The 56,044-nt window shown below is 54.6% G+C and carries 60 protein-coding genes (2 of these 60 only partly in view); 24 read left to right on the top strand and 36 right to left on the bottom strand.

What is annotated here, in order from left to right; all coding sequences use genetic code 11:
* The 4 genes in view from DU000_RS09950 to DU000_RS09935 are tightly spaced (at most 34 nt apart) and all read left to right on the top strand, a layout consistent with a single transcriptional unit that may run on beyond the window.
* On the top strand, positions 1-275 hold the 3' end of the coding sequence (locus DU000_RS09950) for a hypothetical protein (protein WP_114403257.1). The gene continues 373 nt to the left of window position 1, outside the view; 275 of the gene's 648 nt are visible here — the last part of the coding sequence; its start codon lies beyond the left edge, outside the window; its stop codon occupies positions 273-275.
* Positions 276-300: 25 nt separating this feature from the next.
* Positions 301-1,599, top strand: coding sequence for an MFS transporter (locus tag DU000_RS09945; protein WP_114403256.1), 1,299 nt, complete (start codon positions 301-303; stop codon positions 1,597-1,599).
* A gap of 28 nt (positions 1,600-1,627) precedes the next feature.
* Positions 1,628-2,278: a LysE family transporter gene (locus DU000_RS09940; RefSeq protein ID WP_114403255.1), complete on the top strand. Its 651-nt coding sequence runs from the start codon at positions 1,628-1,630 to the stop codon at positions 2,276-2,278.
* Positions 2,279-2,312: 34 nt separating this feature from the next.
* Positions 2,313-2,738: a DUF2237 family protein gene (locus tag DU000_RS09935; protein WP_114403254.1), complete on the top strand. Its 426-nt coding sequence runs from the start codon at positions 2,313-2,315 to the stop codon at positions 2,736-2,738.
* A 26-nt stretch (positions 2,739-2,764) separates the two neighbouring features.
* Here the strand turns inward: DU000_RS09935 and ptsP are convergent, their stop codons facing one another.
* The 11 genes from ptsP to DU000_RS09880 all read right to left on the bottom strand — a co-directional run bounded on the left by ptsP (position 2,765) and on the right by DU000_RS09880 (position 12,695).
* Entirely contained in the window at positions 2,765-4,504 is a 1,740-nt protein-coding gene (gene ptsP / locus DU000_RS09930) for a phosphoenolpyruvate--protein phosphotransferase (protein WP_114403253.1), read from the bottom strand.
* A gap of 3 nt (positions 4,505-4,507) precedes the next feature.
* Entirely contained in the window at positions 4,508-4,777 is a 270-nt protein-coding gene (locus tag DU000_RS09925) for an HPr family phosphocarrier protein (RefSeq protein WP_114403252.1), read from the bottom strand.
* The gene (locus tag DU000_RS09920; RefSeq protein ID WP_114403251.1) at positions 4,746-5,237 is read right to left on the bottom strand and encodes a PTS sugar transporter subunit IIA; all 492 of its coding nucleotides are present in this window, start codon (positions 5,235-5,237) and stop codon (positions 4,746-4,748) included. The genes DU000_RS09925 and DU000_RS09920 overlap by 32 nt, the downstream gene beginning before the upstream one ends.
* A 20-nt stretch (positions 5,238-5,257) precedes the next feature.
* On the bottom strand, positions 5,258-6,190 hold the full coding sequence (gene gshB, locus DU000_RS09915; RefSeq protein ID WP_114403250.1) for a glutathione synthase: 933 nt from the start codon (positions 6,188-6,190) through the stop codon (positions 5,258-5,260).
* 2 nt (positions 6,191-6,192) lie between these two features.
* Entirely contained in the window at positions 6,193-7,488 is a 1,296-nt protein-coding gene (gene gshA / locus DU000_RS09910; protein ID WP_114403249.1) for a glutamate--cysteine ligase, read from the bottom strand.
* A 118-nt stretch (positions 7,489-7,606) separates the two neighbouring features.
* On the bottom strand, positions 7,607-8,038 hold the full coding sequence (locus DU000_RS09905) for a roadblock/LC7 domain-containing protein (RefSeq protein WP_114403248.1): 432 nt from the start codon (positions 8,036-8,038) through the stop codon (positions 7,607-7,609).
* Positions 8,038-8,580 carry a GTP-binding protein gene (locus tag DU000_RS09900; RefSeq protein WP_114403247.1) on the bottom strand — a complete coding sequence of 181 codons (543 nt, stop codon included), beginning with the start codon at positions 8,578-8,580 and terminating at the stop codon, positions 8,038-8,040. Before DU000_RS09900 ends, DU000_RS09905 begins: the two co-directional genes overlap by 1 nt.
* A gap of 2 nt (positions 8,581-8,582) precedes the next feature.
* Entirely contained in the window at positions 8,583-9,530 is a 948-nt protein-coding gene (locus DU000_RS09895) for a hypothetical protein (RefSeq protein WP_114403246.1), read from the bottom strand.
* A gap of 315 nt (positions 9,531-9,845) precedes the next feature.
* Positions 9,846-11,402: an ammonium transporter gene (locus tag DU000_RS09890; protein ID WP_114403245.1), complete on the bottom strand. Its 1,557-nt coding sequence runs from the start codon at positions 11,400-11,402 to the stop codon at positions 9,846-9,848.
* 15 nt (positions 11,403-11,417) lie between these two features.
* Positions 11,418-11,756 carry a P-II family nitrogen regulator gene (gene glnK, locus DU000_RS09885; RefSeq protein ID WP_114403244.1) on the bottom strand — a complete coding sequence of 113 codons (339 nt, stop codon included), beginning with the start codon at positions 11,754-11,756 and terminating at the stop codon, positions 11,418-11,420.
* A gap of 54 nt (positions 11,757-11,810) precedes the next feature.
* Positions 11,811-12,695, bottom strand: coding sequence for a TorF family putative porin (locus tag DU000_RS09880; protein WP_114403243.1), 885 nt, complete (start codon positions 12,693-12,695; stop codon positions 11,811-11,813).
* A gap of 272 nt (positions 12,696-12,967) precedes the next feature.
* On the opposite strand from DU000_RS09880, the gene DU000_RS09875 reads away from it, so the two are divergent.
* Together DU000_RS09875 and DU000_RS09870 are read left to right on the top strand one after the other, a co-directional pair.
* Entirely contained in the window at positions 12,968-13,201 is a 234-nt protein-coding gene (locus DU000_RS09875; protein ID WP_114403242.1) for an accessory factor UbiK family protein, read from the top strand.
* 1 nt (position 13,202) lies between these two features.
* Positions 13,203-14,714 (top strand): YifB family Mg chelatase-like AAA ATPase, encoded by a 1,512-nt coding sequence (locus DU000_RS09870; protein ID WP_114403241.1) that lies wholly within the window; start codon positions 13,203-13,205, stop codon positions 14,712-14,714.
* Between the two features lie 29 nt (positions 14,715-14,743).
* On the opposite strand, the gene DU000_RS09865 is transcribed toward DU000_RS09870, so the two are convergent.
* The 3 genes from DU000_RS09865 to DU000_RS09855 all read right to left on the bottom strand — a co-directional run bounded on the left by DU000_RS09865 (position 14,744) and on the right by DU000_RS09855 (position 19,681).
* Positions 14,744-15,346: an outer membrane beta-barrel protein gene (locus tag DU000_RS09865; protein WP_114403240.1), complete on the bottom strand. Its 603-nt coding sequence runs from the start codon at positions 15,344-15,346 to the stop codon at positions 14,744-14,746.
* Positions 15,347-15,437: 91 nt separating this feature from the next.
* Entirely contained in the window at positions 15,438-17,726 is a 2,289-nt protein-coding gene (locus DU000_RS09860) for a GGDEF/EAL domain-containing response regulator (RefSeq protein ID WP_114403239.1), read from the bottom strand.
* Complete coding sequence (locus DU000_RS09855) at positions 17,723-19,681, bottom strand: PAS domain-containing sensor histidine kinase (RefSeq protein WP_114403238.1); 1,959 nt, start codon at positions 19,679-19,681, stop codon at positions 17,723-17,725. The genes DU000_RS09860 and DU000_RS09855 overlap by 4 nt, the downstream gene beginning before the upstream one ends.
* A gap of 178 nt (positions 19,682-19,859) precedes the next feature.
* Between DU000_RS09855 and argS the strand changes: the two genes are divergently transcribed.
* From argS to DU000_RS09830, 5 genes are read left to right on the top strand one after another with little or no spacing between them, the layout of a single operon-like run.
* Positions 19,860-21,560 carry an arginine--tRNA ligase gene (gene argS / locus DU000_RS09850; protein WP_114403237.1) on the top strand — a complete coding sequence of 567 codons (1,701 nt, stop codon included), beginning with the start codon at positions 19,860-19,862 and terminating at the stop codon, positions 21,558-21,560.
* Positions 21,557-22,117 carry an SPOR domain-containing protein gene (locus DU000_RS09845; RefSeq protein WP_114403236.1) on the top strand — a complete coding sequence of 187 codons (561 nt, stop codon included), beginning with the start codon at positions 21,557-21,559 and terminating at the stop codon, positions 22,115-22,117. Before argS ends, DU000_RS09845 begins: the two co-directional genes overlap by 4 nt.
* Positions 22,118-22,134: 17 nt before the next feature.
* Positions 22,135-22,797, top strand: a complete 663-nt coding sequence (locus tag DU000_RS09840) for a thiol:disulfide interchange protein DsbA/DsbL (RefSeq protein WP_114403235.1) — start codon at positions 22,135-22,137, stop codon at positions 22,795-22,797.
* 3 nt (positions 22,798-22,800) lie between these two features.
* Positions 22,801-23,655 carry an SDR family oxidoreductase gene (locus DU000_RS09835; protein ID WP_114403234.1) on the top strand — a complete coding sequence of 285 codons (855 nt, stop codon included), beginning with the start codon at positions 22,801-22,803 and terminating at the stop codon, positions 23,653-23,655.
* Positions 23,642-24,745, top strand: a complete 1,104-nt coding sequence (locus DU000_RS09830) for a septal ring lytic transglycosylase RlpA family protein (RefSeq protein WP_114403233.1) — start codon at positions 23,642-23,644, stop codon at positions 24,743-24,745. Before DU000_RS09835 ends, DU000_RS09830 begins: the two co-directional genes overlap by 14 nt.
* 65 nt (positions 24,746-24,810) lie before the next feature.
* Here DU000_RS09830 and DU000_RS09825 read toward each other — a convergent pair whose 3' ends face one another.
* The 5 genes from DU000_RS09825 to hppD all read right to left on the bottom strand — a co-directional run bounded on the left by DU000_RS09825 (position 24,811) and on the right by hppD (position 29,195).
* Complete coding sequence (locus tag DU000_RS09825) at positions 24,811-25,791, bottom strand: Bug family tripartite tricarboxylate transporter substrate binding protein (protein WP_114403232.1); 981 nt, start codon at positions 25,789-25,791, stop codon at positions 24,811-24,813.
* A 14-nt stretch (positions 25,792-25,805) separates the two neighbouring features.
* Positions 25,806-26,453 (bottom strand): maleylacetoacetate isomerase, encoded by a 648-nt coding sequence (gene maiA, locus DU000_RS09820; protein WP_114403231.1) that lies wholly within the window; start codon positions 26,451-26,453, stop codon positions 25,806-25,808.
* Positions 26,454-26,456: 3 nt separating this feature from the next.
* Positions 26,457-26,987: a VOC family protein gene (locus DU000_RS09815; RefSeq protein ID WP_114403230.1), complete on the bottom strand. Its 531-nt coding sequence runs from the start codon at positions 26,985-26,987 to the stop codon at positions 26,457-26,459.
* A gap of 67 nt (positions 26,988-27,054) precedes the next feature.
* Complete coding sequence (locus tag DU000_RS09810) at positions 27,055-28,038, bottom strand: fumarylacetoacetate hydrolase family protein (RefSeq protein ID WP_114403229.1); 984 nt, start codon at positions 28,036-28,038, stop codon at positions 27,055-27,057.
* Between the two features lie 14 nt (positions 28,039-28,052).
* Positions 28,053-29,195, bottom strand: coding sequence for a 4-hydroxyphenylpyruvate dioxygenase (hppD, locus tag DU000_RS09805; RefSeq protein WP_240001868.1), 1,143 nt, complete (start codon positions 29,193-29,195; stop codon positions 28,053-28,055).
* Positions 29,196-29,389: 194 nt separating this feature from the next.
* Here hppD and DU000_RS09800 point away from each other — a divergent pair, with 194 nt between their 5' ends.
* Both DU000_RS09800 and DU000_RS09795 read left to right on the top strand, forming a co-directional pair.
* On the top strand, positions 29,390-29,917 hold the full coding sequence (locus DU000_RS09800; RefSeq protein WP_114403228.1) for an Lrp/AsnC family transcriptional regulator: 528 nt from the start codon (positions 29,390-29,392) through the stop codon (positions 29,915-29,917).
* Complete coding sequence (locus DU000_RS09795; RefSeq protein ID WP_114403227.1) at positions 29,914-30,402, top strand: pyridoxamine 5'-phosphate oxidase family protein; 489 nt, start codon at positions 29,914-29,916, stop codon at positions 30,400-30,402. Before DU000_RS09800 ends, DU000_RS09795 begins: the two co-directional genes overlap by 4 nt.
* Here the strand turns inward: DU000_RS09795 and DU000_RS09790 are convergent.
* From DU000_RS09790 to rsmI, 7 genes are all read right to left on the bottom strand, one after another.
* Positions 30,399-31,106: an ABC transporter ATP-binding protein gene (locus tag DU000_RS09790; protein ID WP_114403315.1), complete on the bottom strand. Its 708-nt coding sequence runs from the start codon at positions 31,104-31,106 to the stop codon at positions 30,399-30,401. The two genes, DU000_RS09795 and DU000_RS09790, sit on opposite strands and share 4 nt — an antisense overlap.
* A gap of 25 nt (positions 31,107-31,131) precedes the next feature.
* On the bottom strand, positions 31,132-32,409 hold the full coding sequence (locus DU000_RS09785; RefSeq protein ID WP_114403226.1) for an ABC transporter permease: 1,278 nt from the start codon (positions 32,407-32,409) through the stop codon (positions 31,132-31,134).
* Entirely contained in the window at positions 32,406-33,677 is a 1,272-nt protein-coding gene (locus DU000_RS09780; protein ID WP_114403225.1) for an efflux RND transporter periplasmic adaptor subunit, read from the bottom strand. The genes DU000_RS09785 and DU000_RS09780 overlap by 4 nt, the downstream gene beginning before the upstream one ends.
* A 36-nt stretch (positions 33,678-33,713) precedes the next feature.
* A complete protein-coding gene (locus DU000_RS09775; protein ID WP_147266993.1) occupies positions 33,714-34,502 on the bottom strand; it encodes a hypothetical protein in 789 nt (262 codons plus the stop codon).
* A complete protein-coding gene (locus DU000_RS09770; protein ID WP_114403223.1) occupies positions 34,499-36,193 on the bottom strand; it encodes a cation:proton antiporter domain-containing protein in 1,695 nt (564 codons plus the stop codon). The genes DU000_RS09775 and DU000_RS09770 overlap by 4 nt, the downstream gene beginning before the upstream one ends.
* A gap of 76 nt (positions 36,194-36,269) precedes the next feature.
* Positions 36,270-37,055, bottom strand: coding sequence for a peptidylprolyl isomerase (locus DU000_RS09765; protein ID WP_114403222.1), 786 nt, complete (start codon positions 37,053-37,055; stop codon positions 36,270-36,272).
* Positions 37,055-38,017 carry a 16S rRNA (cytidine(1402)-2'-O)-methyltransferase gene (gene rsmI / locus DU000_RS09760; protein ID WP_240001867.1) on the bottom strand — a complete coding sequence of 321 codons (963 nt, stop codon included), beginning with the start codon at positions 38,015-38,017 and terminating at the stop codon, positions 37,055-37,057. The genes DU000_RS09765 and rsmI overlap by 1 nt, the downstream gene beginning before the upstream one ends.
* Between rsmI and DU000_RS09755 the strand changes: the two genes are divergently transcribed.
* From DU000_RS09755 to DU000_RS09735, 5 genes are all read left to right on the top strand, one after another.
* Entirely contained in the window at positions 38,016-38,411 is a 396-nt protein-coding gene (locus DU000_RS09755; protein WP_205074056.1) for a YraN family protein, read from the top strand. The genes rsmI and DU000_RS09755 overlap by 2 nt on opposite strands.
* A 133-nt stretch (positions 38,412-38,544) precedes the next feature.
* Positions 38,545-39,135, top strand: a complete 591-nt coding sequence (locus DU000_RS09750) for a phosphoheptose isomerase (protein ID WP_114403221.1) — start codon at positions 38,545-38,547, stop codon at positions 39,133-39,135.
* Positions 39,136-39,154: 19 nt separating this feature from the next.
* A complete protein-coding gene (locus tag DU000_RS09745; RefSeq protein WP_114403220.1) occupies positions 39,155-39,817 on the top strand; it encodes a BON domain-containing protein in 663 nt (220 codons plus the stop codon).
* Positions 39,817-40,386 carry a LemA family protein gene (locus DU000_RS09740; protein WP_114403219.1) on the top strand — a complete coding sequence of 190 codons (570 nt, stop codon included), beginning with the start codon at positions 39,817-39,819 and terminating at the stop codon, positions 40,384-40,386. The genes DU000_RS09745 and DU000_RS09740 overlap by 1 nt, the downstream gene beginning before the upstream one ends.
* Positions 40,387-40,403: 17 nt before the next feature.
* Positions 40,404-41,252 (top strand): MOSC domain-containing protein, encoded by an 849-nt coding sequence (locus tag DU000_RS09735; protein WP_114403218.1) that lies wholly within the window; start codon positions 40,404-40,406, stop codon positions 41,250-41,252.
* 39 nt (positions 41,253-41,291) lie between these two features.
* Here DU000_RS09735 and DU000_RS09730 read toward each other — a convergent pair whose 3' ends face one another.
* The 6 genes from DU000_RS09730 to gpmA all read right to left on the bottom strand — a co-directional run bounded on the left by DU000_RS09730 (position 41,292) and on the right by gpmA (position 48,541).
* On the bottom strand, positions 41,292-41,498 hold the full coding sequence (locus tag DU000_RS09730) for a heavy-metal-associated domain-containing protein (RefSeq protein WP_114403217.1): 207 nt from the start codon (positions 41,496-41,498) through the stop codon (positions 41,292-41,294).
* Complete coding sequence (locus tag DU000_RS09725; RefSeq protein WP_114403216.1) at positions 41,491-43,830, bottom strand: heavy metal translocating P-type ATPase; 2,340 nt, start codon at positions 43,828-43,830, stop codon at positions 41,491-41,493. Before DU000_RS09725 ends, DU000_RS09730 begins: the two co-directional genes overlap by 8 nt.
* A gap of 106 nt (positions 43,831-43,936) precedes the next feature.
* On the bottom strand, positions 43,937-44,728 hold the full coding sequence (locus DU000_RS09720; protein WP_114403215.1) for a HesA/MoeB/ThiF family protein: 792 nt from the start codon (positions 44,726-44,728) through the stop codon (positions 43,937-43,939).
* 5 nt (positions 44,729-44,733) lie between these two features.
* Positions 44,734-46,224: a S41 family peptidase gene (locus DU000_RS09715; RefSeq protein ID WP_114403214.1), complete on the bottom strand. Its 1,491-nt coding sequence runs from the start codon at positions 46,222-46,224 to the stop codon at positions 44,734-44,736.
* A 92-nt stretch (positions 46,225-46,316) separates the two neighbouring features.
* Positions 46,317-47,792, bottom strand: coding sequence for a murein hydrolase activator EnvC family protein (locus DU000_RS09710; protein WP_114403213.1), 1,476 nt, complete (start codon positions 47,790-47,792; stop codon positions 46,317-46,319).
* A complete protein-coding gene (gene gpmA / locus DU000_RS09705) occupies positions 47,792-48,541 on the bottom strand; it encodes a 2,3-diphosphoglycerate-dependent phosphoglycerate mutase (protein ID WP_114403212.1) in 750 nt (249 codons plus the stop codon). Before gpmA ends, DU000_RS09710 begins: the two co-directional genes overlap by 1 nt.
* Positions 48,542-48,621: 80 nt before the next feature.
* Here gpmA and DU000_RS09700 point away from each other — a divergent pair, with 80 nt between their 5' ends.
* From DU000_RS09700 to DU000_RS09675, 6 genes are all read left to right on the top strand, one after another.
* Complete coding sequence (locus DU000_RS09700) at positions 48,622-49,026, top strand: rhodanese-like domain-containing protein (protein ID WP_158529682.1); 405 nt, start codon at positions 48,622-48,624, stop codon at positions 49,024-49,026.
* A gap of 43 nt (positions 49,027-49,069) precedes the next feature.
* Positions 49,070-49,327, top strand: a complete 258-nt coding sequence (grxC, locus tag DU000_RS09695) for a glutaredoxin 3 (protein ID WP_114403210.1) — start codon at positions 49,070-49,072, stop codon at positions 49,325-49,327.
* 97 nt (positions 49,328-49,424) lie between these two features.
* Positions 49,425-49,919, top strand: coding sequence for a protein-export chaperone SecB (gene secB, locus DU000_RS09690; RefSeq protein ID WP_114403209.1), 495 nt, complete (start codon positions 49,425-49,427; stop codon positions 49,917-49,919).
* A 24-nt stretch (positions 49,920-49,943) separates the two neighbouring features.
* Positions 49,944-50,438 (top strand): SH3 domain-containing protein, encoded by a 495-nt coding sequence (locus tag DU000_RS09685; RefSeq protein ID WP_114403208.1) that lies wholly within the window; start codon positions 49,944-49,946, stop codon positions 50,436-50,438.
* 12 nt (positions 50,439-50,450) lie between these two features.
* Positions 50,451-51,494: an NAD(P)H-dependent glycerol-3-phosphate dehydrogenase gene (locus DU000_RS09680; RefSeq protein ID WP_192878475.1), complete on the top strand. Its 1,044-nt coding sequence runs from the start codon at positions 50,451-50,453 to the stop codon at positions 51,492-51,494.
* 12 nt (positions 51,495-51,506) lie between these two features.
* On the top strand, positions 51,507-51,782 hold the full coding sequence (locus DU000_RS09675; RefSeq protein ID WP_147266992.1) for a hypothetical protein: 276 nt from the start codon (positions 51,507-51,509) through the stop codon (positions 51,780-51,782).
* 157 nt (positions 51,783-51,939) lie between these two features.
* Here the strand turns inward: DU000_RS09675 and DU000_RS09670 are convergent, their stop codons facing one another.
* From DU000_RS09670 to DU000_RS09655, 4 genes are all read right to left on the bottom strand, one after another.
* The gene (locus DU000_RS09670) at positions 51,940-53,691 is read right to left on the bottom strand and encodes a hypothetical protein (RefSeq protein WP_114403206.1); all 1,752 of its coding nucleotides are present in this window, start codon (positions 53,689-53,691) and stop codon (positions 51,940-51,942) included.
* Between the two features lie 182 nt (positions 53,692-53,873).
* Entirely contained in the window at positions 53,874-54,926 is a 1,053-nt protein-coding gene (locus DU000_RS09665; RefSeq protein ID WP_114403205.1) for a GNAT family N-acetyltransferase, read from the bottom strand.
* A 53-nt stretch (positions 54,927-54,979) separates the two neighbouring features.
* Positions 54,980-55,972 (bottom strand): glycosyltransferase family 2 protein, encoded by a 993-nt coding sequence (locus tag DU000_RS09660; protein WP_114403204.1) that lies wholly within the window; start codon positions 55,970-55,972, stop codon positions 54,980-54,982.
* A gap of 12 nt (positions 55,973-55,984) precedes the next feature.
* A protein-coding gene (locus tag DU000_RS09655; protein ID WP_114403203.1) for a lipopolysaccharide biosynthesis protein crosses the window boundary here: on the bottom strand, positions 55,985-56,044 show its final stretch. It continues 1,254 nt past the right edge of the window; 60 of the gene's 1,314 nt are visible here — the last part of the coding sequence; its start codon lies beyond the right edge, outside the window; the stop codon is at positions 55,985-55,987.

The following is a 56,044-nucleotide window of genomic DNA, read 5'->3' as shown; positions in this document are numbered from 1 at the left end:
TCTTGCCGCTGACGGCACCGACCCGCGCGGGGCAACCGATCCTGCATGAAATTTGGCAAGAAGCGCGAGGGGAACACCAAGGCCAACCCTACCGGCTGCAGCTGCGCAGTGGATTGCTGCCCGCTGGGCTTATCGGGCCTATCTCACCTGCCTCGGCAACGTCGGCAACCGGTGGGGGCGTCTATGCCGCTCTCGTCATCGGACCAGCAGCAGCTTGGCTGCCCGACCAAGTCGACACCTTTTTACAAGGTTTTGAATTGATTCAGCCCCATTAAGCTCTCCAGCAAGCGCCGATAAATAATGTTAAGCCCCTTCTCAACCCCGTCTCTGCCTACCGCTCTGCCCCCTTTTACGCGCTCACGCTCAGTCGCTATTTTTGTCAGTTTTGCCCTTGCGTACTGGCTATCTTACGGACTCCGGGCGGTTAATGCTGTCATTGGGGTGCCGCTTCAACTCGAGCTGGGCGTCAGTAGCGCACAATTGGGTTTCTTAAGCAGTTTGTATTTTTTGACCTTTGCCAGCATGCAATTACCGTTGGGTCTGCTGCTTGATCGTTATGGTCCCAAGCGGGTGGAAGTCTGCTTGCTGCTGGTCGCGGCAGCAGGGAGCGTGCTATTCGCTTTGGCGCCTAATTTTTTCATGCTGTGTTTGGCGCGGGCCGCGATCGGGGTTGGGGTGTCGGCATGTCTGATGGCCCCTTATAAGGGCTACCGCCAATGGTTTGCAGAAAAATGGCAAGCGCCTCTTTCTTCTTGGATGTTGATGGTCGGTACCGCTGGGGCGCTCTCAGCCACCCTACCCGTGAGCTATGCCTTACCAATCGTGGGTTGGCGTGGACTATTTTGGTTGATCGCAGGCCTGCTGTTACTTGCCCTCTGTTTGCAAGCTACGCTGCTACCTAATCATGCAGCGGCATCAGCGCATGGCTCTCTGCCTAAACAGCAGGAATCATGGCATCAGCAATGGCAAGGATTTCAACAGATTCTACGTAGCGCTACTTTCTGGCGTTATGCGCCTCCTGCCTTTTTTATCCACGGGGGCTTTATGGCGATTCAAGGGCTATGGGCAGGGCCATGGATGCAGCGGGTCAGCGGCTTAAACGCCCATGCCAGCGCGCAAACGCTGTTCCATATGGGCATTGCGCTGCTCGTGAGTTATTTCTTTTTAGGCTGGCTCGCACGCTGGCTGATGCAACGGCAGATCCCCTTGGCGCACGCGATGACAGCCGGCATGGCTTTATCACAGGGCTTATTGGCGGGGATTATCTGGTTTGGACCGCAACACGCGGAAGCGTGGTGGATTGGGTATAGTGTGAGTACCTGTGTCATGTCGCTGGGCTACACCGCGATCAACTTACATTTCCCGATACACATGAGTGGGCGGGCAACAACCGCCTTGAATTTCATGATTTTCTTTGGTGCCTTTGTCGTGCAATGGGGGTTAGGTATCGGGATTGATGCGCTGCGTGCGGGCGGCTGGGCGGAGGGTATTGCTTATCAAGCCAGCTTTGGCGCGCTATTGGCGTGTCAACTTGCTGCGCTGCTATGGTTTATCGCCCGCCGGCAGCGCGCAAACCCGGCTAGACTTGGTAGCGCTTGATTCATCAACGAGAGCGAGGAAAGATCACATGACACTGGACCTCTGGCTACCCTATTTTTTTGCTTGCTGGGTAATTGCCTTATCACCGGGCAATGGTGCGGTTATTTCGATGAACCACGGCCTGAATTACGGCCTGCGTCAAACCAGCATCACGATTTTAGGGTTGCAAGCGGGTTTGTTGTTGATCATGGCGCTCGCCATGGCGGGGGTCGGCACATTACTGTTAGCGTCTGAAATGGCTTTTAGTACCGTCAAATGGATTGGCGCAGGCTATCTTTTTTATATTGGCTGGCAGCAATGGCGCCAAGCCAGCAGACAACCTCAAGCTGAATCATCAGCGGCTGGTGATAAGCAGATTTTAGGCGCGCGACAACGCTTTTTGTATGGCTTTTTAACCAATGCAACGAACCCCAAAGGAATTGTTTTTATGGTGGCGGTGCTCCCACAGTTCATTGATCCGAATGCGCCGCAACTCAATCAGTTTATTTGTATGGCCCTCACCATGACGACGGTTGACCTAATCGTCATGCATGGCTATGCCCTGCTGGCTGCCCACTTGCAGCGCTGGTTTAAAAGCAGTGCTGCACAGAAAATTCAGCAACGTTTCTTCGGTGGGGTCTTAATGGTGGCGGGAATTGGCGTGCTGTGCTTCAAGCGCAGCGCGAATGGCATTACCTAAGCGACGCACTGGTAAATCGGTCAAGGGAGTCAGCATGGCGGCAACAGAAACAGCAAAAAATGTCTTGGGTGGGCCACTCAAATTATGTGGATTAACGCCGCGCACCGGGTATCTGCGCGATGGCTGTTGTCAGGCTGTGGCTGGCGATTCTGGGTCGCATACGGTGTGTGCGATTGTGACGGCGGCGTTTCTGGCTTATTCAATGTTACGGGGTAACGATTTATCGACCCCACGCCCGGCGTATGACTTTCCAGGGCTAAAACCTGGTGATCGCTGGTGCTTATGCGCCCGCCGCTGGTTGGAAGCCTATGAAGGGGGGTGTGCCCCGCGCGTCGTCTTAGAAGCCACGCATCTGGCGGCATTAGACACGATTCCCTTGGCGCTGTTGATTGCGCATGCAGATCATGTCGCCGACGATCCGGCGGGCTATCTGCCCGAAGATCAATCGAATCAGGATTAGCCAACCTTCACGCTATCTTTGCGCCACTAAGTAACAAGCTGCTGCACCCACTCCCGAATCTTGTCTGGCTCTTGGGCTTTCAGCATCTTTTTCACAATCGCCTCAATGCTGGGCAAGTCGGCGCGCAAGATTTCCTGCTTGACCATCAGCAGTTGCGAGGGATGCATAGAAAATTGGCGCAAGCCCAACCCCAACAGCAGGCGCGTCAATTTTGGTTCACCCGCCATTTCGCCACAAACGGAAACGGGCAGCCCGGCCCGCGCACCGGCTTGGATGGTAAGGCTTAAGAGTTGCAAAATCGCCGGGTGTAATGGATCGTATAAATGGGCGACCGCATTATCGGCACGATCAATGGCGAGGGCATATTGAATCAGGTCATTGGTGCCAATAGACAGGAATTGCAGACGCTTGGTAAATAAGCCAATCGCCAGCACCGCTGCTGGAATTTCAATCATGCCGCCGACCGGAATCGTGTCATCAAAGGCCTGGCCACGTTTACGCAGCTGGGCTTTGGCCTGCTCAATTAAGGCCAAGCTTTGATCGATTTCATGGGCATGCGCCAGCATCGGAATCAATAACTTGATTTTGCCAAACGCGCTGGCCCGTAAAATCGCCCGCAGTTGCGTTAAAAACAGCGGTGGTTCGGCTAAACAATAGCGAATCGCCCGTAAACCAAGCGCTGGATTAATTGAAACCGCATGCCCTGCATCCAGGCTGCTGCCAAAGGATTTATCAGCGCCAATATCCAGCGTACGGATGGTAATCGGATAGTGTGGCATTTGCTCGACTACTTGCCGGTAAGCGACGAACTGCTCTTCCTCATCCGGCAAAGTCTCGCGATTCATAAATAAAAACTCGGTGCGGAATAAGCCCACCCCAGTTGCGCCGGCATCGAGCGCCGCCGGCACATCTGCGGGTAGTTCAATATTGGCATGTAGCTCAACCGTGGTGCCATCCATCGTTTGCGCGGCCATGCCACGCAAACGGCGTAAACGCTTTTTATCAAGCTCGAGCTCGCTTTGACGAACGCGATATTCTTCCAGCACCAGCGGATCTGGATCGACAATCACCACGCCGGCATCACCATCAACAATGATCCACTCGTCTTGCTTGATCAAATGCCGCGCGCTTTGCAAGCCAACGACCGCAGGAATGCCCAGGCTACGCGCAACAATCGCGGTATGCGAGGTTACGCCACCAAGGTCAGTGACAAAACCGGCAAATCGGTGATCTTTAAATTGCAGCATGTCATGCGGCGCAATGTCGTGCGCGACTAACAGCATCTCTGCAGCGGCCGTTTCGTCATGCTCTGGCAGGGTGTTATACATCCCGGTGAGTGCCCTTAAGACCCGATCCACCACTTGTCGCACATCATTGCCACGCTCGCGCATATACTCATCTTCAATCGCATCAAACTGCGCGACCACCGCTTCCATTTGGGTTGTCAGTGCCCATTCGGCGTTGTAGTGTCGCTCTTGAATCCAGCGGCGTGGTTCAGCGGACAATAAATGATCTGACAGAATTAATGAATGCAACTCGAGAAAAGCGGCTAATTCCGGGGGGGCATCTGCAGGCAGTTCACCCTTGAGGGTGGCTAACTCTTCATGGACGGATCCAACTGCCGCATTAAAGCGCGCAATTTCATCTTCAACGGCATTTTCCTGAATTAGATAATGGGCGACCTCCGCCGTCGCGGACGAGAGTAAATGTGAACGTCCAATCGCGATCCCGCGCGATACTGCAATGCCGTGGAGGGTAAACGCCATCGTTTATTCGCCTTCGTCGAATTTATTGGCAATCAACGCCAACAAGGCGTCAACCGCCGCCTGTTCATCGACCCCGCTGGCTTCGAGCTGAACCACCGACCCTTTACCGGCCGCCAGCATCATCACACCCATAATGCTTTTTGCATTGACTTTGCGACTGCCCTTGGCGATCCATACCTCCGATTGGAACTTGCCGGCAGTTTGGGTTAATTTCGCTGACGCCCGAGCGTGTAAGCCCAATTTATTGACTATGGTCGTTTCCGCTTGCACCATTGCCATCTCCTCCTGAAGAATCATTGAATTTTCTAGTTTGTGCCTGGGGTGCCTTGGAAACCAAGTTCACTATGCCATTGGTCGCCCCACTCATGGCTTTTTCAACAACGGTTGCAAGGTCCGTATGTCGGTAGGTAATTGCTCGCAGCAACATGGGCAGATTCACGCCGGTGATCACCGCCACCCGTTCGCTGGCGCCGCCCGCTGCCGCCGCTGCACCGAGCTGGGTTGCAATGTTAGAAGGGGTCCCGCCAAACAAATCGGTCAGGACCAGCACCCCTTGGCCGGCATTCACTTGTTTGGTCAAAGTTGTCGCCTGCTGCATCAAAAGCTGTGGTTCCGTATCGGGGACAACATCCAAGACGGCAAAGTGTTCTGGTGGCTCACTAAAAACATGCTTGGCACACGCCACGAGCGCCGCGCCAAGGGGCGCATGGCTGATGATAAGAATACCGATCATGGATATCGCCAGTTAGGAAATTAGACTAATTCTAGTGCTTCTATGAAGTGCTGGGCGACATTAAAGCCGGTTTGTTGTGTAATTTCTTGAAAACAGGTGGGGCTGGTTACGTTGATTTCTGTCAAGTGCGTACCAATCACATCCAAACCAACTAAAAACAACCCGCGCGCCCAGAGAATCGGGCCGAGCGTGTTGGCGATCTCGAGATCGCTTGCAGAGAGAGCTTGGGCGCGTCCGGTACCACCAGCGGCGAGATTACCGCGGGTTTCGCCGGGAGCAGGAATGCGTGCCAGGCAATAGGGAACGGGCTTGCCTGCGATCAATAAAATCCGCTTATCACCCGCTTCAATCTGCGGCAAATAGCGCTGCGCCATAATGGTTTGTTGCCCTTGGCGCGTCATGGTTTCGAGAATCACACTGAGGTTCGGATCGTTGACACGCACCCGAAAAATGCCGCTCCCCCCCATACCATCCAGGGGTTTCAACACCACCTCTTCCTGCTCGGCGATAAACGCTTTCAGTGTCGTGGCCGACTTGGCGACCAAGGTCGGCGCGGTGAATTGGGGAAAGGTCAGAATGGCCAATTTTTCATTGTGGTCCCGCAACGCCTGCGGGTCGTTCCAGACCTTTGCCCCCGCCTGCACCGCTTGTTGCAACAAATGGGTGGCGTACAAGTATTCCAGATCAAACGGTGGGTCTTTCCGCATCAACACCGCATCAAAGCTGGCCAAAGTGCGGTGAGTCGCCGCGCCACAGTGATACCAGTCAGGCCCTTCCTGTAAAGCTAGTGGAGTTGCTCGCGCCACCACCTGACCTTGCTGCACCGCTAAGTCCTCTAAATAAGCAATATGCAGCTGGTGCCCACGCTGGGCTGCTTCACGCATCATCGCGTAGCTAGAATCTTTGTAGATTTTCAGGCTGGGCAGTGGGTCGATGATAAAAAGCAAGTCCATGATTAACCTGTATATTTTTCTTGATCAGGATCGGTTCTTTCCAGCTCCAGCGACGCCGCGAGCAGCGCCAGTCTCGCAATCACGCCATACATATAAAAACGATTGGGGCCAGCGCTCAATGCGGAATTACAGTCTGGCAAATTACAGCTATTGGCAAAAGCCAGCGGTTGGAAATGCATCCCGGGGGCATTTAAGTTTTCATCGGCGCCACGTTCTGTATGCACGCGGTAAAAGCCTCCCACGACATAACGATCAATCATATAGACCACTGGCTCAGCGACGGCCTCATTAATCGACTCGAAGGTGTGAACCCCTTCTTGCAGAATCACTTGGCTGACATTCAAACCTTCTTTAACGACCGCCATTTTATTGCGCTGTTTGCGATTGAGTTGGGTCAATTCAATCGGGTCACGCACCGTCATAATGCCCATGCCATAGGTACCCGCATCAGCTTTAATAACCACGTAAGGCGTTTCCTTGATGCCGTACTCGCGGTATTTACTGCGAATTTTTTTCAATAAGGTTTCTACTTGAGTGGCTAAACAATCAATCCCGACGCCCGCATGAAAATCCACTTCATCACAAGCGGCATGGAGAGGATTCAGCATCCAAGGATCAAGGTCAAACGCTTTGGCAAACTTTTTTGCGACATCGTCGTAGGCAGAGAAATGCGTCGATTTACGGCGCACTGTCCAGCCCGCATGCAGGGGGGGCAAGACGAATTGTTCGTTTAAATGTTGCAATACGCGTGGTGCGCCTGCCGATAAATCATTATTCAATAAAATCGTACAGGGGTCGAAATCCTTGAGACCCAAGCGCCGCCCTTGGCGCACTAAGGGCTCTAGCAGTAACTCACTGCCATCATTTAATGTCAAGGTAGTCGGTTCGGTGATCTCTTCAGAAAGCGAGCCCAAGCGAACATTTAACCCGGTTTGGCGCAAAATTTGAGTTAGGCGCTGCACATTCTGCAAATAGAATTGATTGCGGGTATGCCGCTCAGGGATCAGCAAGAGGTTACGCGCGTCTGGACAAATTTTCTCAATTGCCGCCATCGCCGCCTGCACGGCGAGGGGCAACATATCCGGGGCCAGATTATTAAAGCCACCCGGAAACAGGTTGGTGTCGACGGGCGCCACTTTGAAACCGCTATTGCGTAAATCGACGGAGCAATAAAACGGTGGGGTGTGTTCTTGCCACTCCAACCGAAACCAGCGTTCGACTGCTGGCGCCGCGTCGAGAATTTTTTGTTCTAATGCGAGCAGCGGGCCATGCAGTGCAGTAACAAGATGCGGCACCATATTTTCTTTCCCTGATTGAGTCAAAGGCATTAGATTGTGCCAGAAATCTCGATTTCAACCAGGAAGCTGATTGCATCGTGGAGAGACCGCGGATCAACGCCTCATCGCAGGACGGGCTTTATTCATGCAAAAGAGAGAACTTTTGCCCAATTTCTTGCGCAATCGCCTGACCAGCGTGGGCCAGTTCAGTTAAATCCGCCTCTAGGGAAGCCACGACCGTCAACAGCAAGGGGGAGTTTTGTCGGCCTTTGGTTAATGCGGCTTGACTCAGATTCGGTACCTCAACCACTAACACGCGGGCGTGTGGGCCATTCAGTACAATCGACTGACAAACGCCCGCCCCCGCCTCCCGCGCCAGGGTATGGCTGAGCGCATGCAGGGAGGCAGTCATGGCAGACAGGCGCCCACCTGCTTGTGGATCAGACCACTCAAAGGCGATCTGAAACCCATCTACCGTTGCCAACAGCAACCCTTGAATGGGGGGGATTTGCTGGCGCAGCTTGCTGAGTTGCTGTTGACAAATCGCTGTCAGGACCTTACTGATCTGCATCAGCGCGCTCCTGCCTCTAGGGAACTCATGAGTGCTTGCAATAGGATCAACACATCTTTTTTGCGGCGGACGTCGACCTGCAAAATGGGCAGGCGCCAGCCTTTGCTCTGCAAGGCCTGGGCATACTGTTCTACCTTTGGTCGCCGATGTGTTTCTGTACGTCCTATCCCCAGGACGACCGCACCCTCTTCTGCATGCTCGCGAAAATGCTTTAAGTAATAACTCACGTCTTCCAACGGATCAGGGCGGCTGTTGTCCACCAGTAAAATTACCCCGAGCGCGCCTTGCGCCAAAATAGGCCACATGAAATCGAAGCGATCTTGGCCCGGGGTGCCGTAGAGCAATAATTTGGCTTGCCCATCGAGGGTCAGTTCACCATAGTCTAGGCCCACGGTGGTCGTTTCCTTGGCAAACGCAGCTTGATCCAGATTGGCCACATCGGTGACAACGGGGGGGATTTCACTGATTGCGGTAATTGCGGTTGTCTTACCTGCCCCCATGGTGCCAGTAAAAACGATTTTGTAATGTTGAGCGGCGGTCATTGTTAGAGCCCCAATTTTCGACGTATCGCTGCAATGACCCCAAGTTTTTCCTGCGCTTGGGGGTTGTAGCCGCGCTTCAACCAGCTTAACCAACCTTTCTCACGGGCTTCTACCAAGAGGCCCGACAAATAAGTCGCGTTCAAGAATCGATAAACAGTCTCAGGGGGTAACGCTGACGCTTCAATCAACTGTGCCACGGTCATGGAATAACGATTGAGCAAGCCCGCCAGATTAAAATATTCTGGCAAATGGTCTAAAGTACCAAAATCTGGCCAGCGGCGCAGTTGAATCGGCACGTCCGCTGAGGTGGGAACCAGTAGGACTTCCAGCGGGTAATAGTGGCCCGCATACCAACCCAGCCAGCCTAAGCCACGGGTGCGCCGCTCTTTCAGAATTTGCTCTGCCCGCTCCTGCTCGATCGGCTTGATACTCAATACCGGGGAACGAACAATTTCAGCTACTGATAAATCGGGACGCTCCGGTAAAAAACGCCGCGCCTGAGGGAAAATAATGACTTTCGTCGCCGCCGTCTTCACCAGAAAGCCGCCGCCGTTATCCCAATAGTCCATCAAGACATCGGCCCATTCACGCTGCGCTGGGGCGTGTTGGGGTTCTTTCATGCTGATTAAGCGATCAATTTCATTCAGCTTCTCAAACAGGGGCAGTGCCCGGATCGGTCGCACAATGAAATCTTCACTGGTCCGTCGCTCACCATTGACGGTCGCCGGGTTCAGGCCCGTGCGAATGAACAGACGTGAAGGCAAACCTTCTTGATCTAACTCAGAGCGCATATCAGGCACAATCACCGCATCAAAGGGTGGCTGTGGTTGCAACTCCCATGGCGTTTGGCCACGAGCGCCAAATAAGCGCAACATCGAACGCAGTACCATCACTTCATGTTCATTCAATCCATGACAGCCTAAGCGCCGTGCTTTCACATCCGACGCCATGATCGATTCCTTTGGATTTGTCTCAATTTTTATGCCTCTTTAACCCAACCATTTCCTCAACGTATCGAGCCAAGGAAATAGATTTGCGCTGACAGAGACCCGCTTCTGCCTGCGCCCCCTAGAGCATAAATTCTGCGTTAAAAGCCTCGCGCTGTATAGCCTGCGTCGCAAAAATTGACAGTTTTGTGACGTCCGACAACACAAACCCGCCCAATCAGCATAAAAAATAGGCCCCACCGGGGTGGGGCCAAATGGCAGACGAATCTGCTAACTTTCAGGAAAGGGTCTCCTCCGAATCCTTCTGTTTGTTACCGCTTAGTCGTGGTAAGCCGTTTCGCCGTGCGAGTTAATATCCAGGCCTTCGCGCTCTTCTTCTTCGCTCACCCGCAAGCCGATCACCAAATCAACGATCTTGTAGGCGACGAAGGAGACAACAGCGGACCAAACGATGGTAACGAGCACCCCCTTAGCTTGTGTCCAGACTTGGGCGGCAATTGAATACTCTGCCGCTTTAATCACGGTACCGGTGACCCAATCACTCACATAACCAGGGCCGCCCAAGGCGGGCGAGTTAAAGACACCCGTCAACAAGGCGCCGAGGATACCGCCAACACCGTGAACCCCAAACACATCGAGTGAATCATCGGCGCCGAGCAACCGTTTCAAGCCTGTCACCCCCCACAAGCAAGCAATACCGGCCAACAAGCCAATGACGATTGCCCCCATCAAGCCGACATTACCCGCCGCCGGTGTAATGGCGACCAAGCCTGCTACCGCACCCGATGCGGCTCCCAGCATGGAAGGTTTACCTTTACCCAGCCACTCGCCAAAACTCCAGGACAACACCGCGGCAGCGGTTGCCGTAAAAGTATTGATGAATGCCAATGCCGCCGTGCCATTCGCTTCTAACGCGGAACCCGCATTAAAACCGAACCAACCGACCCACAGCATAGACGCACCCACCATCGTGAGGGTTAAGCTGTGCGGGGTCATCGCTTCTTTACCATAGCCAATCCGCTTGCCAACCAAGTAAGCGCCCACCAAGCCGGCAACCGCAGCATTGATATGCACCACCGTACCACCTGCGAAATCCAGCGCACCCCACTGCCAAATCAAGCCTGCTTTGCTGGTCAACTCATCCACTAACTTGGCATCGGTGTATGCATCAGGCCCCATCCAGAACCACACCATATGCGCAATGGGCAGATAGCTGAACGTAAACCACAGCACCATGAAAAGCAACACCGCAGAGAATTTAATGCGCTCAGCAAAAGCACCAACGATCAGACAGCAGGTAATACCGGCAAAGGTGGCCTGGAAAGCGACAAACACAATCTCAGGAATGGGCACCCCTTTACTGAATGTTGCTGCCGCAGAAAAACTCCCATCGGCAGGATTGAAAATGCCATTCAGGAAAAGGCGATCGAACCCGCCAATATAGGCACTGCCTTCGGTAAAGGCCAATGAATAGCCATAGACCGCCCACAGAACCACAATCAGGGAAAAAGTTACCATCACCTGCATGAGAACCGACAGCATGTTTTTCTTGCGAACCAAGCCGCCATAGAACAAGGCCAAACCAGGGACGGTCATCATAATGACCAGCAGCGTCGCCACCATCATCCAAGCCGTATCGCCTTTATTAAAGTTAGGCGCTGCTGCTGGGGCTGCTTCAGCGGGTGCAGCAGGCGCTGCCGCGGCGACCGCTGCCGGCGCTGCAGCTACTGCTTCGGCAGGCTTGGCGTCTGGGCTGGCAGTGGGCATGGCAGTGGCCGCCTCTGCCGCAGGTTTATCTTGCGCGAACGTAGGCTGACTGATGACAGTAAGCCCGAGTAGCAGGCTGAATAAACAGCGTGAGAAGAAATTTTTCATTGGGCGCTCCGTTCCTTACAGTGCGTCTTTACCGGTTTCCCCGGTACGAATACGAATGACCTGCTCCAGGTCATACACAAAAATTTTGCCGTCACCAATCTTGCCGGTGCGGGCGGCATTTTCAATCGCTTCAATCGCCTGCTCTACCTGAGACTCATCCACGGCAGCCTCAATTTTTACCTTTGGCAGGAAATCAACGACATACTCTGCCCCCCGATAGAGCTCGGTGTGGCCTTTTTGCCGACCAAACCCCTTGACCTCTGTTACCGTAATACCCTGCACGCCAATCGTAGATAGCGCTTCCCGAACTTCATCGAGCTTGAATGGCTTGATGATGGCAGAGATTAATTTCATCACACACCCCCGAAAGTGGCCCGGCTGATGCCGGGCTTGTTCAACACAACGACCTTAAAAAGTTTTGCTGATACTCAGAACAACCGTCGATTTACTGGGATCTTTAACACCTGCGGTGTTCGCGCCAGTTGGTGTTGCCGCTGCCTGACCGTAACGATAAAAACGCTCTTTTGCGTTGGTATCAATGTAGCTTGCGCCTAGGATCCAGCCACCGAGATCATAGGTAGCCCCCAGCTTCCAATCGCTGTAACTCAGTTCACCGTAGTTTTTGACTTTCGTATGGCCATAGTGAGCCACTAGAGAGAATTTATCCGTTATCGGGAAAGTACCGGTTAAATCAATATAACCAGACCCTTTGGAGCCCCCACGATTGGTTGCAATACACCCGGTTGTTGGAGCCGATCCATCGCCATTGAGTCCACAATAACCGCCATAAGTATTTTGATTGACGCCGAAATAATCGGTAATTGCATGGCTGTATTTGAGCGCTAGCCACTTGTAGGTCATCGCCACATACAGCTCACGGTTGTCATATTTTTGTCCTGCCCCCTGCGGTTGAACCGTTGCCCCATTGCCATATTTAGCGGCGGGGTAGTAGTACTGCAAAAACCCGCCATCTACCGTAAAGTCTTTTACCAACTCTTTCTTAAAGCCCAAATACAGATCCACTTCTTGACCGTTACCATTCTGGTAAAGATTGCTCGATACATTCGAACTCCATAGCCCAATGTAAACACCGCTGCTATGGCTGTAATCCAGCCCCCCTTGGAGTGCCGGTTGCAAATACGTTTGGGAGATGCCACGAAACCGATAGTCGCTGTACAAGCCGAAATTGCCGGTAAAAGTATGGTCAGAGGCAGGCGCATCAGCGGCATAAGCGCCACTGGCGGCGGCCAACAAGGCTGCTGACAATAGTGTTTTCTGGAGTCGAGTATTCATCGTATTCCTCTCTTTATATAAAGTTGAAGTGCAACTGAGTGGGACTGAGCAGATTCCGTGCCAGGCTAAGCAGGCAGACTTTATGCCGAAAATCGATGCAAAAAAAGCATAATCATGGACTGGGATGATAAGGCTGCACCAAGACAACGCACTATCGCTGTCTATTTTGATATCGGCACCAAATCAGTGCGAGACAAGAGATGGGTAACAAAATCCTCGAATAAATTGTTAGACTGCTGGGGGAAATTCAAAACAATTTCAAGGAGCCTCTTATGCAACCTCATGCGCTATTCGAAGATATGCAAAAGCGAATCGCTGATCTATACGCTGCCAGCCCCGCAAAAGATATTGAAAAAAACCTCAAAGCCTTGCTACAACAGGGGTTTAACAAACTCGACTTAGTGACCCGTGAAGAATTCGAGTTGCAGCAACAATTACTGGAACGCGCCCTGCAGCGGATCGCCGCGCTCGAAGCCCGTATCGAAAAACTCGATAGTCAGTCCTAGCATGCCCCTTGCTGTCTTGCACAGCCGTGCAGTGCTCGGGGTCAGCGCGCTGCCTGTTCGCGTAGAAGTTCATTTAGCGAATGGCCTACCAGGTTTTACCCTAGTAGGTTTGCCGGAAGCGGAAGTCAAGGAAAGCCGTGATCGGGTTCGCGCCGCGATTCAAACCAGTGGCTTTGAATTTCCGCAACGGCGCATCACCGTTAATCTGGCGCCCGCCGATCTGCCCAAAGAGTCTGGCCACTATGATTTACCGATTGCGCTCGGCATTTTGGCCGCCAGCGGGCAACTAATCTTGGGTCAAACAGGGCTCGCCGCCTTAAATGAGTATGAGTTCGCCGGTGAGCTCTCGCTCAGTGGTGAGCTGCTGGGCACGCGTGGCGCTTTAGCCTTTGCGGCAGCGATGCAAGCCAGCCAAGACAAGCGGCAATTCATCCTTGCCGCCGCCAACGCGACAGAAGCATCCTTAATTCAAGGGCTGACGATTTTGCCCGCGACGAGCCTGGTTGCCGTGGTCGGGCATTTAAGTGGACAACAACCCTTGACGCCCACGGTACGGCAGACAACCCCGCGCCACAATCACAACGGGCTCGACCTAAAAGATATCAAAGGCCAGAACCAAGCTAAACGCGCATTGGAAATTGCGGCGGCTGGCGGACATAGCCTGCTACTCGTCGGGCCGCCAGGCAGTGGCAAGTCCATGTTGGCCAATCGACTTCCCGGTTTACTGCCCGCTCTCAGCGAAAGTGCTGCACAAGAATCGGCAGCCTTGTTGAGCCTTGTTGGCAAATTCGACCCGGATTCTTTTGGGATGCGACCCTTTCGCGCACCGCACCATACCGCTTCGGCCGTGGCCCTGGTTGGCGGTGGCAGCCACCCGCGCCCAGGCGAAATCTCACTGGCCCACCAAGGCATTTTGTTTTTAGATGAGTTGCCAGAGTTTGATCGCCGTGCCTTGGAAGTGCTCAGGGAACCGCTTGAAAATGGACGGATTACGATCTCCCGGGCAGCCCGTCAAGTTGAGTTTCCTGCTGACTTTCAGCTGGTCGCAGCCATGAATCCCTGCCCTTGCGGTTACTTTGGCCAAGCGCGGTGCCGCTGTACTCCCGACCAAATACAACGCTACCAGCATAAACTGTCAGGCCCCCTGCTGGATCGGATCGATATGGTCTGTCATGTCCCCAGCCTGACAGCGAGTGAACTCACGCAACTGCCACAAGGAGAAGCCTCCAGCGTGATTGCGGCACGGGTTCAACAAACGCAGCAAGCCCAACGTGGTCGCCAGTCGGTCTTGAATGCACGACTGACCAACGCGCAATTAGAAGCATTGGTGCCACTCGAGAAAGCCAGTGAAGCGTTTGTTCGGCAAGCGATTGAGCGCTTGAATTTATCTGCCCGCGCCTACCATCGAATCCTGAAGCTGGCCCGGACAATCGCCGACCTTGGAAACAACCCAGAGGTAGCGCTGCCCCATTTAGCCGAGGCGCTGCAATATCGCCGCGGCTTGAATGGCTGACTGCCGCAGCAAAGCCGGCAACTCGATCACTAGAATTTGTATTGAATAGACGCGGCCACCGCATCAAAACTTGCCGTGGCTTCACTAGTATTGATTTTATGATTGATACCGCCATAGCGTTCATACTCAACTCGCAAACCAAGGCCGCTGGAGAGCTGATATTGCAACCCAAGCCCGAGCTGGGCCGACGTACTGGTGGTGCTGTTGTTCGCGACATTGTTGCAGGCTTGAACACAGGTGTATTTACTCGTAGCGGCACCCAAGCCGAGCTTACCAACAAAGCTGAGTGGCTGCCGGATCGGTAGGAATAACACCCCATTAACCCCAATGACACTATTTTTGAATTGGTCTTGAGAAGGCGCGTTGTTGAGGGTCGATTTATAGGTTGAGGTCCCTAAATTCGCATAGAAAAGCTCTGCGCCAAATAGCCGGTTGAATTGATAACCCGCATAGAGTTTTGAATAGGCATCGCTGTCATCTTTGGAGATGTTGGAACCAATCCGGTAATCCAAGTTATTTTTGGCCTGGCCGAAACCGAGACCAATATATGCACCGCGTTCTTTCGGGGGTTGGAGTTGCGCTAGGGCCGCGTTTGATAAGACCAGCAGTATCGTGGCAATCGCTTTTAACATCGATGTCTCCGACTAAATTTGAATAACGTCAATGAGGCTAGTTTACCAAAACTGCCATTTACGGGGCAATCTCAATCCTGTCTACAAAACGTCAATCTCGATGGTTTTGCTCTTCTTGCCACTGCACCGCCCATTGTTCAAAGGCAGCAGCGGGTAATGCAGGCGAGTACAGATAGCCCTGCGCAAAATCACAGCCCGCCTGTTTCAGATAGTCGGCTTGTGTCTGCTGCTCGACCCCCTCGGCAACCAAACTTAAGCGGAGATTACTGCCTAATTGCATGATCGTATCCGCAATCGCTTTCTTGCCATTACTGGCCATCTCTGGTGACGCCAGCTCTTGCACAAACGCCCGATCAATTTTCAACGTATTAAGTGGCATATTTTGCAGGTGACCTAAAGACGAAAAGCCGGTTCCAAAATCGTCAATCGCGATACTGACCCCCATCTGCTGCAATTTCCGCAGATCCGGCAAAATGCTATCGGCATCTAACATCGCCATCGTTTCAGTGATCTCGACTTCCAGCGCACTGGGCGCAATCGCCAGATCTACCAACAAATGGGCGACCTCATTCGCGAAACTGCCCTGCTGTAATTGCCCCATCGAAACATTAATCGCCATTTTAAAGTCAGGGTCAATCAACGCCCGCCAGCGTTTACTCTGTAAACACGCTTGCTGTAAAACCCAGCTCCCTATTTCAACGATCAGACCTGAAGATTCCGCTACTGAAATAAATAAATCTGGGGCAACATAATTTTGTTGATGCCGCCAACGCAATAAGGCCTCTGCCCCAACTACCCGGCCGGACGCCAAGTGAATTTTAGGTTGGTAGTAAAGTTGTAAGAAGCCGGTATCGAGCGCTAGTTTGAGATCAGCCAGTAACGAAATACGCTCACGCGTTTCCTCCGCCATTTTCTTGGCGTACCACTCATAACGCCGCCGCCCGGTCGCCTTGGCGCGATTCAACGCGATATTGGCACACTTGAGAACATCGCTACCGCCTCCCTCCACTTCTGCGAGTTGGGTTAAGCCCAAAGTAACCCGAACAGGTAAGTCAACATTGTTAATCCGAAAAGGGGCCGCGAAAACCTGTAATACCTGCTCCGCCCGCAAATCAAAATCTGCGGCCAGCATCGCAAAGTTATCCCCTGCCACGCGTGCCAAAGTCATGCCTTTGGGCAACTGTCGCTGTAGCCGATCTGCAATCATCTGCAAGAGTGCGTCACCGTAGTGGTGACCCAAGGCATCATTAATCACGGAAAACTGATTGATATCCAACAAACAGGCAATCGCTGCTTGGTTGGTGTGGTGATCCAGCCGCTGGGCCATGGCCTGATCACACGCGGTGATGAAGCTGGTACGGTTGGGTAAGTGCGTGAGTGGATCGTAATAGGCAGCAAAATGCAACCGATCAACCAAGGAAACATTTTCGATGCCGATCCCAATATTGACAGAAAATAATTCGAGTAGATTCTTGTCGCCCTCTTCGAGATTTTTCGGCGTATCAAGAAACACCGCAACACGCTGTGAATCACTGAGGCAAATATAAAGCACCGTCTCATTGGGGCCAAAATAGTGTTGCTCACGTTTGAATGCGGTATGCACAGCATCAATAACCCGCTGCTCCCCAATTTCATGTAACTGGCGACTCATCAAGGAACGGTAGTTGCCTGCAGCACCAACGATAAACAAATCATCAGACTGCTGTGGGTGAAGTGGATGGCCGCGCTGTGCGCATAACAGCCCTTCCGGCGGTAAATCCAACAGTGCGGCGAGTTGCGTCAGCACCCCATCCGCGAATTCCTCCATGGCCTGCTGCTGGCCAAATAATTTTGCCGCGGATTGAACAATCATTTCCAGCCCACGCCGGCTGGCGCCGATCATCCGAATCTGGCGGTAGGAGCGCAGTGCGGCCGTGAGGGTCGTAATTAACCGAATCCGGGTCAGTTCATCTTTGGCTTTATAGTCGTTAATGTCATAGTCGCGAATGACGGTTAGCTCCGGCGCATAGCCTGGTTGACCGGTTCTTAAAATAATCCGGGTTTCGGTCAGTTGCAGTTCTTCGCGAATAACGCGGACAAGTTTGAGACCGGCATCATCACTCTCCATCACCACATCGAGCAAAATAACCGCAGGCTGCACCATACCTTGCAACGTTGTTCGGGCTTCTTCCGCGCTGTAGGCATGACAAAAAATCAAAGGCTTGCCCAAAATTACTTCGCCTTGCAATGCCAGCAAGGTCGCTTGATGGACTTCTTGATCGTCATCCACAATCAAAATTGTCCAGGCATCCTGCAATCCAGGTGCGTCTGCAATCTCTTCCTCGGCGAAAATCAGTTCATCATCCGCAGAGGCTTGGTTAGACTCGTGTGGTAAGGTCATGCGTCCACTCCCGTAGCTAAAGCTGGCGTTGTTTGTTGTGCGGGGGCGCACCGCGGTAGTTGTAGCGTGAAGGTAGTGCCCAACCCTTCCCGACTCTCAACTCGAATTTTGCCCCCTAACACTTGTGTGACTAAGTTATAAACGATATTTAACCCCAGGCCGTTACCCCCTTTGCCCAGCTTGGTAGTGAAAAAAGGGTCAAATAAGCGAGATAAGTGCGGCGCAGGAATCCCTTGCCCATTGTCTTTGAATAAGAGCTCTACATGCGTCTCGCCGAGCGGCGCGGTTGTTAATGACATCTCGCCGGCGTCGCGGCCCTCAAAGGCATGCAATAACGCATTGGCTATAAAGTTGGTCAAAATCTGCCCTAATGGGCCCGGGTAGCTATCCATCATCAACCCTGGCGCCAAATCACAGACCAAGTTGTAGGGGCTTTTTTTGTACATCGGGCGGGCAGTCTCAAGCAGTTCTTCGATCGTCTGCCGTAAATCAAACTGTCGTCGCTGGGCGCTAGACTGATCCATCGCGACTTGCTTAAAGCTGGTCATCAACTGTCTGGCTTGGTTCAAGTTTCTCAGTAACAATTCAGCCGATTGCAGACTGATTGTCGCAAAACCTTCTAACTGTGATTTTTTCAGCCCACCCCCCTGCAGAGCTTGATTTAACTCACGCGTTTTATCTTGCAAGGTGCTGGCAATCGTGACACTGTTGCCAATCGGGGTATTCAGTTCATGAGCAATGCCAGCCACCATTGAGCCGAGCGCGACGAGCTTCTCTGTTCGAACTAATTCATCTTTCGCCGCCTCTAGCGAGTTCACCGCCTGTTCCAGATCTGCCGTGCGATTCGCCACACGCAACTCCAACTCATGATTCAGCGTTTCTAAGGCCCGCTGAGTGGCCCGCAATTCAGACACATCAACAATGCTGGTAATCACCACCCGATTTTCACCATCTAACAAAATACGGGCGGTTAAGACGCACTCCACCAAAGAGCCGTCGCGCTTACGAAACAGCATGTCGCGGGGCGCGATTTCGCCATCCTGCGCCAAATCGGCATACATTTGCGCCCGCGCTTGCAAATCGACCCAATAGCCGATCTCCTCGGCATGCTTGTTAAGCACTTCCCAACGCTCAAAGCCAAATAAATTCAACCAATGCTGATTGACCTCAGTGAAGTAATGATTGGTTGCGACTGCCATCGCAGCAGGGGCTAAATCGAAAATACTGGCGAGGCGCTGATTGGTGATTTGTAGCGTTCGCTCAAGTTGGCGCAGCGCCGTTAAATCCAGATCAAAGCAGAACCACTCTGGTTCACCGTCCGCGTTATTGATCATGGTTTGCGTGGAGTAAACTTCGACCTGCTTGCCATCCCAGCGTTGCAAACGGAATTCATAATTGGGTAAGCATTCACGATGCTCAATGGCTCGCTGCCGCTGTATGTAGCTGGCCGCTGTCCCACCCGCTTCCGGCATGATCTCACTGACAATCCGGCCCACGGCTTCCTCCGCCGGGCAGCCATATAACGTTTCGCACGCCACACTCCAGAAAATGATACGCTGCTGCGCGTCATAGCCATACACGGCGGTGCCGACAATGCTGTCCAAGATCGCTTGATAGCGCCGATGCTGATTACGCAACGTCAGCAAATCCGGCAGGCCAGACACCCCGTGGGGCTTAATCTGCACCAGCAAAGTCTCAGGTGCTAAGCGTTGTAGGCTGATTTCACAATCCAAATAATGCTGCGTCGCGATTTCAGCCGCGGCCTCATCCAGACTCGTGAACCCCGGTAGCTTTTGCTCAATGGCATTGGTCAACCAAGCTTGGAGCGCGGTCTGAAAGCCCGCAGGCAACCCGGCATAGGCCTTATTCTCATGCAATACCTTGCCCGTCTGCGGATCCAGAATCAAATAGGGCGTGAGGGCTTGCGTAAAAAAAAGGCTGCTAGATAGTTGCATGAGATGAGTCAGTGGCGGTGGTAAGACTTTACTTCTATCGGCGCAAATCGGGAAAATTAAATGCTGACACAAGTCACATTCATGCAATCGCTCTTTGGTGATCAGTTACACTTGCACAAATTCATCCATATCAACGCGCTCGCTGACTGCCCGCGCCAGACTGCCTGACCATTACACTATGCTGTCCACACAACTCGATACCCTCCGGGCTCTGCTGAGCCATGCACTGCAGCCGATTCTGGCTGGCACCGACCTGCAACCAACCCTGGTCTTAGAAAAGCCGAAGCAAGCAGAGCATGGTGACATCGCGTGTACGGTTGCACTGCAGATTGCCAAACCGCTAAAGCAAAACCCCCGATTGGTGGCCGAACAACTGATCCAGCATCTGCTGGCGCAACCAGACAGTGCTGCGCTCATTGCCAGCGCCGAGATTGCCGGCCCTGGCTTCATTAACCTGCGCCTGACCCCTGCCGCCAAACAACAAGTGGTGCAAGCAATTTTGCTGCAAGGCAACGAATTTGGCCGCAGCACGGCTGGGCAAGCGCAAAAAGTCATGGTGGAATTTGTGTCCGCCAACCCCACCGGCCCCTTGCATGTCGGGCATGGCCGCCAGGCCGCGCTAGGTGATGCGTTGTGTAACTTGATTGCCGCCAATGGCTACACCCCCTGGCGCGAGTTTTACTACAACGACGCCGGTAACCAAATTCATAACTTGGCGATTTCTGTACAGTGTCGCGCCAAAGGTCTGACACCCGAAAGTGCCGACTGGCCCGCCGACGGCTACCGCGGCGATTACATCACCGAGATTGCGCAAGACTTTCTGGCGCAAAAAACCGTGCAAGCCGATGACCGCAGCTTTACTGCGAATGGCAACCCCGAGGATTTAGACAATATTCGCCAATTTGCCGTGGCTTACTTGCGCCACGAGCAAGACCTTGATTTACAGGCCTTTGGCGTGCAGTTTGATCACTATTACCTTGAATCCTCACTCTACACCGAAGGCAAAGTTGAACAAGCCGTACAAGCCTTGATTGACGCTGGCAAAACGTTTGAACAAGAAGGCGCGCTGTGGCTGCGCACCACGGATTACGGTGACGACAAAGACCGCGTGATGCGCAAAAGCGAAGGCGGTTACACCTACTTTGTGCCGGATGTGGCCTATCACATTAACAAATGGCAGCGCGGCTTTGTCAAAGTCATCAACGTCCAGGGCACCGATCATGCGGGCACGATTGCACGGGTGCGGGCCGGTTTGCAAGCGGCCAATGTCGGCATTCCGCAAGGCTTTCCCGACTACATCCTGCACAGCATGGTTAAGGTCATGCGCAATGGTGAGGAAGTCAAAATCTCCAAGCGCGCTGGCAGCTATGTGACGGTGCGCGATCTGATTGAATGGGTGGGGCGCGATGCGGTGCGCTTCTTCCTCGTCTCCCGCAAAGCGGACAGCGAATTTGTATTTGATATTGATCTGGCCCTCAGCCAGTCTGAAGACAATCCAGTCTTTTACGTGCAGTACGCCCATGCGCGGATTTGCTCCGTGTTTGAAAAAGCCGCACAAGAAGGCCATGCCCTGGATACCCAGGCAGACCTCGCCCCACTGACGAGTGAGCGTGAATATGCGCTGATGGCCAAGCTCGCTGCCTATCCCAAATTGTTACAGGATGCGTTTAACGATTTAGCCCCGCACAGTGTGGCGTATTATTTGAAAGATTTGGCCGCCGAGCTACACAGCTATTACAACGCTGAACGGGTCTTGGTAGACGATACCGCGCTGCGCCAAGCGCGCCTCGCTTTGTTGGCCGCCACGCGGCAGGTTCTGAAAAATGGTTTAGCGATATTAGGCGTAAGCGCCCCTGAGCGGATGGAGAGAGTGGCATGAACACCAACCAACAAGGCAGCACCCTCACTGGTTTTATTTTCGGGCTGGTGCTTGGTTTAGCGATTGCAGTGGTTGTCGCTTTTTACATTAACAAGGGGGCGAATCCCTTTACTGCCCCCGCCATACCGAAAGCAGCGGAACCTGCCAATCGCAACAAAACCGCCAACGGGGAGACGGACGAACTCCCTGACCCGAATGCCCCGCTGCTAGCGCGCACCGCCAAACCGCAAACGGCGGAGGCCCCGGCCCTCGGCACTGAAAAAGCGCCGCCCCCCAGCCCCAGCAATCAACGCACGAGCGGCACCACTACCGAAAAACCCGCAGAAATAGCAGCCACTATTTTTGTCCAAGCGGGCGCCTTCAGCACTCAACAAGAGGCCGATAACCAACGCGCCAAATTGGCTTTCGCCGGCTTTGAAGCGAAGGTTTACAAAGCCGACGTGGGAGGCAAACCCATGCATCGAGTCAGGCTCGGCCCTTTCACCCGTGAGGAAGAGGCGAACCAACTGCGCATTAAGCTACTCGAAGCAGGATTAGAAAGTACGATTGTTCGATAACGCAACAGGAGTGTCTTATGTCTTTTTTCTCTCATCAACGCCGCCAATGGCTCAGCCTGATTGGCTTAACCGGTATCAGCGCGTCATTTCCTGTACTGGCCGACAAAAAAGATGAGCTGCGCGAAGGCTATGATTATTTGGTGGTAAAACCTGCCCAGCCGACTGATGCAGCCGGCAAAATTGAAGTGGTAGAGTTTTTTTGGTACGGCTGCCCACACTGCTTTGACTTTGATCCGCAACTAGAGGCTTGGCTGAAAAAGCTGCCCGCCGATGTGGCCTTCCGCCGCATTCATGTCGCCTTCCGTGATGATTTCGTGCCACACCAACGGCTCTTTTATACCCTAGAAGCACTCGGCAAATTGCCAGAGCTTCATAAAAAAGCCTTTGAAGCGTTTCATGTTCAGCGTCTGCCCATGAACAATGCCGATCAAATTGCCCAATGGGCCAGCCAGCAAGGCTTGGATAAGAAAACCTTCCTGGATATGTATAACTCGTTTTCTATCAACAGCAAATGTGCTGCGGCCAAGCAAGCCAGCGACAATTGGAAAATCCGTGGGGTGCCTACCCTCGGCATTCAGGGCAAATACCTCACGTCAGCCAGCATTGCTGGTGGGCGCCATGAGCGTGCGCTGGAAGTTGCCAGCCAGTTGATTGACGATATTCGCAAAAAACGTAAATAACTCATGCGGGTGCTGATTACCGGTGCCTCCAGCGGGATAGGGGCGGCACTTGCCCGTGCTTATGCCGCCCAAGGGGCGCAAGTTTATTTGCTGGCGCGGCGCGCCGCGGCCTTGGAAGCCGTGCGACAAAGTCTGCCAGAGCCCAATCGTCATCAAATTTTTGTGGCGGATGTCACGGTAGCCGCCAGTCTCCAACAGGCTGCTCAGGCCTGCCTGAGTACGGGGGTTCCGGATATCGTCATCGCCAATGCCGGGGTCAGCGTGGGCACCCTCACCGAGTATGCCGATGACCTGCAAGCGACTGAAGAGGTCATCCAGACCAACCTACTGGCCCTGATTCGCACCTTTCAGCCCTTCATTCAGCCCATGAAAGCGCGGGGTGGCGGGACGCTGGTCAGCATTGCCAGTGTCGCCGGGATTCGCGGCTTGCCCGGTGCCGGGGCCTACTCTGCCGCGAAAGCAGCGGTTATTGCTTACACCGAAAGCTTACGGGTCGAGTTACGTGGCAGCGGCATTGAGGTTGTTACCCTGGCCCCTGGCTACATTCGCACCCCCATGACCGCACATAACCCTTACCCCATGCCGTTTATGTTGGATGCGGATGAGTTTGCACGACGGGCGCAGCGCGAAATCGCCCGCGGCACCAGTTACACGGTGATTCCATGGCAAATGGGGGTAGTTGCCAAAGGGCTGCGCTTACTGCCAAACTGGCTTTATGACCGGCTCTTTCAGCACGCCGGGCGCAAACCACGGGCACATGAGTTGGCAGCCTACCAGACCCATGCGCAAGCCCACACTAACAGCCACACCAACAACCAAGCCAACAGCGGGGCCGCAGCACACCATGACGCACCATAACGCCGCGCAGCAACCCACCTGTTGCCAAGCGCGCTCAATTCCCGTGTTAACGCTTGCTCAACGTTGGCTATCATGCGCACTTTGTTGCGCCAGCCTGAGCATAATCGGGGGCTGCGCCAGTGGCCCAACCACACCCAGCCCTACGCCGCCAACCAGTACCAGCGCGCCCAGCCGCACAGAGAATACGCCCGCGAGCCGCACAACAACCAGCAAAGACCCAGCCAACGCTGAAGCCGGACGAACCAGCCCACCCGCCCGGCGCGGCGCTTTTTACCAAGACGATGGGCCGGGCGATAACCCCCCTGCCGACCTTGATAGCATTCCCGACGCCACACCCCGCATCGAGCCGCTGTTGCGCGGCCCGAATCGACCCTATGTGGTTTTTGGAACAGAATATGTGCCTGATTTAAGTGACCGGCCCTATAAGCAACGCGGCATCGCCTCTTGGTATGGCCGCAAATTTCACGGCCAAAAAACCTCCAGCGGTGAGCTGTATGACATGTATGGCATGAGCGCTGCTCACCCGACCCTGCCGATTCCCAGCTACGCCCGCATCACCAGCTTGGTCAATGGCAAACAGGTGATTGTGCGCATCAATGATCGGGGGCCGTTTTTACATAACCGTATTATTGATTTAAGCTACACCGCCGCCCATAAACTCGGTATCGCCCAACGAGGCAGCGGCCCGGTTGAAGTAGAACACCTGCGAACTGAAGACATTAAGCAACTGCTCGCCAATCGCGGCAATGCGCCCGCAGCTACGTCCGCCGCCAAAGCGCCCAACCCGGTAGCGCCTATTGTTCAAAACACCACCACGCCGCCGCCGGCATTACCCACGGTGCGCCAAGGGAGTGGGTTGTTCATTCAACTTGCGGCATTTAGCAGCGCGGAAGCCGCCGATAATTTTCGCGCACACTTATACCGCTTGCTGGATTGGCTCAACGAGCCGATTGAGATTGTGCCGAATGCAGCGGGGCTCCATCGTTTACACCTCGGCCCCTACCCCGATCGCGCCGCTGCACAAGCCGTTGCAGAAAAAATTCGAGAAGCGCTTAACCTCAAACCAGTCGTGGTTGAACGACCGGTTTGAGTCAAGCTGGCGTTAGCCTAAATAGGGCAATTAGGCGCAGGGCTGGTTAAAGCGCACTGCTTGTATTAATCGGGTTTAATGCCAGCGCTCTGGATCACTTTTGCGTATTTCGTGGCTTCTTGTTGAATGAAGCGGGCAAAGGCGTCTGGTGCCATTGGGCTGGGGCTGGCACCGAGTTTGGCAAACCGTTCTTTGAGGTCAGGCTGCGCCAGGGCTTTGTGGATTTCTGTCACCAAGCGCTGTGTGATTACTGGGGGTAAATTGGCGGGCGCAAAAACGCCCCACCAGGTATTAATCTCTAAACCGCTAAACCCCAGCTCTTGTAAACTGGGCACATCTAGGCCGGCTTGGCGTTGCGCGCTGGTGACTGCCAGTGGTTTGAGTTTACCGGCTTGAATATTGGCGTTTGCAGACGCCAGGTTATCAAACATAAAGTCAGTTTGGCCGGCAATCAGGCCCAGTTGCGCCGGGGATGCGCCTTGGTAAGGAATATGAACCGCGCTGACTTTAGCGGCTGCCTTAAATAACTCGCCGGCCAAATGACCCCCACTACCATTGCCACCGGAGGCGTAATTGAGGCGACCCGGGTTAGCGCGGGCGTATTGAATGAGATCTTGCGCAGTGCGAATATTGAGTTTGGTCGCGACTTCGGTGTTCATCACCAGCACATTCGGCACTTGGGCGATCAAGCTCAAGGGCGTGAAATCTTTTTGTGCGTTATAGGGCATTTTGGCGAACAGGCTGGGGTTAATGGCATGTGTGGCAACCGCGCCGATCCCGATCGTGTAACCATCAGCATTCGCCTTAGCCACTTGGTCTGCGCCAATATTGCCGCCCGCTCCCGGGCGGTTTTCAACGATCACGGGCTGCGCCAGGCTGTCGCGTAATTTGTCTGCCAGTATCCGGGCGGTGGTATCGAGTGGCCCACCAGGGGGGTAGGGCACAATAAATTTAATCGGCTTGGTTGGGTAAGCCTCACTCGCTGCCGTTAGCGTTGGGTAGTGCGCAAGGGTTATCAAGATCGCGGCAAACAGGGTTTTAAGCATGGGGAATCGCTCCGTCAGGTTTCTGCATCGGGCTGCTGGGCCGGCGATGCGTTAATAAAAATAGGGTTGGTCATCGCATGCTGATAAATGCGGACCAACTGCGGCACCGTCTCCAAGGGGCAATCGTAACGTAAGGCATTAAAAATTTGTGGGATCAAACAGCAATCGGCCATCGTTGGGGCTGGGCCAAAACAATATGGCTGTTGCGCCTGGCCGGCCAGCCGTGTTTCCAGGGCCTGCAAACCACGCAAAATCCAATGGTGTATCCAGGCTGTTTGCGCGGCTTGGGTAAACCCAGGCTGGGCACGCTGGTAGTTTAATACGCCGGTGTTGTTGAGCGGGTGAATATCGCAAGCAATGACTTGGCAAAAAGCCCGAATCTGCGCCCGCTGCCAGGCGTCGCCGGGTAACAGTGAGGGGTGAGGAAAAACTTCCTCCAGATACTCCATGATCGCCAGCGACTGCGTTAAGACGCCCTGTGTGGTCTCCCAGGCTGGCACCCGCGCTTCCGGGTTGCGTGCGCGGTAGGCCGGGCTGAATTGCTGACCACCTGCGCGCACCAAATGAACCGGTATCGCTTCATAGGGTAGGTTTTTTATATTCAACGCAATCCGCACGCGGTAGGCGGCCGAGCTGCGAAAGTAGGTATAAAGACGATCCATCGGTTAACCCGCGGTTGTCTGCCGCGCGGCTTTACGTTGTGTCCAGGCCGCCAGTTTATGCCGAGCCTGTGTCGATTTTTCCTGCATTTGCGCGGGGCTGGCTAACTGTGCCGTGAGCTCAAGCCGGATGCCATTGGGATCAAAAAAATAAATGGATTGGAAAATATGATGGTCAGTCGGGCCCAATACCGCGACGCCTTGTGCCAGCAAGCGCTGGCGAATGGTTTCCAAGGCGGCCAGATCTGGCACGGCAAAAGCAATGTGATTGACCCATGCAGGGGTATTGGGTGAGGGCGCGGCGGCTTGGTTGTCGCCTAAATCAAAAAAGGCGATACAACTGCCATCGGCCAACCTGAAAAAAATATGAACATACGGACAATATTCGCCCGTTGAGGGAACATGATCGGCCTCTATGTAGTGGAATAAAGGTAAGCCGAGCAGGTCTTCATAGAAAGCGCGGGTTTCTTCGGCGTCGCGACAGCGATACGCCGCGTGGTGCAAACCCAAGATGGGCGGTAACGGGGTTTGGTTCATGCCTGGCTCCTCTCTATCACGCGCGTTGCGCTTGCTCATACGCACGGCGCGGGTCATGTTACGGGGGCTACTGGCCCAATGGCTGCACGACCTGCTCAATGCGGCCAAAAATACTTTGCCCGCGCGCATCGCACATCTCGATCTGCACCGTATCGCCATACTGCAAATAGGGGGTACGCGGTGCGCCGTATTCAATCATTTCCAGTGCGCGCTGTTCGGCAATACAGGCATAACCTTGGCGCCGATCGGTATTGCTCACGGTGCCAGAGCCAATAATACTGCCCGCGCCAAGCCGACGGGTTTTGGCCACATGGGCGATCAACTGGGCAAAATTAAAAACCATATCGACCCCGGCATTCGCCTGGCACACCTGTTGGCCATTCCAATGCACGTAGAGCGGTAAATGAACCTTACAGTCCTGCCAGGCTTCACCGAGTTCGTCTGGGGTGACAGCGACGGGGCTAAATGCACTGGCGGGTTTGCTCTGAAAAAAACCAAAACCCTTTGCTAACTCGGGGGGGATCAGATTGCGCAAGCTTACGTCATTGACGAGCATGATGAGCTTGATGTGGCTGGCAGCGTCAGCGGGCGGGCAGGTCATCGGCACATCATCGGTAATCACTGCCAGCTCGGCTTCAAAGTCAATGCCGTAATCGACTTGCGGGCAAACTATGGGCGCACGGGGGCCCAGTAAGTCGTCACTGCCGCCCTGATACATCAGCGGGTCGGTCCAAAAAGTGTCTGGCATGGTGGCGCCCCGTGCGCGTCGTACCAGCTCGACATGATTCACATAGGCCGAGCCATCGGCCCATTGATAAGCGCGGGGTAACGGGGCCAGACAGGCCTCGCTCGCAAACGCAAAGCTGGCTAGGGCGCCTGCCTCTAGCTGCTGACTGAGCGCCGTCAATATCGGGCTGGCTTGCTGCCAATCATCGAGGGCGAGCTGTAGGGTGAGGTAAGGGGCCGGCGCCCAAACAGCCTGGGTCAGGGTTCGATTGACCACGGCTAAGCGTCCGTCGCGTTGCCCATTTTGTAAAGTAGCCAGTTTCATACACGTTATCCAGATTAAGCTTGTAGCACACCGCGCCGCACTTGATCCAATTCAATCGATTCAAACAAGGCTCGGAAGTTGCCTTCACCAAAACCCTGATCGCCTTTGCGTTGGATAATCTCAAAGAAAATAGGGCCAATCACCGTTTGCGTAAAAATCTGCAAGAGCAATTCATTCGGTGCGCCTTGATGGGTGGCACCATCGATCAATATACGCAACTCTCGCAATAGCGCCAAGGGTTCACCGTGGGCGGGCAACCGCTGATCAATGGCTTCATAGTAAGTGTCTGGTGTTTCCAGAAAGGTGACGCCCTGCGCCCGTAAATGACGAATCGATTGGTAAATGTCTTGGGTAGAAAGAGCAATGTGCTGTATGCCCTCGCCGTGATATTGATCGAGATATTCTTGAATTTGCGATTTGTCGTCCGAACTTTCATTGATCGGAATCCGAATCTTGCCACACGGGCTGGTCATCGCTTTCGACTTCAAGCCGGTCAGTTTGCCCTCGATATCGAAGTAACGAATCTCTCGAAAATTAAAAAAGCGTTCATAAAACTCGGCCCACTCTTTCATGCGCCCACGATGGACGTTGTGGGTCAAGTGGTCAATCTCCAACAAGCCTGCGCCAACATGGCTGGCATCGCGCGCGGCGTTATCGGGGTCAAGCGCTTCAAAATCAACGTCATAGATTGAAATATCGCCAATGCCACCTTGCTGACCATTTTTGCCCGGCCAACGATCAACCAGATACAACAATGAATCGCCGATGCCTTTGATGGCCGGGATGTTTAATTCCATTGGGCCGCCTTTACCCTCAAACCCCCAAGCGCCGAGTGCTAAGGCCCGCTGATAGGCTGCAGCCGCATCTTGAACACGCAGAGCCATCGCACACACCGACGGCCCATGCAGGCGGGCAAAGCGCTGTGCAAAAGAATCCGGCTCAGCATTGATAATGAAATTGATCTCGCCTTGTCGATACAACCACACTTGCTTGTGTCGATGACGGGCAATTTTTTTGAAGCCTAACTGCTCAAACAGCGCGCCCAGCGCAAGCGGGTCCGGCGCGGCATATTCCACAAATTCAAAGCCGGCTGTGCCCATGGGGTTTTCCCACAAATCACGCTGGGCCGAGGTTGCAGTGGGGGTCTGCTGGGTCATACGTACTCCTTGATCAATAGGCAGTAGGTAATAAGAAATCGGGTTGTGGCGAGGTCAGCCTTAAAGACACGCTGGGGCCGAATCAAACTTGTTTTCAGTATAGTCAAATGGCTCGCAAGATAATGCTAAAAAATTGCCTAAATTGGTTTTATGGCGCAATATTCCATTTTATTCAATCAATTTATTGATAGATTATGCCAAGCCTTGATGATTCATCGCTAACCTTGCCTGCTGATCACCTTGATCGTCTTGACCGCTTTGATCGCGCCATCCTTGAGCAATTGCAACAAGATGGCCGCATGAGTAATCAAGCCCTGGCAGATGCGGTCGCGCTCAGCCCCAGCCCCTGCTTGCGGCGCGTTAAGCGCCTGGAAGAAGCCGGGCTAATCAAACGTTATGTGGCCCTGCTGGCCCCAGAAAAAATCGGTTTAGGTTTGCTTGCGTTTGTCTCTGTGCGGCTACAAAAATTTGACGGACGCTTGCGCCATGCCAAATCACCGATTGAAGATTTTGCAGCAGCCGTCGCAACCTGGAAAGAAGTGGTGAGTTGCTACGTGATGACCGGTGAAGCCGATTATCTGATGCGCGTGCATGTGCAAGACATGGCCCATTTTTCAGAGTTTGTTATGCAGCGCCTGATGACCCATCCTGCTGTCGTTGATGTTAAATCGAGTTTTGCCTTACAAGCCATTAAAGAAACCACCGCCCTGCCCTTACCATGACGACACTTCTTCCTGACTTCGCTGATTTAGCCGATTTAGCCCAACAAGCCGTGCTTTGCTGGTTAGCCACGGTTGATAATCAGGGGCAGCCCAACGTCTCGCCCAAAGAAATCTTTGCGTTTTTGAACCCGCAGCAACTGGTCATCGCCAATATTGCCTCACCGCAAAGCGTCCGTAATCTCCAGGCCCAACCGGCTGTCTGTGTTTCCCTGATTGATATCTTTACGCAAAAAGGACTCAAGCTGTATGGGCAGGCACGCTACGTTCCCGCGCAAGCCGCAATGAGCGAACCGCAATATCACGAATGGCTAGCCCCGCTTACCGCCATGACGGGTGGCGCCTTCCCCATTCACGGCATTATTGTGGTGACCCTTACACAAAGCAGTCCGATTGTGGCGCCAAGCTACCGACTCTTTCCAGCCCAATCGCAAGCAGAAAAAGTGGCAAGCGCGCACCGGCGCTATGGGGTGAAGCCGCTCGATTAAACCCTACTGGCTTGCGCAAAGTCTTTCTGCAAGCGGCCATCCACCAAGGTTAATTGGCGATCGCAACGGGCGGCCAAGCGTGGATCGTGGGTCACAATCAAGCACGCACTGCCGTGGGTCTGGTTGAACTCCTGTAGTAATGCAAAGACCTCATCGGCAGTTTTGGTGTCGAGATTACCGGTCGGTTCGTCGGCCAAAATGAGCTTGGGTTGTAACAGCAGCGCCCGTGCAATGGCAACTCGCTGTTGCATACCGCCCGACAACTCACTGGGTTTTTTGTGCGCAGCGTTGCCCAAGCCGACCCGTTCCAGCAAGGCAAGAGCCTGTTTTTCAAGGGCCGAACTGGCGCGGCCTTGTTCGATAATGGCTGGCAGCATGACATTTTCCAGCGCACTAAATGCGGGTAGCAAATGGTGAAACTGAAAGACGAATCCAATCGTTACGCCCCGTAATCGGGTTAACGCTGCTTCATCAAGCCCTTGGGTGGTTTGCCCTGCAATTTGCAGGGTGCCGCTGGTCGGTGGCTCAAGCAGACCAATAATATTCAGCAAAGTTGATTTACCCGAACCGGAAGGCCCGGTAAGCGCCACAAACTCCTGGGCTTGGAGGCTCAAGTCGATCCCGTGCAGCACTTCGGTTTCGACCGCTGTGCCAATCTGGTAGCGTTTATAGATCCCTTGTAGCGTGAGAATCGGGGTCGTCATCGGCGTCTCTACCAAGCTCATGCCGTTACGCTCGAATAGCTTGCACGGGGTCCATGCGTGCGGCTCGGCGTGCCGGCAGGGCAGCAGCACAAACCCCCACCAACACCGCGATTAGCCAAGCCAACAAAACCAATTTAGGGTCTAGACGTGGATTAAACAGCGCTGAGCCGTCGGGTGAGCGGTAAATATGGGAGAACAGCCACAGAAGTGAATACGATAAGGCTGAGCCGAGCAACGAGCCGAACAGGCCCACTATGCCGCCCTGCAATAAAAAGATCAGCATGATGCGATCGCGTGGTGCGCCCATTGCCCGCAAAATGCCAATTTCTTTCTGCTTCTGCACCACCGAGACGACCAGCACACTGGAAATCCCCAAGGCCACGATCAGGATTACAAATGTGCGAATCAAGTTATTGCTCACGCTCTGATTGAATAAGGCATTTAACAGCCCTGAATTGGTTTGCATCCAAGACTCTACGGTCAACCCGGTTTGCGCCTGCAGGCGCATGGCAATGGTGTTGGCGCTGAACAAATCGCTGACCGTCAGGTCGAGGTTCGAGACACCTCCCGGCAGGTCAAGCAGATTTTGCGCGACTTTCAAGGTGGTAAATACCCAGCGTCGGTTGAGATCTTTATTGCCCATGTCGAATAAGCCAACAATCGTGAGGGTATCGTCACGGCGTGCCTCGAAGCCGGTCGCGGTTAAGATGCGGATTTTATCGCCCACACTGACCCCCAGATCTTTGGCTAACTCGGTCCCGATAATTGTCTCTGTCCCACTGAGTTGAAATTGCCCGCGCACCATGTAGCTGGTCATTTTCACTACGCGCGTGTAATGCTCCGGCTGCACGCCAAGCAGCGCGATGGATTTGCTGGCACCGCCACGGATCGCAAACCCCGGCCCGGAAACAACGGGAGAAACCGCGACGACCCCCGGGCTGCGGGCGGCTAATTGGGCGATTTTCTCCCACTGATCGACGCTACGTAGGCGTTGAGCGCGGGGCTGAACCACCGCACTCACGGCATCGGGGCCAGGGATAGCGTCGGCGGCAGGAGACGATTCTGGATTCGTGTCGAGCAAGCCCCGCCGCGTCAGGTCTTCGGCGGGGCGAATAACGATGTGGGCTTGCGAGCCCAACACGCGGTCAATGATGGTTGCCTGGAGTTGGTTGATCAGTTGTGTTAAGAAGATGATCACGGCTACCCCGCCTGTCACGCCCGCCAAGATCAGCCAGGTTTGCATGCGGCCTTCGCGCAGAAAACGAATCGCAACCAGCCAAGCAAATGGCAAATGCCAGTTCATGCCTGCCCCAGTGCGGGTGGCGCATGGTAATGGCTCAGCAAGGAAAGCGGGGCCTCGCCAAGTTTGCTCACGGTTAATGGCCGCACACGTTCGCCGGGTTTCACGTTGGCCGTGGCGCTAATCACCTGATCGCCGGCTGCTAACCCTTGCAAAATCTCAACCATGCCGACGCCGCGCAAGCCTAACTGTACGGGCACCCGTACCACTCTACCGGCCTGAATCGCCAAGACGTAAGGCTGGGCACTATCCCGCTCTCGAATTGCATCGCTCGCCAGTTTCAAGGTTTGGGTTTTCTTACCCACCAACATTTCGACTGACACGGTCATATCCGCTTTCAAAAAGGCAGGCGGGTCGGCCACTTGCAGACGCACTTCCACCGTGCCACGCTGGGGGTCGATAGCAGGCGCCACAAAATAAAGCTGTGCGGCTATCGGCTGGCTCGGGTAGGCATCAGCCACCGCCACGGCTGCCAGCCCAGGCCGTAAGTAAGGTAATTGTTTCTCATCCACATTCACATAGAGCCGCGTCTCCCCCCGCTGCGCTAAGGTCAGTAATACTTTGCCGGGTTGCGCAATGCTACCGGGCTCGGCACTGCGGCTTAGTACGGTGGCAGGAAAGGGGGCTTCCAAGCGCATGTAAGTCTGCCGCACTTGCGCTGCCGCCAAAGCGGCTTGGGCTTGGGCTAAACGCGCCTGCGCCAATAGGGTCTCGGCGCCGTTAGGCTGATTTGCAGCAGCTTGCGTTTGGGCGCTTGCCAGTGCGGCGCGGGCTGTATCAAGGTTACGCTGGGCATCATCCAGCCGCGCTTGAGAAAAAAAGCCTTGTTGGGTTAATTGTTGGGTGCGCTGCCAATCAGCTTGGGCTACTTGCAAGTTGGCCTGCGCCTGGCGAACGGCCTGCTGACTGACTGGCTCACTGACGCCCTTCAACTGCTGCAACCGCGCTTGGGCTTCGCGCACGGCGGCTTGGGCTTGCCCCAAGCTGGCTTCACTTTCACCGTCGCGTAAGGTCAACAGGCGTTGCCCCGCTTCAACAACCTCCCCTTCACGCACCAGCACTTGATGAATTGTCGCGGTGACTTGAGCACCCAATTCAGCCCGCGCTGGCGTCACCACCCGACCGGTGGCGACAATCGTTTGCTGTAGCTCGCCGGACTCTACGGTGCGCGTTTCAACCGCTTTACTGCGGCCAGAAAAATAAAAAAACGCCCCGGCCAATACGGCCAAGGCAAGGCATGCAGTCCAGCCATAAAAACGAGTTATCTTCATGCGTACAGCATACCATTTCAACGCCTGGCGCGACGCTTAGAAACGATACTGCAACCCAAGCGTGGTGGCATAAAAGGTGGCAAAGTTATAGACGCTACGATTGTCAGCGCCGCCGTCAATCATGCGCGCCCCCACCAGCGCTTGCCAATTGGGACTCAAGGCGTAACCCACCCGCACACTGGCATCAATCGCGCGGCCGCGCGAGCTACCCAAAGCATCCATGTCGGCATAAAGATGCCAGCGCGTCGCTAACTGGCCAGTAAGCCCAACATGTAACAACGGCACCAGGCCGGTATCAGCACGTCGTGCCTGGCTGCCGCCTTGGCGTAGGGTGACCTCTGCATCGCGGATAAAGAGCGTACCGCCCAGCCATAACTGCCAGTTTGGCAAACCCGCGAACGGGGTAAATGGGGTGCGCCAGGTCGCCCGATAAGAATCAAAACGGTAATCAACTTGGGTGGGTTGATTGGCCTGAAAAGTTTGCCCTTCGTAACGTTGGGATTGCGAATAGGTGTGTTCACCACTCAGCCGTAACGGCGCGGCAACCAGCCGCCACTGCGACTCACGCCCACTCGGCAAGGTCACGGTTAAACGCGGCATCCAGGCGGTCCCCGTGGTGGCGCTTGCTAAGTCGATCCGGCTCGCGCTGCCGTCGTTGGGCGATTCAATCTGGTTCCGGCTGGCTTGATAACCGCCCACTTCCAGCTCTACCGAGCTGGCACGCGCCGATGGGTTGGCATTAGCGGCCGTGCAGAAAGCGGCCAGTAACGTCGTCAGCAAGGGTAGAGAAACAGGGGCGGTCAGGGAGGGTATTGACATAGTCATTGCTTTCTCGTGATGGGATGAATGAAGTGCAGTACCGTTTGTGCCAGGGCATGCGGTGTCTGTATCACGGTTGTATTTGGCAACAAGGCAAAATGGCTCGCGTCTTCCGCAGAATCGCTCAGCACAAGACAGGGTAGGTTGGGATTTAACGTGTGCGCTAATTGCAGTACCGCTTGAACGCAGGCTGCGTCTTGCACCGTTACCACCATCTGCGCAGCACGCATCACGTGCCCTTGAATCAGGGCTTCAGGGGTGGTTGCATCGCCGGCTACCGCTGACACGGTTTGTTGTCGCAGCCCCTCAACGCTCTGTCGATTACGCTCAATCACGACCCAAGGTTGGCCGGCATCGCGCAACATCGCCCCTAGCTGCGCGCCGATGGCGCCATAGCCCACAATAATGGTGTGGGCAGTGAGCTGCGCGGCTGGCGTGGTATCGGGTAAAACCGCCAAGGGGTCTTGCGTCATTGCCATCTGCCGCGCACGGCTGGAATGTCGACACAGCCACGTTTGCAACGGCTGAATCAATCGAAATAACACTGGGTTGAAGGCGATCGAGAATAACGCCCCAGCCACGATCAAACTGTTGGCTTCCGGCGAAAGCAAGCCATAGGTTAAGCCTAAGCCCGCCAAAATAAAGGAAAACTCGCCAATTTGCGCCAGGCTGGCGGACACCGTTAAAGCTGTATTGAGCGGATAGCGCCACAACAACACTAATAGCGCTGCTGCCAACGATTTACCGAACACGATAATGGCCAATACCGCCACTACCTTGCCGGGGGATTGTAAGAGAATCTGCGGATCAAGCAACATGCCAACCGCGACAAAAAACAAGACCGAAAAGGCTTCCCGCAATGGCAAGGAGTCTTCCGCCGCGCGTTGCGCCAGATGCGACTCACGCATAACCATGCCAGCGAAAAAAGCCCCCAGGGCATACGAAACCCCAAACCAATGGGCAGCGGCATAGGCGATTCCAAGCGCCAGCGCCACCACGCACAACGTAAACAGCTCACGTGAGCCGCGACTTGCGACATGCCATAACAACCAAGGTAAAAAGCGCCGACCAATTAGTAACATCAGCGCGACAAAGAGCACAATCTGCCCCAGTGTTTTGAGCAGGGCGCTGCTTAAGTCTAGGGTCGGCTGTGGGCTGCCGGTTGCTGGCGCCAATAAACCCGCCAGCGCGGGTAACAAGACCAGCACCAGCACCATCACGAAGTCTTCCACTACCAGCCAGCCAACAGCAATCTGACCATTGGTGCTATGTAATTGCTGGTTTTGTTCCAAAGCGCGAATTAACACCACGGTGCTGGCAACTGACAGTGCCAGTCCAAAAATCAGGCCAGTGCCCCAAGGCCACCCCCACGCGAGCGCCACGGCCAGACCGAGTAGGGTCGCCGTTGCAATCTGCACCACCGCACCAGGAATGGCGATTCGACGCACCGCCATCAGATCACCCACGGAGAAATGTAAGCCTACCCCAAACATCAGCAGCATGACGCCAATTTCCGCTAGCTGCGCTGACAGCACCTGGTCAGCCACAAAGCCGGGGGTGCCAGGACCGAGCAAGACCCCGGCGAGCAAATAGCCCAAGATGGTGGGCATGCGCAAGGCATGCGCCAGCAACCCGAGCGGCAAAGCCAGGGCAAGGGAGGCAGCGAGGGTGGTGATCAGATTAAGTGAATGGGCCATACACTGATGGACAGGCATGGCCCGGGGGAAGTTCCCCCGGCTAGGGGAATCCCTGTTGTTGGCTTAGGCGAAGAACTTATTGAACGACGGCACGGGCACGCAGTGATTTGACGAATTGGTCGAGCTGCAACGCTTCTAGTTCTTGACGCAGCTCGTCCTTGATAGTTTCCAGTGAAGGCGGCGGCAAATTGCGGGTGTCATCAACGCGGATGATATGGAAACCATATTGGGTTTGCACTGGCGCCGTGGTCGTTTGGCCCTTTTTCAAAGCGAGTAAGGCCTGCGCAAACTCGGGCACAAAATCACCTGCGGCCGCCCAACCCAGCTCGCCGCCTTTATCTTTGCTGCCAGGGTCTGCTGACTGTTTGGCTAAACTCTCAAATTTCTTGCCCTGTTTCAGCGCGGCCAACACAGCCTGGGCTTCTTTTTCTGTTTTCAGCAAAATATGCCGAGCCAGATACTGGGTGCGCTGCAGGGTTGATTTAATCCGCTCATATTCGTTTTGCAGTTTCTCATCGGTGATGGGATTGGTTTTCTGATAGTCACGCACAAACCCTTTGAGCACAATATTTTGCTGGCTCAGCGCTAATTCAGTCTGGACAGCAGGGTCTTGGGAAACCGCGGTTTTATTGGCTTCTTGTAACAACAGGTTTTTAATAATCAAATCTTCACGAATTTTGGCGCGTAGCTCAGGGCTGTCTGGTGTGCCGCGTTCTTTGAGTTGTGCGACGATAAAGTCGATATGGGCTTGGGGGATCGGTACGCCATTAACCCGCAGGGCGACGCTATCTTGGGCCAAGGCGGAAACACTGAAACCGAGCAGCAGTGCCGTAAACAGAGAGGTGGTGATTGAAGCGCGCATTATCTTTCCTGAGTCGTTTTAAGTTGGAGGGCGTAATCATACAAGTGATTTTTCTTGCCGCCGCTAATTTCTGCCGCTAACTGAGCCGCTTGTTTTGTGGGCAAATCAGGCAGCGTTGCCAACAGTATTTCCAGGGTTCGTTTCGCTGCCGCTGGAATCGCGGTATCGGGTCCGGCAGGCGCGGGAACCGCCGCCACCAACAAGGCAAATTCGCCACGCGCATGATAGGGATTTTGCGCCAACCAAGCGGGGGCTTGGGCCAATGGCATCACGGCAATTTGTTCAAATTGCTTGGTGAGTTCGCGTCCAATAACCAGTTGCCGCGTAGGCCATTGCTGGCTCAGTGCGGCAAGCGTCTCCGCGATGCGATGTGGGGCTTCGTAAAACAGCAAGGCGCCAGGCAGCATCCCTAACTGTGCGAGTACGGTTTGTCTTTGCGTGGCTTTGCTCGGCAAAAAGCCGATGAAATGCAGCGGATGGTCGCTATCGGTATCGTCTATGCCCGCCACGCTCAGCAAGGTGGCTAACGCCGAGGGGCCGGGAATTGGGATGATCGGAAAACCGGCTTGCCGCACCTGAGCGACCAAGCGTTGGCCGGGGTCTGATAAGCCCGGCGTGCCAGCGTCGGAAACAAAGGCCACCCGTTGCCCTTGCTGTAAATATGCAATCACTTTGACTGCCGCATCGTTTTCGTTGTGCTGGTGTACGGCTAGCATCGTCTTATGCAAGCGATAGCGGGCCAGTAACTGCTGGCTGGTGCGGGTATCTTCAGCAGCAACCACATCACACAAATGTAATACCGCCATGGCGCGCAAGGTAATATCACCTAAGTTTCCGATAGGCGTCGCCACCATGTAGAGCGCTGGGGCGGGATATGATTGCTGGGTTACGCACGGCTGCAGATGTGCAAAGAAATCGGCGCTGGGCAGGCCAGACAAGCTTGGAGGGAGAGGTTGAGTCATGATCCGTATTCTACGCAAAGCAGGCGACCGCGCCAACCAGGCAGCCATGCCCGCTGAGCACCTGACACGCGGGGCGGCGGCAGAAGCTGCCGCGCGAGCGCATCTGGAAACACACGGGCTACGCTGGGTCGCCAGTAACGTGCGCTATCGCCATGGCGAGCTAGATTTAATCATGCAACAGCATGACACACTGGTGTTTGTGGAGGTGCGCTATCGCCAATCTGCCCGCTATGGTGGCGCAATCGCTTCCGTTACCCCGGCCAAGCAAGCGCGCGTAAGGGCTGCCGCTGCGGCTTATTTGCAGGCGCAATCCGCTTACCAATCGATGCCCTGCCGTTTTGATGTGGTTGCGATCACGGGCAACGACATAGAATGGCTCACCGGTGCATTTTAGTGATCCAGTAGGGATCGACGCGCCTGCCCAGTGCTGTCGTGACAACCGGTATAATCGCAAAAAACACTGAGAACGCATGACCACTAAGGCTTGATCTGTGTTTCCCTAAACCTTTTTACTTCTGGTTATTGCCATGGATCTTGTTTCTCGCATTACAGATCATTTTCAAGCCAGTGCCGATTTGAAATTTCAAACTGCCGATCTGCTGGCACAACCTATCGCGCAAGCGATTGATTTGATGGTGAGTGCGCTCACCAATGGCAACAAGATTTTGGCTTGTGGCAATGGCGGTTCAGCAGCTGATTGCCAGCATTTTGCGGCTGAACTGGTGGGACGCTTTGAACGGGAGCGCCCGGAACTGCCTGCCTTGGCACTCACTACCGACAGCTCGATCCTCACCGCGATTGCCAATGATTATGATTACAACGCGATCTTCGCCAAACAGGTGCGCGGGCTAGGGCAGCCTGGCGATGTGTTACTGGCAATTTCAACCAGTGGCAATTCCGCGAATGTCATCGCCGCCATTCAAGCAGCGCAAGAGCGTGGGCTGGGCATCGTCGCGCTCACTGGCAAGCAGGGCGGCAAAATTGCCGGCTTATTGCAAGAAGCCGATGTGCATATCTGCGTACCCCATGAGCGCACCGCCCGTATTCAAGAAGTTCACTTACTGACCATCCATTGCTTGTGTGATGGCATTGATGCCTGCCTCTTAGGCGACCAATAATTCAACGGAAGGAGCCGTCATGTCCCCTCGCTATCAAACCTGGATTCGTTACAGTGTATTACTGGGTGCGCTCAGTGGTGCGGTATCAGGCTGTGCGGTTGTCATCCCTCCCCTGCTGGCCGGTGGAGTGGTTGCGGGCACCGCCCTCACGGTCACCGATCGCCGTACTTCGGGTATTCAAGTAGAAGACAAAGCGATTGATATTAAAGTCTCCAATCGACTCAAAGAAGCGTTTGGCGATAAGGCCCACATTAATGTCAATGTCTATAACTTGCGAGTGCTATTGACTGGTGAAGTCTCTGAAGCCAGCATGAAAGACGAAGCTGAAAAAATCGCCGCGAAAGTTGATAATGTGCGGGCGATTGTCAACGATCTGGCGGTGATGTGGCCAAGCACCACCACGCAACGGGCGAACGATTCACTGCTCACTACCAAAGTCAAAGCGGCGTTTGTGGATGAGAAAAAACTCTCTGCCAACGCTTTCCATGTGACGACTGAACGCGGGGTTGTCTACTTGATGGGCCGGGTCACTGAGTTAGAGTCGCGGATCGCGGCTGAAGTCGCCTCACGCGTTAGCGGCGTCCAACGGGTGGTTAAGGTTATGGAATTAATCAGCGATAAAGAATTGGCGGAGATCAATGCCAAATTCAAGGCTGAAGAGCCCGCCACGAAAGAAAAATAATGATGGGTTTCTGGCTGCTCCTCATTTTCCCCGCGCTGTGGGGAATTGGGGCGCACCAGCGTTTGCGTAGGCTCCGACTGGAAGCCGCCAGCCAGTGTCGTGAATTACGGCTGGCGCTATACAAGCGCTACGATCTCATTCCGCACCTGGCGGAAGCCGTGGCGGGCTACCTGAAACACGAGCGCGAACAAATCGAACAGCTCATCGCCCTGCGCACACAAGCGACGCAAAGCCTGGATTTACTGTATGCCGAGTTAGAGCATTTGCGCTTTAATGCGCTGCCAACGCTATTGCATCACGAAGCACGTTTACGACTCGCCTTGAATGGCTTACTCAACACCCTGCAACAGCAAGCCGATGCGCTGGGCGATCCGAATGTGCAGCGCTGGCAGCAACAATTACAGGCGCAGGTTGAGCCCATCTATTTACGCCAGCAGGAGTTTAATCGGGCGATAGAACGCCATAATCGAGCCGTGACCACCCCGCCCGCCAGTTGCTTAGCTTGGCTGTTACGTTATCGGCCGATTGCTCTCTTTGAACCCGATGCCGTTCGCTTACCCAAAGTGTGAGGGTTGAAAAAGGTCTTATGCCAACATTAACCATCACTGACCTGTCTATTTATCCGATTAAGTCTTGTGCGGGTATCACACTGGAAACGGCACTGGTAACCGCGCATGGCTTGCAATATGATCGTCACTGGGTAATTGTTGATCACCAGCAGCATTTTCTGACTCAGCGCCAACATCCGCGTATGGCCCTGATTCAGCCAAGCTTAAGCAAGCAACAGCTACAGCTCAGTGCCCCCGGCATGTCGCCCCTGGTGCTGAGCACCGAGCCCCCTAAGCAACCGGACTCCCCGTGCAATGTCACGGTCTGGCGTGACAGCATTCCGGCATGGGATGAAGGCAATCAGGCGGCGCAGTGGCTCAGTGAATTCCTCGCGCAGCCGGTGCGCTTGATGCGCTACGCCGAACCGTATCAGCGCGCTTGTGATCCGCAATGGGCCGGTGACAGCAAGGCCTATACACATTTTGCCGATGGCTACCCGATCTTGGTGGTCAACACCGCCTCCCTGGCTGAGCTGAATCAGCGCCTGGCGGCAAATGGCTCGACAGCGATACCCATGAACCGTTTTCGCGCCAATATCGTTGTCAGCGGTGACGAACTGGGCGCATTTGAAGAAGATTATTTAGAGACTTTGAGCAGCATGGGCTTGGTTCTGCGTGCGGTGAAGCCTTGTGCGCGTTGCAGTGTCCCCAGCGTGGACCAACAGACCGGGGTTCACACCGGCCCGGAGCCGACCGCAACCCTAACTCACTTTCGCCATGATCCCCGAGTGCAAGGGGTGACGTTTGGGCAAAATCTGATTATTGAAGCCGGGGCAGGCACCACATTAACAGTAGGTAGCACCCTGCACGCCGCACTGAATTTTTGAGAGCCAGGCTGGGCTAGCCACTGGTATGGGGTATGTTGCTCACACCACCTCGAACCCGGCATCTTCAACCACGCGCTGAAAGTCAGCGACAGTGACTTGCTCAGGATCGTATTCCACGTCTGCACTGTGCGTATCAAGCATCACCTGGACCGCGGCAACACCCGGCAAAGCACTTAATACGCGGGTCACGGCGGTGACGCAACCCCCACAGGTCATGCCTTCAATCAGTAATTTGGTTTTAGTCATGTTTTCTCCTTGCAGGAAGGGTCAAATCAAGCCGGTTAAGTAACAGGCTATTCGTCACTACTGACACGGAGCTGAATGCCATCATCAGCCCTGCCAGTACCGGGCTTAGGTAACCGCAGGCGGCCAGCGGAATCCCCAAAACATTGTAGATGAACGCAAAAAATAGATTCTGCCGGATTTTGTGCTGGGTGGCGCGGGCGAGCACAATCGCTTTGACCGCGGCCTGCACATCATTCTGCAACAAAGTGATCGGTGCCGTTTCCAAAGCGACGGTGTGCCCACCCCCCATGGCAAGACCGACATCGGCGTGCGCCAGGGCGGGGGCATCATTGACACCATCGCCCAGCATGCCAATCAAATGCGGCTTCTCCCTATGAATGCCGTGAGGCTCATGCTGCTGTTTGTAAGCTTGAATCCAAGCCACTTTGTCGGCAGGCTGCTGCTCAGCCGCCCAGGCTGAAAGGGGCGCGCCGGCGGCGGCCAGTTGGTGCGCGACGTGTTCAGCAACAGTAGCCCTGTCGCCAGTTAACATCACTGTGGCTATCCCGATTTCACCCAAGGCCGCAAGCGCCGGGGCGCTGCTTGGGCGTAGTGTGTCAGCCAGCGCTAACCACAACCACGGCACGGCCTCGCAACGGTTCTCGTTAGTTGGCGTATAGCTAGCGGAAAGCGTGGCAACTGGGGGCTGCGGCAGGCTCACCAAGACCATCATGCTGGCAGTCGCCGGCAGCTCAGGGGGCACCGCCAGCTCAAACCAACTGGGCTTGCCTAAAGCGTAATAACGCCCTTCGATACATGCGCTGACGCCTTGCGCAGTATGCTGCTGTAGTTGACTGATTTGTTCGGTAGCAATATGTCGCACGCCGGCGGCACGGGCATGGTGAATCACGGCCTGCGCCAGTGGGTGGGTGCTGCCGCGCTCTAACGCCGCCGCCAGCGCCAGGGCCTCATCCAAAGTCACCGCCTGCGCCAGGGCGGTTGGGGCGAGTTGTGTTTGGACCACCTGAGGCTGACCCTGCGTCAAGGTGCCGGTCTTGTCCAAAACCAGGGTTTTTAGCTGGGCGGCTCGTTCGAGTGCCCCCGCATCACGAAACAGAATACCGTGGCGTGCTGCGAGGCCCATCCCCACCATGAGCGCCGTTGGGGTTGCTAACCCCAGCGCGCAAGGACAGGCAACGACCAACACCGCCACGGCATGCAGCATGCCGGTCAGGATACTGCCAGTCCAAGCGATGGTAATGACCGCAGTCAAACCAGCGATGAATAACACGGTGGGCACAAAAATCGCGGCGATCCGGTCTGCCAGGGCCGCAATCGGGGCTTTACTGGCTTGGGCGTGCTTCACCAAAGCAACGATCTGGGCAAAGTGGGTTTGCTGTCCTGCGGCTTGTGCTGTTACGCGTAAGAGCCCCTGGCTAACGCTGAGTAACTGGGTCGCCGCATAAACGCGATCGCCAGGCGCTTTATCGATCGGCAAACTTTCTCCGCTTAACGTGCTTTCATCACACTGCCCCAACCCGCTCAAGACAACCCCGTCAACGGGTAAACGTTCACCAGCCCGCACGCACACAGTCATGCCCGGCTGAATGGCCGTTACTGGCAGGGTTAACACCTGCGGGCCGGTGGCAGCATCCAGCGTTTCAACCTGGGCGGTTTGCGGTGCCAGGGCCAACAATGCTTGCAGGGCTTGGGCGGTATGGCGTTTGGCGCGCTGCTCTAGCCATTTGCCCAAATAGACCAAGGTCAGCACCATCGCACTCGTTTCAAAATACAGCGGAGCGGGCCATTGCCACCACCAACTTGCGGTGCTGGCTAACCAGGCGGTGGTCGTACCGAGGGCGACCAAGACATCCATATTGGCCGCCCGCCAGCCACCGCTTGCTAAGGCGCGCCAGGCCGCACGATAAAAGGTGGCGCCAACAACGCCTTGCAAAAGGGTTGCTAAGAGGAATTGAAGACCCGCTGGGACCAGGTGTGGGGTGAGCGCGGCGCTATGCCACCCATGGCGGAACATCACGGTCATTTCGAGTAAAAATGGCAGCGTGCAAAATAGGGCGAAAGCCAATAAACAGCTCGAATAGGGGCTCGCGGGCAAGGCTATCGGCTGCGTTTGTTCGAGTGGGCTGCCGCTAAAACCGGCGCGTGTAATTTGCGCGAGGATGCTGGCTTGGGCTTGGGCGAGATCAGGCTGGGCTTGCAGCCACTGAATTTGTGCTTGTTCAAGGGCGAAATTGACTTGGGCCTGCACCCCCGGTAAGCGATTGAGTTGCTTTTCAAGGCGACTGGCGCACGCGGTACAGGTCATGCCGCTGATTTGAAAGGTTTGCTGCATCAGGCTCACCCCATGAAGAACACCAATCCATTGTCGCAGAAAGGTCGCTGCTTGCCCTGCGCTAGCGCAAACCAGGCTGCATTAAGACAGTGCTGCTTGCCAAGAATCAGGATGCCGATCGCGCAGATGAGCGGCGAGCCGCATCCGGTTGGCACACCGCGCAGGCAGGATCTTGCGCATAACGAATGGTTTGCCATTCTTGTCGTAGCGCATCAAATAAGTGCAATCGGCCAAGGCTAGGCGCGCCGCAAGGGGCTAAGAGCTTAAGCGCTTCGGCGGCTTGGGCAGCCCCAATAATCGCAACCAACGGGGCAAAAACGCCCAGGGTGGCGCAACGCATGTCAGCAACCTCGGTCACCTCGTCACCGCCCGGAAAGAGGCAGTGGTAGCAAGGGGCCTGGGTTTGCCGGGCATCAAACACCGTCAATTGCCCAGAAAAGCGCACGGCTGCACCCGAGACGAGCGGCACCCGATGTTGGACACATGCCTGGTTAATCGCGTGCCGGGTCGCAAAATTGTCACTACAGTCCAACACCACATCAACCTGGGCGCAGAGGGTGTGCAGTCGATCAAGGGTGGCTTTTTCAGGGTAGGCGTGAATCAGTACATCGGGATTGAGCTGGTGCAGAAACGCCGCCGCCGCGCGTGCTTTAGGCTGGCCCAAATCGGCGGCACGATACAGAATTTGTCGCTGCAAGTTGCTGGCGTCAACGGTGTCGTGATCAACCAAATGCAACTCGCCCACCCCGGCGCTGGCCAGGTATTGCGCCGCTGGGCAGCCTAAGCCCCCCAGCCCAACAATCAGAACGCGGCCTTGGCGAATCCGTTGTTGCCCTTCAATCCCCACTTCATCCAGCAAGATGTGGCGCGCATAGCGCGTTAGGGCTGCGTCATCCATGTCGCTTATTTTTTCTTGTCAGGAGTGGCCGCTTTGTCAGACGGTTTGTCTTTCGCCGTGCCACTTGCGCCTGCGCCCTCTGACTCGGTATTGTCAGCTTTGGTCGATAGCTTCACCGGCTGACCTTTCAGATGATTCAGCGCTTGTTGCAACTGGTAGTCTTCTGCTGTGCCAAACTCGATCGCTTTGGTGCGCTTGGGATTACGGACAAATTTCTCACTCTCTTGTTTTTTATCTTCAGTGACTTTGTCATTGCTCAAGTGGCCATCGAGATCGGCTTCGCGCAGGGGATTGGCAAATAATTCGCCGTCGGGTGTTTCTTCAACATAAAAGTCTGGGTTGATCCCCTTAGCCTGAATCGAGCGATCTTTGGGGGTGTAATAGCGGGAAATCGTCAACTTAATAGCGACTTTGTCTTTATCGTCGAGTGGGATAATCTGCTGCACCGAGCCTTTACCAAAACTCGGCGTGCCCAGTATTTTCGCACGGTCGTAATCTTGCAGGGCGCCAGAGACAATCTCGGAGGCCGACGCGGAACCGCTGTTCACCAAAATGACCAAGGGCACTTTTTTGACCGCGGGCGGTAAATTTTTTAGGGGGTCGGAGGGAAAAAGATTGCCATCTTCGCGAGTCAGGTAATCTTCAACACGCGCATAGCTTTTTGTTTGGGCTTGCTGCAACTGTCCCTTGGAAGAAACGACGAGCACATTGCGAGGTAAAAACGCGGCAGACACGCCAACCGCCCCTTGCAAGACACCGCCTGGGTTATTGCGTAAGTCGAGCACCAGGCCTTTCAGTTCACCGTCTTTATAGAGCTTGCCTAACTCACGGGCCAGATCAGCGGTGGTCGGCTCAGTAAATTGCGTGATCCGCACATAACCAAACCCGGGTTCGATAAGTTTACTGCGCACGCTCACAACCTTGATGATGTCCCGTGTGAGCTCAAACTCGAGCGGCTTTTCTTCGCCCTTACGCAGCACGCCCAGCTTGACTTTGGTGCCCGGCTCACCACGCATTTTATCGACCGCCTGCTGCAAGCTCATGCCCCGGACTTGTGCCCCATCGACGCGAATAATGTAATCCCCTGCCCGAATACCAGCACGAAACGCGGGCGTTCCTTCAATCGGGGAAACGACTTTGACCACTTTGTTTTCCATCGACACTTCGATGCCTAGGCCGCCAAATTTGCCGCTAATGCTGGTCTTCAGTTCTTTATACGATTTTTCATCCAGATACGAAGAATGCGGGTCCAACTCGGACACCATGCCATTGATCGCATCCGTAATAAGTTTTTTATCTTCGACCGGTTCGACATAACTTTGCTTGATCAAGCCAAACACATCGGTCAACTGCCGGATTTCCTCGAGCGGCAAAGGCGCACGCGTATCTTTCTGGGCCCACGCCCCAATACCGAGGCTTATCAGGACACCGGCGCTCAAACTGGCGCCGATCAAGGCTAGATCACGAAAAGGGCGGCGTAAAGTAGGACTGGACATGCGAGCTTTCTGTAGGGTGCGGCGGTCAATTCATTACGAGTGCATCACGATTATCTGGTGGCTTCTAGCCTGACGTTATCAGAAAGTAAGCCTTAAGGGGCGCGGCTGGCCGCCCATTTCATCGGGTCAAAGGGCTGCCCACGGTGACGCAGCTCAAAGTATAAGCCTGTTTCGGGATTCCCGCCGCTATTTCCAGCGCTAGCGATGGTTTCACCGCCTTTGACGCGCTCACCGGGCTGCTTATACAGGCTTTCATTGTTGCCATAGATACTCAGATATTGATTGCCGTGGTCAATAATTAACAAATTGCCGAATCCCCGCAGCCATTCGGCAAAGACGACCCGCCCATTCGCAATCGCCCGAATGTCTGCCCCAGCGGGGGTGCGAATAAATAAGCCTTTCCAGGTGGTCCCGCCTTGGCTGCCAATCTGGCTCCGGGCGGTGCCGAAACGGCCAATTAACTCGCCGCGTACCGGCAGTTTCAGGCGTCCCTTGAGTTGTTCAAAGTCAATGCCGCCCCCTTCTGCCACCGCATCATAAACGGGGCCACTGCTGGGGCCACTGGGTGTCTCTGCGGCTAATTGACGGTGGCGTGATGGCTCACTATTGCTGGCGGTTTTATCGCGCGCTTTATCACTACCTTTGTCGCTACCTTTGTCGGCTTTCTCTGCCACCGCCGCAGGGGAGCGCGCCTGCCGCTCTTTCTCCCGCGCAGCATCGCGTTCTTTTTGCCGTTCGCGCAAACGGGCTTGACGTTCCTTTTCGGCTTGCTCAGCAAGCAATTTGCCTAGGTTATCAATCAGGCGGGATAGCCGCGCCTCATCGCGTTGCAAGGCGCCCACTTCCCGTTTTTGGGCGCTGATTTTATGGGATAGCTCGGCTAACAAGCGTTGGCGGGTGGCTTGCTCACGCAATAAGGTTTGTTTCTCTGTTTCTTCTTGCTCGCGCAGGCTGGCTAGTTCAGTTAGTTGTTGCGCAATATTTTGAGCCAATTGCTGCAGTTGTAACAGATCACCGCGCATGGCTTGAATCTCGGTAGCATTGGCTTTGGAGACATAGCTCAAGTATTGCAGTTCCCGCTGAATGCGGTTTGGATTATCACCATTAAAGAGGGACCGCATTTGGTCCGGGCTGCCATTGATATATTGACGTTTGAGGAGTTCTGCCAATCGCTGTTGCTGCGTCTGTAGGCGTGCCTGGGTGACACGCTGTTCCGCTTGGGTCTGGGCCAAGGCGCTTTCGCTCCGCGCCACTTGCTGACTCAGCTGGCGCAACTTACGGTTAGCCGTAGAAATAGCCCGCTCCGATTGGGCGAGGGCATCGGCAACTTCATTGCGATCCGCTTCGCTGCGTGCCAGCGCCTGCTTCATGGTTTGCAGCTTTTCCTGCAGGGCTTGTTGCTGCTCGCGGGTTTGCGCCCGTTGCACCTGTAGAGGCTGGGTGGGTGGGGCAGCCTTGGTCGTATTGCTCGCACCGCCGGGCTGAGCCAGCCCAGCGCTCATGCTGCCGACCCCGGCAACCAGCAGTGCCAGGGTTCGCGCCATCACCAAGACACCGGGAATACGCACTATGCCTTGGCTTTACCCTGATTCGCTACCGCTGCCATGGCGGCCGCAATCTCTGCCTGATCGCCCAAGTAATAATGCCGAATCGGACGCAAGTTCACATCCAATTCATACACCAGAGGGCGCGCAGTGGGAATGTTCAGTTTCAGTACGTCTTCTTCGCTGAGTTGATCAAGGTATTGGCACAGCGCGCGTAAGGAATTGCCATGGGCAGTAATTAGTACCTGCTTACCGGCCTTCACCGCAGGGGCAATCTCGGTTTGCCAAAACGGCACAACCCGATCTACCGTGTCTTTCAAGCACTCGGTGGCAGGCAGCTCATTCGGCTTCAGGTGCGCGTAACGGGGGTCGTGGCGCGGGTGGCGCGGGTCATTGGCGGCCAAGGGGTTGGGGGCAATCGCATAGGCGCGTCGCCAGATCAGCACTTGCGCTTCGCCAAATTTAGCCGCTGTTTCTGTTTTGTTTAACCCTTGTAGATCGCCATAATGGCGCTCATTGAGATGCCAGTCTTTAATCACTGGAATCCACATGCGATCCAGTACGTCCAGCGCGGTATAGCATGTGCGAATGGCGCGCTTGAGAACCGAGGTGTAGGCCACATCAAACTGGAAACCTTCGTCACGCAACAGCGCGCCGGCCCGGCACGCTTCACGCCAGCCGTTTTCGGTAATATCGACATCAGTCCAGCCAGTAAAGCGGTTTTCGAGATTCCATTGGCTTTCACCATGACGCAGTAAGACAACTTTATACATAACAAGGGCTCCGCAAGAGAAAGATTTTTCCTGTCGGGTATTTTATAATGGCCGCGCCTATCATCGACTTGCGATTTTCTATGAATACCGATTTTTTTCTACAAAACAGTGTCTGGTTTGGGGCCGCGATCGCCAGCGGTAGCCTGCTGGCCTACTCTTACTGGCGCGAACGAGGCTTGACCGAGGTGCTCGGCACCGTCGGGGCGATTCAGTTGATCAATCGCGAACACGGTCAATTGCTAGATGTACGGCCCGCGAAACAATATGCCAACGGCCATGCGAGCGGGGCGAAACATATTGAATTGAATCAGCTTAGCACCGCGCTAAGCCAGCTTGATAGCAAACACCCGTGGTTGGTGATCGGCAGTGAAACCGAAGCCGGACGCGCCCTCAAGCTGCTTAAAGGCCGTGGTTTGCGGGCCTACGCCTTAGAAGGCGGGCATAATGCCTGGGTCCAGGCGGGTTTGCCTGTCACACGGGACTAGCGCCCCACGATGCGCGTGATCCAACCCCGTCAAAGGATGCGTTATGCCTAAAGTTGTTATGTACGCCACTGGTGTCTGCCCGTACTGTGTGATGGCAGAAAAATTACTGCGCCAAAAAGGCGTAGAAACCATTGAAAAAATCCGGGTTGACCTCGACCCCGCCCAACGCGAGCAGATGATGCAACAAACTGGGCGCCGAACCGTGCCACAAATATATATCGGCACGACGCATGTTGGTGGCTTTGATGATTTATCCGCATTAGACCGTGCGGGCCAGCTGGAGCCTCTCTTGCGCGATTGACCGTGTGCTTAGCGCCGTGCCACCATCATGTTTCACTTTTTTAACCCTTGTTATCTCTTTTAACCTCTTTAACCTCTTTAACCCTCTAAAGGTCACCATGAGCGACACTACCGCCACCCCTGAAACCGCCTTCAACATCCAGCGCATCTATCTCAAAGATTTGTCTGCAGAGTTGCCTAACGCGCCGGCGATTTTTCTCGAACAAGGAAATCCGAACGTTGATGTGCAGCTCAATATGGAAGCCACGCCATTGGCGGAAACCATTTTTGAAGTTGCCGTTACCGCAACCGTCACCACCAAAATTAACGATAAAGTTGCATTTTTGGTTGAAGCCAAACAAGCGGGCATTTTTGAAATCGTAGGGGTGCCCAATGAGAACCTGGAAGGGATTTTGAGCGTGGTTTGCCCCAATATCGTGTTTCCCTACCTGCGCAGCAATGTTGCCGATGCCATTAGCCGCACAGGGTTCCCACCGGTGCATTTGAATGAAATCAATTTCGAAGCAATCTACTTGCAGCGCCTGCAAGAGCAGCAGGCGGCAAGCGGCCAAACCGAATCAGGGTTGATCGTGCCACCCAGCATGACGCATTAACCCCGACGACGTCGGAAATTGTTCATGCCGCGCACCATGCTCAAAGTCGGTCAGTCACTCATCCTGTTGTTAGGGCTGCTACACGCCGTGCTGGTTTACCCGCAAACGGCCCCAAAGCTTAACCAATGGGGCAGCGTGGGGCAGCCTGCGATTCTTTATGATGCCCCGTCAAAACAAGCCAAGCCCTTGTTTATTGCCCCTGCTGGCATGCCTGTGGAAGTGTTGCTGACCCTCAACGCCTTTGTCAAAGTCCGTGATGCCGAGGGTAGCGTAGCATGGCTGGAAAAGCCGGCGCTGAGCACGCTGCGCACCGTAGTTACACGCCAAGCGACCTCCCTTTACAGCGCGGCTAACGAGAGTGCATCGATCACCTTATCGCTAGGCAGCGGAGTTTGGCTCGAATGGCTCGATAGCAACAGTGAGGGAGCCTGGCTAAAAGTCCGCTATCGCTCTGCCTCCGGCAGTGAAAGTGGTGTCATCACGGGCTACCTCAAAAAAGCTGCCGTGTGGGGCTATTAAGGTGACCCGACCATGACCTCACTGTCAATCGCCGTGCTTGGTGCGGGAGCCTGGGGCACCGCACTAGCCCAAGCGCTAGCCGCCCACCCCAATCACCTTGGCACACGCCAAGTGATCCTCTGGGGGCGCGATGCCGCGCTGATGCATAGCCTGCAAACACAGCGTCAAAACCAGCGCTACCTGCCTGGGATCACGCTCTCTGCTGATCTTCGTATTACCGCCACCTTGCCCGAGGCGGTAAATTTTGCGAAAGATGGCGTGCTGATTTTGGCTTGCTCGGTCGCTGGGTTACGGCCTTTGTGCGAACAATTGGCAACGCTGCGGCAGAGCGGAATGGCCTTGCCTCCCCTGCTCTGGCTTTGTAAAGGCTTGGAAGAAGGGACGGATAAATGGCCGCATGAGATTGTGCAAGACATTCTCGGTGCGCATCCCTGCGGCGCATTATCCGGCCCCAGTTTTGCGCTCGAAGTCGCACAAGGATTACCCGCCGCATTAACGCTTGCCAGCGCTGATGCCGCCCTCGGCGCCCAACTTCAAGCGGTGCTCCATGGCAAGCCCTTGCGGATCTATACCAGTCATGACGTGCTCGGTGTTGAGGTAGGCGGCGCCGTAAAGAATGTGTTAGCTATCGCCACCGGCATCAGCGATGGCTTACAACTGGGGCTCAATGCCCGCGCCGCACTGATAACCCGTGGACTCAATGAAATGGCACGTTTGGCGCAAGCGCTGGGCGGCCATGCTGAGACCATGATGGGCTTGGCCGGCTTGGGGGATTTGCTGCTCACAACCACGGGTGATCTCTCGCGCAACCGCAAAGTTGGCCTGCTGCTGGCGAGTGGGCTTAACCTGGAAGCAGCCCTGGCTCAGCTCGGCCACGTCGCAGAAGGCGTGCGCTGCGTGCCGAGCGTGCTGGCGCTTGCTAACCGCCATCATATTGCCATGCCATTAACGAGCATGGTGCATGCGGTGCTGTTTGAGGGGGTCTCGCCGGCGACTGCCGTCAATCAATTATTGGCTCGCGAAGCGGGGAGCGAGCATTTATCTAACCCTAGCTAGATAGGTCTGCCGATGCATCATTCCTGGTTGCGTACTCGCCTGAGCTGTTTACTGCTGACACTACCGATGTTGGGCTGTGCTGGGCTGCGCCAGGCAGCAGATGAGATCTCGACGACGACCTCCACTACCGCCAAATCGGTCTCAACCACGATTAGCCAAGCGGCAGAGAAAATGGCAAATTATGTCAATGAAAGTGTGAAAGAGGCCGTAAAACGAGCCAACGCGCCGCTGGGCCAATACCCAGAGGATTACGCCTACCTTCCACCCAGCCCTGATGTCGGCGGCTAACCCAGCTTTTCAACGTAATTCCCTGCTGCATGTCCGTAATTTGGCGCTTCCGGCCAATCCCAAAAACAGGCTTGCTCCCACAAGAAGATGATCTGCAAAAAACTTAGCCCGCCGGTTCGGCGGGCTAAGCATGCGCTAGAAATTGACACTAGGGCCGTTATTGGAAGAAGTTTTCACCGATGGTGATGTTGACGCCAACCCAATACTCTTTGCTTACGCCATTTTCTTGCCCCGCATAGTATGGCTTGTAACTTTTCAACCAGCCTGCATATCTAGAAGAACTTGAACCAACGGTACAAGGCCATGCATCACTGTAGTTATAAGATGCATTAGACCTGAACCATTTCAGCCCACCGGTAACAATTTTGTCCCAAAAGAGATTCTCTTTGCTCTTGAACTCCGCCGCCACACCAGGCCGGTAACCCGCAAAGGTCAAGCGCGGTTTGTCAACGCCCATTGCGTAGGTGTTTCTATTGCATTGGCCCCTATAAAACATAATATCGTTGGCCAGATTCTTCTCGTTGACATCAATGGCAGCCGTGCTATTAGCCCTAGGGCCCATGAAACCATGCTCTTCCAACGTATATTCCGAGCGCAAATTAATGCCTGACTTCGCAACCGCACCATAAGCAGCAGGAATAGAACCAGCTTGCTGCCTTGTTTGATACACGCCATGATCGGCATAGCCATCCCAACGGTCTATACGTTTGGTAAATGATTGTGATCTATTTAGGCTTCCGCTCAGACTGGGAACAAATGTCTGTAAATTCAATGAACCACCGATTGAATAGCCTTGTGACCAAGTTTGTTCCACATAATCTTTTTGGTAAGAATCGCTGGTATTCCATGACTCTGCCGAAGGGCCATAGCCAATAATGGGGTTGCCTGAATCAACTGAGTTGTAGTTGAGTGTTGCTTGATAGCCCATGCCATACATAATGGCGTGAATCCGGGTATCACTAATCTTCTTGATCGTGACTACGTTGAGGGCGTCTTTCGGATAGATGCCGCATTTTCTCAACCCTACCATACAGAAATCATCGCCTTCACCTGCATACACTCTGGCAGCAACGTATCGCTGACCCGTTTTGTCTTGGTAAGCATTAACATACAGATACCCCACCGCAAACCAACCATCTTTTAGCGAAACGATCTCTGCCCGCGCATCAAATTGGCTAAAATCCGTCGCGGGGGCCGCGCTTGGATTATTGGCAATCTCCGTAGCTTTATGAATATTTGCGGCAGCAGCAATCGCTAAGTCGGCGACCGTTTTGAACTCTTCCCAGCTCGCGCCGTTATAGTTCCCAGCATCATCAATCAACACGCCAGCAACCGCTTTCTCGGCACTCTTTCTAACCATTGCGGTAGCAATCAAACCCAAACCACGGCCTTCTGAGAGCGCGTCATAAAATTTATTGACGGCTGCCATGCTAGATTTATCTGTCGCAGCTTGATTCACGGTGGCTTCAAAAGCGCTCTTCGTATTCTCTATGGGCGAAGTTTGCTGCGCTGCGCTGAAGATTTTGTCGCTGTCTAGCACCAAGGTGCCTTTGAATTCTTTAAAGAAGGCGCTGAGCTGTTTGGGTTCAATACCGGGCGCTTCGGTGTTGATATAAGCAATCGTTTCAGCCGTATTTGGAATCGAGCCTAAGCTACTGGGAATAAACAACCAACCGTCTTCGGCTAACTTTTTGCCATACACCCCTTTTTGCTCTGTTAGGGTGTAGATGTTCCGCTTCACGCTCGCTACTTTTTCGTCAAAGCCGGCAACACGCGTATCGTCAAGCGCGGGTGTTGCTGTCGCATTGGTGTTGGTGTCTGCGGTCGCCACTTTATCGCCACCGCCACAAGCCGCTAGCAACAACGTGGTCGCAAGCATCGAACAAGCTGAAATTTTGCTGTAATTCATGGTGTCTTCTCCATATCTATTGCAACCCAACTGAATCAACCCTGATAGCCTGGGTTGGGTTGCGACTCGGCCTAATAGTGTGTTGATTTGTAACTACTTTGGCAGGAGAAAACACTGGGCACAAGCATACAGAAGTATGTGTGCCCCTCAATAATCACGGTTAAAACGAAGAAAAATGCGCACTACCCATGACGCAACCGCTTTACCCAAGCGCTGTCACGGATTGCCCAGCGCGCCTTGAGCAGGCGATGATGCGCTTGCGCCAACGCAGCGGGCCGGCTGACGGCACCGCTGAAAGTCGGCATGGTGTGGGTACGGAAACGGGCTTTGTAATCATAATCCCCCCCGCCCAATTCCAAGGTATGAAACCCATGGCTGGCGGCTGCCAGGGCGCAACCGTGCAGCAGTTGGGTACCTGGCGAATAGCGCGCAAATTCAGGTTCGTACCAGAGCAGGTTGAATTGAAGCACGCCGCCTGCGGCAATACCAAAGCTGCCCGCAATCAGCTGGCCATCAACCTTGAGCGACCCAAAATAACCCCGGAACGGCGCATCGGCAGTGGTGTGGAAGAGGCGCTCAAAAACCTCGCGAATCCAAGGTACGGCAAAAATGTCGTGGCCGGGGCCAAGGGTTTCAAGATATTGCCGCGATTTCCCTGCCAGCATGTGTTGAAAATCGCTGGGATCGCGGTTATCAAATTGAAATTCTACGTGTTCGTACGCACGCCGAATTTTGCGTTCTTGCGTTTCAGCGTCTTTGATAATCCGGGCTTTGGCGCCATTGTAGGCGGAGGATAGACGGGCGCAGTAAGCGTTGTATCCGCCTTCCAGATCCATCCATTGCGTATAGGTATCTTGCCAGCGGTGCGCTTGGAATTCCTGAAACGCCGCAGGAACATGACGAAAACGCCAGTACCGCTTGCCACTTGCGGCGAGCCATTGCGCCGGGTCAATATGCGTATGTGGGCTATAAATTGGGCCTTGGTAGTCATCCAGTGGGGCGGCCAACCCCGGATTGAAGTGATGGTGCTGCGCCTGGTGCGGCCATAAGCCACAGAGGGTATTCTCGGCATACGCTAGCGTCAGGCGCGTATCTGGCCGTAAGGTCGCCAGCAATTGATACCAGGCTGGCTGGTAATACGGCCGGTTGTAGCAAGGGCGGGAACCTAACAACGCTTGCCACTGTTGAAGCAGGCTGGGGTCAAGTTCACGCGCAGAGAGAGTGTCAAATTTCACAACAGTATCCAGAGAAGCAAGAGGACGGCATGGGAGTCAGGCATGCATACAGATCATGATTGACCATAGGCTTTTTGCTGAAAGCCAAACAAGGCGCTCAGTTTACCCGCTTGCGCCGCCGCCGTTCGCAACCAAGCAAAGGCTCGATGAACGCGAATAGGGAGATAGCACAGGGCTAATACGAGTGCCAAGGCCCCTTGTAAGACCGCCCGCGTGCTTAGATATAGTAAACAGCGTAAACGTGGCCAGCCTTGGCGTGCCGCTAGCTCGCTGCGCATAAATAATTGCCCGAGCCGATAGGCGCGTTGCAGTAACCACCTCGCATTGGCCCGCTCCAGAGGGACCCACTCGTAGACGGGGGCCGTATCGCACCAGACCACGCGTGCGCCCCGTGCCAGCAGTTGGCGAAAGAGCCAGCTATCTTCGCCTCCCGTGCGACCAAAATGCAGGTCAAACGGGCCCGTTTGTGCTTGCTCAAGCAAGCTGGCATTCGCAACCAGGGGCTGACATAACGCCAGCAAACTCGGTCGATGCAATAACACATTGCCGCTGCGGGTCTCCCCCAGCGGAACCAGGGTGCCAGAGGCAAAGCGCGGGCGCTCAAAGTAGCCGCCACGTTGTATCCAGCCTGGAATATGGGCTGCGTAGCGGGGGACCACGGGTGCCAGCACCGCCTGAGCTTGGGTATGGACTTGGGTTTGCCAGAGCTGGTATAGCCAATCAGGCTCTGGTTGCTCGTCATCGTCAATCAGCGCCACCCACTCGGTTTGCGCCAGATGAATCGCGCCATTGCGTGCCAACGAAATGTTGGCTTGGGGAACGTGCTGCCAGGATAAGCGCCCGGCCCATTGTTGCTCAGCATTCATCAAAACGGCTTGCGCGGAAGCGGCGGGGTCATTGTCGATGACACAGACATGCACTTGAGCGGCGGGATAGGTTTGATCCCACAAAGCTTGCAACAATGTCTGCAACCATGCCGGGCGACGGAAGGTACAGATACAGACGGTTATCGCCGGGCAGGAAGAAGTAAGCGGCTGTGAATTCATGACACCCAGAGTTTAGTGGGTTGGCGCTGACACGGGTGATAACGCTTGATTGCTGCGTCGCTTGACGAGCGG

Source organism: Parvibium lacunae (assembly GCF_003335215.1).
GTDB classification, from domain to species: Bacteria; Pseudomonadota; Gammaproteobacteria; order Burkholderiales; family Burkholderiaceae_D; genus Parvibium; species Parvibium lacunae.
The sequence above is the reverse complement of the archived record's forward strand: the minus strand, read 5'-3'. Positions and strand labels throughout refer to the sequence as shown.

Coding starts and splice junctions, on each gene's coding strand:
- DU000_RS09900 (WP_114403247.1), bottom strand. CDS start 8,580: ATGACCGCCGCTCAACATTACAAAATCGTTTTTACTGGCACCATGGGG.
- maiA (WP_114403231.1), bottom strand. CDS start 26,453: ATGGATCGTCTTTATACCTACTTTCGCAGCTCGGCCGCCTACCGCGTG.
- DU000_RS09740 (WP_114403219.1), top strand. CDS start 39,817: ATGATGGGTTTCTGGCTGCTCCTCATTTTCCCCGCGCTGTGGGGAATT.
- DU000_RS09890 (WP_114403245.1), bottom strand. CDS start 11,402: ATGAAAAATTTCTTCTCACGCTGTTTATTCAGCCTGCTACTCGGGCTT.
- DU000_RS09880 (WP_114403243.1), bottom strand. CDS start 12,695: ATGAATACTCGACTCCAGAAAACACTATTGTCAGCAGCCTTGTTGGCC.
- secB (WP_114403209.1), top strand. CDS start 49,425: ATGAGCGACACTACCGCCACCCCTGAAACCGCCTTCAACATCCAGCGC.
- DU000_RS09795 (WP_114403227.1), top strand. CDS start 29,914: ATGACGACACTTCTTCCTGACTTCGCTGATTTAGCCGATTTAGCCCAA.
- DU000_RS09700 (WP_158529682.1), top strand. CDS start 48,622: ATGAATACCGATTTTTTTCTACAAAACAGTGTCTGGTTTGGGGCCGCG.
- DU000_RS09920 (WP_114403251.1), bottom strand. CDS start 5,237: ATGATCGGTATTCTTATCATCAGCCATGCGCCCCTTGGCGCGGCGCTC.
- DU000_RS09945 (WP_114403256.1), top strand. CDS start 301: ATGTTAAGCCCCTTCTCAACCCCGTCTCTGCCTACCGCTCTGCCCCCT.
- DU000_RS09720 (WP_114403215.1), bottom strand. CDS start 44,728: ATGGATGACGCAGCCCTAACGCGCTATGCGCGCCACATCTTGCTGGAT.
- DU000_RS09685 (WP_114403208.1), top strand. CDS start 49,944: ATGCCGCGCACCATGCTCAAAGTCGGTCAGTCACTCATCCTGTTGTTA.
- DU000_RS09765 (WP_114403222.1), bottom strand. CDS start 37,055: ATGCGCGCTTCAATCACCACCTCTCTGTTTACGGCACTGCTGCTCGGT.
- rsmI (WP_240001867.1), bottom strand. CDS start 38,017: ATGACTCAACCTCTCCCTCCAAGCTTGTCTGGCCTGCCCAGCGCCGAT.
- grxC (WP_114403210.1), top strand. CDS start 49,070: ATGCCTAAAGTTGTTATGTACGCCACTGGTGTCTGCCCGTACTGTGTG.
- DU000_RS09735 (WP_114403218.1), top strand. CDS start 40,404: ATGCCAACATTAACCATCACTGACCTGTCTATTTATCCGATTAAGTCT.
- DU000_RS09800 (WP_114403228.1), top strand. CDS start 29,390: ATGCCAAGCCTTGATGATTCATCGCTAACCTTGCCTGCTGATCACCTT.
- DU000_RS09775 (WP_147266993.1), bottom strand. CDS start 34,502: ATGACTATGTCAATACCCTCCCTGACCGCCCCTGTTTCTCTACCCTTG.
- DU000_RS09845 (WP_114403236.1), top strand. CDS start 21,557: ATGAACACCAACCAACAAGGCAGCACCCTCACTGGTTTTATTTTCGGG.
- DU000_RS09750 (WP_114403221.1), top strand. CDS start 38,545: ATGGATCTTGTTTCTCGCATTACAGATCATTTTCAAGCCAGTGCCGAT.
- DU000_RS09780 (WP_114403225.1), bottom strand. CDS start 33,677: ATGAAGATAACTCGTTTTTATGGCTGGACTGCATGCCTTGCCTTGGCC.
- DU000_RS09675 (WP_147266992.1), top strand. CDS start 51,507: ATGCATCATTCCTGGTTGCGTACTCGCCTGAGCTGTTTACTGCTGACA.
- argS (WP_114403237.1), top strand. CDS start 19,860: ATGCTGTCCACACAACTCGATACCCTCCGGGCTCTGCTGAGCCATGCA.
- ptsP (WP_114403253.1), bottom strand. CDS start 4,504: ATGGCGTTTACCCTCCACGGCATTGCAGTATCGCGCGGGATCGCGATT.
- DU000_RS09940 (WP_114403255.1), top strand. CDS start 1,628: ATGACACTGGACCTCTGGCTACCCTATTTTTTTGCTTGCTGGGTAATT.
- DU000_RS09810 (WP_114403229.1), bottom strand. CDS start 28,038: ATGAAACTGGCTACTTTACAAAATGGGCAACGCGACGGACGCTTAGCC.
- DU000_RS09835 (WP_114403234.1), top strand. CDS start 22,801: ATGCGGGTGCTGATTACCGGTGCCTCCAGCGGGATAGGGGCGGCACTT.
- DU000_RS09860 (WP_114403239.1), bottom strand. CDS start 17,726: ATGACCTTACCACACGAGTCTAACCAAGCCTCTGCGGATGATGAACTG.
- DU000_RS09815 (WP_114403230.1), bottom strand. CDS start 26,987: ATGAACCAAACCCCGTTACCGCCCATCTTGGGTTTGCACCACGCGGCG.
- DU000_RS09745 (WP_114403220.1), top strand. CDS start 39,155: ATGTCCCCTCGCTATCAAACCTGGATTCGTTACAGTGTATTACTGGGT.
- DU000_RS09925 (WP_114403252.1), bottom strand. CDS start 4,777: ATGGTGCAAGCGGAAACGACCATAGTCAATAAATTGGGCTTACACGCT.
- gshA (WP_114403249.1), bottom strand. CDS start 7,488: ATGGTGCCGCATCTTGTTACTGCACTGCATGGCCCGCTGCTCGCATTA.
- DU000_RS09895 (WP_114403246.1), bottom strand. CDS start 9,530: ATGGCGTCGGATGTGAAAGCACGGCGCTTAGGCTGTCATGGATTGAAT.
- DU000_RS09865 (WP_114403240.1), bottom strand. CDS start 15,346: ATGTTAAAAGCGATTGCCACGATACTGCTGGTCTTATCAAACGCGGCC.
- DU000_RS09725 (WP_114403216.1), bottom strand. CDS start 43,830: ATGCAGCAAACCTTTCAAATCAGCGGCATGACCTGTACCGCGTGCGCC.
- glnK (WP_114403244.1), bottom strand. CDS start 11,756: ATGAAATTAATCTCTGCCATCATCAAGCCATTCAAGCTCGATGAAGTT.
- DU000_RS09840 (WP_114403235.1), top strand. CDS start 22,135: ATGTCTTTTTTCTCTCATCAACGCCGCCAATGGCTCAGCCTGATTGGC.
- DU000_RS09875 (WP_114403242.1), top strand. CDS start 12,968: ATGCAACCTCATGCGCTATTCGAAGATATGCAAAAGCGAATCGCTGAT.
- DU000_RS09830 (WP_114403233.1), top strand. CDS start 23,642: ATGACGCACCATAACGCCGCGCAGCAACCCACCTGTTGCCAAGCGCGC.
- DU000_RS09905 (WP_114403248.1), bottom strand. CDS start 8,038: ATGCAGATCAGTAAGGTCCTGACAGCGATTTGTCAACAGCAACTCAGC.
- DU000_RS09680 (WP_192878475.1), top strand. CDS start 50,451: ATGACCTCACTGTCAATCGCCGTGCTTGGTGCGGGAGCCTGGGGCACC.
- gshB (WP_114403250.1), bottom strand. CDS start 6,190: ATGGACTTGCTTTTTATCATCGACCCACTGCCCAGCCTGAAAATCTAC.
- DU000_RS09825 (WP_114403232.1), bottom strand. CDS start 25,791: ATGCTTAAAACCCTGTTTGCCGCGATCTTGATAACCCTTGCGCACTAC.
- DU000_RS09670 (WP_114403206.1), bottom strand. CDS start 53,691: ATGAATTACAGCAAAATTTCAGCTTGTTCGATGCTTGCGACCACGTTG.
- hppD (WP_240001868.1), bottom strand. CDS start 29,195: ATGACCCAGCAGACCCCCACTGCAACCTCGGCCCAGCGTGATTTGTGG.
- DU000_RS09755 (WP_205074056.1), top strand. CDS start 38,016: ATGATCCGTATTCTACGCAAAGCAGGCGACCGCGCCAACCAGGCAGCC.
- DU000_RS09770 (WP_114403223.1), bottom strand. CDS start 36,193: ATGGCCCATTCACTTAATCTGATCACCACCCTCGCTGCCTCCCTTGCC.
- DU000_RS09715 (WP_114403214.1), bottom strand. CDS start 46,224: ATGTCCAGTCCTACTTTACGCCGCCCTTTTCGTGATCTAGCCTTGATC.
- gpmA (WP_114403212.1), bottom strand. CDS start 48,541: ATGTATAAAGTTGTCTTACTGCGTCATGGTGAAAGCCAATGGAATCTC.
- DU000_RS09785 (WP_114403226.1), bottom strand. CDS start 32,409: ATGAACTGGCATTTGCCATTTGCTTGGCTGGTTGCGATTCGTTTTCTG.
- DU000_RS09935 (WP_114403254.1), top strand. CDS start 2,313: ATGGCGGCAACAGAAACAGCAAAAAATGTCTTGGGTGGGCCACTCAAA.
- DU000_RS09855 (WP_114403238.1), bottom strand. CDS start 19,681: ATGCAACTATCTAGCAGCCTTTTTTTTACGCAAGCCCTCACGCCCTAT.
- DU000_RS09660 (WP_114403204.1), bottom strand. CDS start 55,972: ATGAATTCACAGCCGCTTACTTCTTCCTGCCCGGCGATAACCGTCTGT.
- DU000_RS09790 (WP_114403315.1), bottom strand. CDS start 31,106: ATGACGACCCCGATTCTCACGCTACAAGGGATCTATAAACGCTACCAG.
- DU000_RS09730 (WP_114403217.1), bottom strand. CDS start 41,498: ATGACTAAAACCAAATTACTGATTGAAGGCATGACCTGTGGGGGTTGC.
- DU000_RS09870 (WP_114403241.1), top strand. CDS start 13,203: ATGCCCCTTGCTGTCTTGCACAGCCGTGCAGTGCTCGGGGTCAGCGCG.